Raw genomic sequence first — 54,849 nt, 5'->3', positions numbered from 1 at the left:
GACGCGCGCATGCAATCCGACTACGAGGAGTGGCACATCGACGGTGCGAACGTCACGTCGATCAACGCTCCGTACTTCGAGTTCCTCGAGGACGAGATCGACGAGGACGTCCTCGACCGGATCCCCGACGACCGCGAGGTGACCGTCCTGTGCGCGAAGGGCGGCGCCAGCGAGTTCGTCGCGGGCGCGCTCGCGGAACGCGGCTACGAGGTGAACCACCTCGAGGACGGCATGAACGGCTGGGCGAGCATCTACGAGGCCGTCGAGGTCGAGCGCTACGACGGCGCCGGGACGCTCGTCCAGTACCAGCGCCCCTCCTCGGGCTGTCTCGGCTACCTCCTCTACGACGACGGGGAGGCCGCGATCATCGACCCGCTGCGGGCGTTCACCGACCGCTACCTCGCGGACGCCGCCGATCTCGGCGTCGACCTGCGGTACGCGTTCGATACCCACGTCCACGCCGACCACATCTCGGGCGTTCGCGACATCGACGCGGAGGGCGTCGAGGGCGTCATTCCCGAGGCCGCGGTCGACCGCGGCATTACGTACGCAGACGACCTGATGACCGCGGCGGACGGCGACACCTTCGCCGTCGGTGACGCCACCATCGAGGCCGTCTCCACGCCCGGCCACACGACCGGGATGACCTCGTACCTCGTCGACGGGAGCCTGCTCGCGACCGGCGACGGGCTGTTCGTCGAGAGCGTCGCCCGCCCCGACCTCGAGGAAGGGGACGACGGCGCGCCCGACGCCGCCCGCACGCTCTACGAGTCGCTCCAGGAGCGCGTCCTGACGCTGCCCGACGACACGCTGATCGGGGGCGCCCACTTCAGCGACGCCGCCGAGCCCGCCGCCGACGGCACCTACACCGCGCCGATCGGCGAGCTCGTCGAGGGGATGGACGCGCTCACGATGGACGAAGGGGAGTTCGTCGACCTGATCCTCTCGGACATGCCCCCGCGACCGGCCAACTACGAGGAGATCATCGCGACGAACCTCGGCCAGAACGCCGTCGGCGACGAGGAAGCGTTCACCCTGGAGCTCGGGCCGAACAACTGCGCCGCCAGCCAGGACTCGCTCGCGGGTGACTAACGACGCCGATGGTCACTGACCCAGTACTGCTCCAGGCGGCCGCCGACCTCTTCCCCAACGGGATCAGTCGCTACGCCGTCGGCGGACTGCTCGTCGGCCTCGGGACCGTCCTGATCTACGTCGGGACGGGGATCCCGGCCGGGGCGAGCACGTTCCTGGAGTCGACGCTGTCGTACGTCTCCGACCAGTCCCGCTTCCAGCAGTACGTCGGCTCCCGGGACTGGCGGCTCGTGTTCACGGCCGGCATCGTCCTCGGCGGCCTGGCGTTCGCGGCGACGTTCCAGTCCGGGCTGGTCGCGAGCTCGCTGTACGAGCCCGGAACGACCGGGCAGCTCTACGAGGTCGCCGGCGTGACGCTGTGGACGACCGACGTTCAGCCGTGGCGGCTGTTCGTCGGCGGCGTCCTGGTCGGCATCGGCACCCGGATCGGTAAGGGGTGTACGTCCGGCCACGGCGTCTGTGGCGTCGGATCGGCCTCGAAGACGTCGCTGGTCGGCGTGGTGACGTTCCTGACCGTCGCGATCGGCACCGCACAGGTCGTCGCCGCGCTGGGGGTGAGCCCGTAATGGCGGACAGACATCCGCTGTTCAAGCCGCTGGTCTTCGTCGGCGGCCTCGTCTTCGGGTTCGGGCTCGGGTTCAGCCACATGGCGCGACCGGAGGTCGTGCTGAACTTCCTCCAGTTCGAGGACCTCGGCCTCCCGTTCGTGATGTTCGGGGCCGCCATCGTCTCCGGGATCGCGTTCGCCCTGCTGCCACGGATCCGGGACGCCGCGCCCCTGACGGGCGACCCATACGAGCGGCGCCTGAAGCCGTTCGACCGGAACGTCCTGGTCGGCGGCGCCGTCTTCGGCGTCGGCTGGGGGCTCTCCGGCATCTGTCCGGGCGCGGCGTACGCGAGCCTCGGCACCGGCAACATCGCGATCCTCTGGGCGCTCGCCGGGATGTTCCTCGGCGCGTACGCCCAGGGATACTGGCGAAGCCGCAGCCAGGCGCGTGACTCCGCCGTAACGGGCGCGGACTGACTCACGAATGGACCTCGCTCTCCTCGCCCTCTTCGTCGGTGCAGCGCTCGCCAGCCTGTTCATGGCGTGGGTCATCGGCGCCGGCTCCAGCGGCGCCACGCCGTACGCCCCCGCCGTCGGCGCGAACGCCATCGGGACCATGCGCGCCGCCTTCCTCGTCGGCGTGTTCGGCTTCGTCGGTGCCGTCACGCAGGGCGGCAGCGTCTCGGAAGCCGTCGGCAGCGGCCTCGTCGGCGGCATCAGCCTGCCCGTCGCCGGGGTCATCCTCGTGCTCGTGTTGGGCGCGGGGCTGATGGCGGTCGGCATCACGACCGGCTATCCGATCGCGACCGCGTTCACCGTGACCGGCGCGGTCATCGGCGTCGGCCTCGCGCTCGGCGGGACGCCGGTCTGGCCGAAGTACCGACAGATCGCCGCCGTCTGGGTGCTGACGCCGTTCGTCGGCGGTGGCATCGCGTTCGCCATCGCGAGCGTCCTCCCGCGTCCCGGCGTTCCCGAGCGGTACAGCGTTCCCGCTCTGGCCGGCCTCGTCGGGGGCGCCCTCGTGAACGTCCAGTTCAGCTTCCTGGGCGAGGGGAGCGCCTCCGGGACCCTCCGCGGTCTCGGACAGCAGATGCTGGCTATCGACGGGACTCCCTCGGCGGTCGGGATAACCGGCTTCGCGGCGCTGGCCGTCGCCACTGTCGTCTGGTGGGACATCAGCCGCGATGAACGCGGCGGGCTGCGGCGCGTGTTGCTCGCGCTCGGGTCGCTCGTGGCGTTCTCCGCGGGCGGGAGCCAGGTCGGTCTCGCCGTCGGGCCGCTGCTCCCGCTGCTCGAGGAGGTCGAGGTGGTGTCGACGTTCGCAGTGCTCGTCGGGGGCGGTTTGGGGATGCTCGTCGGCTCGTGGACGGGCGCGCCGCGGATGATCAAGTCGCTGGCGCAGGACTACTCGTCGCTCGGGCCGCGGCGCTCCATCTCGGCGCTCGTGCCGTCGTTCCTGATCGCACAGCTGGCCGTGCTGCTCGGGGTCCCCGTCTCGTTCAACGAGATCGTCGTCAGCGCCATCATCGGAAGCGGCGCCGCGGTCGGCGGTCGAGCGGCAGTGGACGCGCGAAAGATCCTCATGACCGTGGGGGCGTGGGCCGGGTCGTTCGGCCTCTCGTTCGCGCTCGCGTACGGCGCCGCGTTCCTCACGCTGTGACGCTGGACCAACAGAACTTCATCACCAATGAGTACGACAACTGAACTCAGACAAGGCATCCGCGAACACCTCGGACAGTTCTCGCTGCACGTCCTGCTCGTCTTCGCGACCGGACTGACCATCGGCTCCGAGCGAACCGTCGTCCCGGTGCTCGGGGAGGAGGCCCTCGGCGTCGAGTCGTTCCTCGTGATCGGCTCGTTCGTCGTCTCCTTCGGCATCGTGAAGTCGATCCTCAACCTCTACGCCGGCAAGTGGGGCGAGGAGTACGGCCGCAAGCCCGTGCTCGTCGCCGGGTGGGTGACGGCCCTCCCGCTGCCGGTCATCCTCATCTTCGCCCCGAGTTGGGGCTGGATCACCGTCGGGAACGTCCTGCTGGGGATCAACCAGGCGTTGACCTGGAGCATGGCGATCAACGCGAAGATCGACCTCGCGGGGCCCGACCAGCGCGGCCTCGCGGTCGGTATCGACGAGGCGTTCGGCTACACCGGCGTCGCCGTCGGCGCGTGGGTCACCGGCGTCATCGCCGGCCAGTGGGGATTGCGGCCCGAGCCGTTCTACTTCCTCGGCGCCGTCGTCGTGCTGGCGCTGCTCATCTCCGTCTTCCTGATCGCGGAGACCGTCCAGTACGCGCGGGCCGAGGGCGACGACGACGACCACGACGCGAACCTGCCGTTCGAGGAGGTGCTGAAGCGGGCGACCTACGGCGACCGGACGCTGTTCGCGGCGGCGCAGGCCGGCCACGTCGAGAACTTCGTCGACACGCTGTTCTGGATCGCCGTCCCGCTGTACCTGACGAGTCAGGGGCTCGGCATCGCGGCGGTGGGGGTCGTCGTGGGCGTCCACAGCGCGATGTACTTCCTCCAGATCGCGACCGGCGGCCTCGCGGACCGCATCGGTCGCCGTTCACCGGTGATCTGGGGGATGTTCCTCGCCGGTGCTGGCGTCCTCGGGATGGTGCTCGTCGAGGGGTACCTCCCGTGGGCCGTGCTGGCCGGCGTCTCCGGGCTCGGGATGGCGCTTCTATACCCGAACCTGATGACGGTCCCCAGCGACGCCGCGCACCCGACGTGGCGCTCGGCGGGGATGGGCGTCTACCGGATGTGGCGTGATTCCGGCTACGCCGTCGGCGCGGTCCTGATCGGGCTCTCGATGGAGCTCGTGAGCGCGGCCGCCGCGTTCTACCTGACCGCGGCCCTGATGTTCCTCTCCGGCGGCGTGGTGTACGTGTGGATGGAGGAAACGCATCCCGAGTTCGGGACGCACGAGCCGCCCGCACCCGCGCCGTCCGGGGATGGTCGGGCCGGCACGGGAGACTGACGGGTCGCTTCGGCCGGTTTTCTGAGGCTCGCAGACGTTCTCAAGGGGTTTCGACAGCGAGTGGTGACGAAGTCGGTGCGGTCGAGTGGTGGCATCCAGTACGAAAGCCCAAGCCGCGCTCGGTACGGCGCATTTTTGAGTCTGTCTCGGTCGCTGATCCTGTTACTCGGAACGACGACACACAGAAAGTCCCACTCCCGCACCGCGACCGCACCGCGACCGCACCGCGACCGCACCGCGACCGCACCGCAGCCTCGCCCCTCCCCAGCCTCGGCCGCGGGCCGGCCGCGAAACAGCACCGTACGCAGGCGGCCGGCCCGCGCCCTCCCTCGCGCGCGTTCCTCGCGCGCGCCCACCGTCAGTAGCCGGTGAACGTGAAACGTGGAAGTGAACGACCAGCAGGTGGATCCTGGAGCGGATCGGTACGATACGTTCTCGATAAGTTATCGGTACTCCGGCCGAGGTTATCCGGATATAGTATTGTACAGTAACCCCAAAACCGTTATAGGCACAAGGCGGGTAGGGGGTGTTGAGCAGAAATGTTCCAACAGCGAATTTCCGCACTCGACTGTCGGAGGGAGAATCGATGGCAGGACTAGAGATCCCCACGTGGGACCCGGAGACGGCCGTGCTTATCGGCACGATCCTCCTCGAAGCGATCGTGTTGTACGTGGGCTACGGCGGGCTCGAACGACTCTTCGGACCCCATCTCATGCGACTCGTGGTCGGAGGTGATGCGGATGCTCGATAGCCTCCTCGACGGACTCGGCATCGCCGGGACGAGTCCCGAGATGCTGGCGCTGTTCGTCGGGTTCGGCCTCGTCGTCGGGGTACTGTTCGGGTTCTTCGGCATGGGCGGGTCGTTCCTCGTGACGCCGGCCCTGCTGATGCTGGATTACCCGGCGCCGGTCGCGGTCGGGAGCGGGATGGCGTTCGTCTTCGGGACGGCGGTCATCGCGACCCTGAAACACCACGACCTCGGGCAGGTCGACTACAAGCTCGGCGCGATAATGATCACCGGGACGACCATCGGGATCGAGGCCGGCCGCGCGAGCGTCTACTACCTCGAGTCGCTGGGACTCGCCGGCGGGATCATCAGCGTCGCCTACGTCGTCCTGCTCGGCGGCGTCGGGGCGATGGTGACTCGCGACGCCCTGAACGGCGACGGTGGCGGTGGGATCGACCACGAAGCGACCGATCAGGACCTCAGCGAGTACGAGATCCCCGAGATCGCGAAAACGATCCAGCGGACCGTCCGGATCCCGCCGATGGTGACGCTCCGCGGCGACGTCCGCGTCTCCGCGTGGGTCATCACGGCCGTCGCCTTCGCGACCGGCCTCCTGTCGGGCTTTCTCGGGGTCGGTGGCGGCTTCATCCGGATGCCGGCGATGATCTACGCGATCGGCGTCCCGGTGCCGGTCGCGGTCGGAACGGACCTCTTCGAGATCGTCTTCTCCGGCGGTCTCGGGAGCTACCTCTACGGACAGGGCGGGGGCGTGAACCTCGGGATCGTCGTCCCGCTGCTGTTCGGGAGCGCACTCGGTGCGCGTGTCGGGTCCGCCGCGACCGCCGTCGTCGACGCGGACGGGATCAAGATCTACTTCGGCGGGATGCTCCTGATCGGCGCCGTAGCGGTCGGTATCGGCGAGATCGGTTCCTACATCGGGAGCCCGACCCTCGAACTGGTCGGGCTGGTGCTCGTCATCGGTGCGGCGGTCGTCGTCGCGTTCGCGATCCTCTACACCGCGATCTCCTCGCTCCGAGTGAAACGCACCGAGCGAGCGGCCACTGCGGAGTGATCTCGCTCGACCGACCCCGACTCGACGCACACTGACGACCACTCCGATCCCGGGTCGTCATCCCGCTCGGTTCATCGCGAAATTGTGCAACCTGTGCAAAAGTCTTTTAACGGCACAGCGTCTACGAGGAACCGATAACAATGCCAGATTCGATGTCCGAACAGCTCCGCCGGGACATGGAGTGCGAGGGGCTACTGGAGTGCTTCCACGGCCTCAAGGAACTCGATAAGGAGTGCTTCAGGGCGCTCGTCGAGTCCGAGGAACCGCTGACGGTCGACGAGATCGCCGACGCGGTCGACCGCGAGCGCTCGACCGCCTACCGGGCAGTCCAGCGGCTGCTCCAGACCGGGTTCATCGAGAAGGACCAGATCAACTACGACCAGGGCGGCTACTACCACGTCTACTCGCCGACGGACCCCTCAAAGATAGCCGACGACATGCAGCGGCTGCTCAACGACTGGTACGCCAAGATGGGGCAGCTCATCCAGGAGTTCGAGACCAAGTACGAACAGTCCGACACTGCGGCCCCGGCCGCCGAAAGCTAACGCACCCGGTTCTCTCTCGTCGGGTTCCGCTTCTCCCGGTCGTAGAGCTTCTCCCGGTTGAAGGACTTCTCCAGACCGTGGGCTGACTACTGTATGAGACGTCGCACGACCGCCATTTCTGGCGAGCTCCCCCGCCAAGTAGTATTGTGTATATTGCCCAAATCTTTAATTACTTCTGGTGCGTACGGACTGGTGATGGCAACAGACACCGCATCCGACGCCGGTACCGCGACCGCGAACGAACCGCTCTACGTCGACGGGCAGTCACGGTTCGACGAGATCGTTGCGGACCACGACGTCGTCCTCGTGGACTTCTACGCCGACTGGTGTGGGCCGTGCCAGATGCTCGAACCGACCGTGGAGACGCTGGCTGCCGAGACCGACGCGACCGTGGCGAAAGTCGACGTCGACGCCAACCAGCAGCTCGCTGCTGCCTACGGCGTCCAGGGCGTTCCCACGCTGGTCCTGTTCGACGACGGTGAGCAGGTCGAGCAAGTCGTCGGTCTCCAGGGCGAAGATCAGCTCCGCGCGCTCATCGAGACCCACACCGAATGACTGAGGACATCCACGACCTCGTCATCGCCGGGTCGGGCGTCGCCGGCCTCTCGGCCGCAGTCTACGCTGCGCGGGCCGACCTCAACCCCCTCGTCCTCGAAGGCGACGAGCCGGGCGGCCAACTCGCGCTGACGACCGACGTCGAGAACTACCTCGGCTTCCCCGACGGCGTCGGCGGTATGGACCTCGTCCAGCGCGGGAAAGAGCAGGCCGAGCGGTTCGGCGCGCAGTTTCGATTCGGTCGGATCGAGGACGCGGAGCTGGACGGCCAGCCCCTGGAGCTGTCGCTGTCGACCGGCGACACGGTCTCCACGCGGTCGCTGATCGTCGCGACCGGGGCGAGCGCCCGCTGGGTCGGTGCCGAAAACGAGGACGAACTGATGGGACACGGGCTGTCGACGTGCGCGACCTGTGACGGGGCCTTCCACCGCGGCGACGACGTGCTCGTCGTCGGCGGGGGCGACAGCGCGATGGAGGAAGCGCTGTTCCTCGCGAAGTTCGCCGATTCCGTGACGGTCGTCCACCGCCGCGAAGAGCTGCGTGCCTCCGAGATCATGGCCGATCGCGCCCGCGAACACGACGATATTGGCTTCCGGTGGAACACTGAACTCGAAGCCATCCACGGCTCCCAAACGGAGGGGGTCACCGGGGCCACGCTCGTCGCTCACCCCGAGGGATATCCGGGAGAGAAGGCGGAGTCCGGGATGAACGTCGAGCGGGAGACGGTCGAGGTGGGCGGCGTGTTCTACGCGGTCGGCCACACGCCGAACACGCAGTTCCTCGACGGCACCGGCGTCGAACGGGACGAGAGCGGCTACATCTTTACGCGGACCGACGACGCCGGGCGGCCCACGGCCCACACGGCGGTTGACGGGGTGTTCGCTGCCGGCGACGTCGCGGACCCCCGCTATCGACAGGCGATTACGTCCGCCGGCACCGGCAGTATGGCCGCTCTCGACGCCGAAGAGTTCCTCGAGGCGCTTCCGTACGCGGACGAGTCGATGGCAACCGCCTCGGCAGAGGCGGTCCCGTGATCGACCGTCCGCTCCCGTCGAACTAGAAATTTTAGAAATTCTGAAAATCTCGTGAGGTTTGCGCATTTTGGACATGGTTAAGTAGGCGGGATGTGTGGGACGCAACGATGACGAGAGCGCACGAGCCAGCCACCGATCGTCGCTCGCGGACGCCGACACTGGGGTCCGGGAACGGACGGCGATGTCGAGGAGGGGTCGAGTAATGGGCCGAGCGGTCAGCGTCTCGCTCCAGAAGGGCGGCGTCGGGAAGACCACGGTCGCGATCAACCTCGCGGACGCGCTCGCGGCGCGCGACAACGAGGTGCTGCTCGTGGACTTAGACCAGCAGGGGAACGCGACCGAGGGGGTCGGTCTCAAGGACGTCTACGAGAACGCGAGCCCGAACGTCGGCGACGTGCTCACGGACTCGGACCCCGTCGACGCCCGCGAGGTGATCGTCGACCGCGACGCGTTCGACGTGTTGCCGGCCCACGTCGACCTGGACGAGACCGCGGAGAAGATCCGGAACTCGACGTTCGGGATGCTGTGGGTGCGCCGGCGCATCGTCGAACCGCTGCTGGACGAGGCGTACGACTACGTCGTGATCGACTCGCCGCCCAGCCTGGGTCCCCTCTCTGACGCCTCGCTCATCGGCGCCGGGAACGTCGTCGTCCCGCTGTTGATGAGCGAACCGAGCGTGAGCGGGTTCGAGCGCATGTGGGAACACCAAGTCGTACCGATCCGCAACGAGGTCGAACTCGACCTGCTGGCTATCGTGCCGAACGATCTCAGCGGCAACAACGAGGAAAAGCGGATCATCCGCGACCTCGAGGAGTCGCAGTTCGGGGCGTACCTGCCCGCGTTCTGTCGCTCCGCCGAGTTCGACGACCCGGACTCCCCGGGTCCGGGGATCCGCCACCGGATCGCGTTCAGCCGGGCGTGGCGCGAGGGGAAGACCCTCCGCGAGTACGACCCGGACAGCGACATGCTCGATCGGCTCGACGAGCTCGCGCGGATCGTCGAGGAGGGAGGCGTGGCCGATGCCTGACGAGAACCGCTTCGCCGGGCTGACCGACGCGATGGAAGAGGAAGCTGAGGCCGACGAGCCGGAGGCCGACGAGGCGGAGGCCGACGAAGCGACCGATGACGCTGGCGAACCCGCCGCTGACGCCGAATCGGCGGCCGATGCCGACTCCGGTTCCGACTCCGCGGCCGGTTCCGAATCGGCCGCGGCCGACGCGGATGAGGCGGAGGACGCGGACGCCGAGGGTGACGCCGAAGGGGGCGCCGCGCCCGACGACGGGGAGACCGCGGACGACGTGGACCCCGCCGAAGTGCCGGCGTTCGCGTTCGAGGAGGCGTCGCCGAAGTCCATCTACGTGCGCGACGAAACGCTCGCGTTGCTGGAGGACGCGGAGTTCGAGGTCGAGGCCGCGCTCCGGCGGGACCGACAGATCCGAAACGTGACCGGGCGGGAGTTCCACGACGCCGCCGTTCGCGTCATCGCCGACCACGCGGAGGAGGTCGCCGAGGAGATCGTCCGCCTTCGCGAAGAGGAGTGAGAAGAGATTTCGCACCGATGGAGCGTCTCACAGTGAATGACGGAGTTTTTCGCAGTGACCCCCGTCGCCCTGCGTCCGACCCATAACTCCGGGCGGAAACCGTTCGACGATCGTCGGGTGGCTCTTGCGACCGTGCCTTCATGACCCCGGTTGGGGACGGTCCGTGCGCCACGACGCTGGTCGGGATCCCGCGGGAACACACCGGTCTGCAAGTGTTCCGGGAGTGAGCCTCGGCGAGAGGTCCGGTTCGATCCGCACACACCACCGTGCAAGTGTTCCTGACCCCGATCTCGGGGCACTGACCTCGGTCTTGAGGCACCTGACCGCCCGACCATCCGACAACCAGTTATTCGACCACGGCTGTCGCACCACCTTCGTGCGACGATCCGTCGTTCCGTCGTTCTCCCAGTCAGTTTGGCGCTCTCGCCGTCGATCCGCCCTTCTCCTCGTCGTTCTTCGACGATAGCTGTCGACCCGGACACCTCCTTGCAAGTGTTCCGGAGGGGGGAGCGCTGAGGGGATCGGACGGGTCACACCCACCACCCTGCAAGTGTTCTGAGTCCGGGGAGAGACGTTGGTTAGAGGATCGTCCGACACACACCCACCACCCTGCAAGTGTTCTAAGGAGAGAGAAGACAGGAGAGAGAAGAGGAGGAGAGAGAAGACCAAGAGAAAAAGAAGCAGCAAAAGGCGGGAAAGACGATCGCGAACGGGGAATCGGACCGACACCCACCACCTTGCAAGTGTTCCGGCCGGGGAATCCGGGTCGACGAATCCGAGTCGGTGAATCCGGCACCGACCGGAGAACTCGGTCGACGGAGCGGGACTGACACCCACCACCCTGCAAGTGTTCTGTGGTGGCGTAGTGAGACGGATGTACACGGACACACCACCCTGCAAGTGTTCTGAGTTCCGGACGGGAGAAGGGACGGCGCTAGACGGCAGAGCGCGGATGCCGGTGACTGCGGAGCGACGAATATCGTGATTAGTGGAAGCAGAGGGCTGTCAGGTGAACCGCCAGAGGTTCTGCTGGGTTTCGTCGGAGCCGTGGGGGGCCTCGTAGGAGGTCGCCTCGCCCTCCTTGTGGTGCTGGAGGATCTCCCAGACGTTGCTGGGGAGGGCGTCGCTGTAGTCCGATTTCTGTGCCGCGTTGATGATGTCCGCGGGGTCGTCGGTGACGTTGTAGATGTAGCGGCGGCCGCCCTTGCGGCCGAGGTTCTGCTCGGAGGAGCGGACGAGCCCCTGCATGCTGAGCTGGTCGAGGAACTCGTAGACCTTGCGCTCGGACTTGACGCGGCGCCCGATCGACTCCGCGAGGGAGCTGTAGAGGGTGTAGATCCGCTTCGTCCGCGCGTCGTGGTCCGGCTCGATGATCGCGAGGGTCGTCGCGAGGTACGTGAGCGACTGCTGGGAGCTGAGGTCCTGGCTGAAGTAGTTGAGAATTTCGTCGGTCTCGATGGTCTCGGTCGCGCGGCGCGTGTGCTCTTCGGTAACGCGGCCGGACCCCTCCATGCGGGCGTACTCGCCCGCCTTCTCGAGGATCTTCAGCCCCTGTCGGACGTCCCCGCGCTCCTGCGCGGAGAACGCGGCCGCGAGCGGCACCACGTCGTCGGTGAGCACGTCGTCTTTGAACGCGATGTCGGCGTAGTAGCCGAGGATGTCGCGGAGCTCGTTGGCGTCGTACGGCCCGAACTTGATCTCGCGTTCGCCGAGCGTCGACTTCACCTTCGGCTCCAGCGCGTCGACGAATTTGAGGTCGTTCGAGATGCCGATGAGTCCGATCTTCGCCTCCTCGATGGGCGTGTTCTCGCTGGCCTCCGCCCGCGGGAGTTCGTAGAGGAAGTCGTTGCGGGCGTCCGGCGGGATGTTGTCGATCTCGTCGAGGATGATCAGGACGTTGCCGCCGACGGCCTCGATCTCCTGGTAGAGGAAATCGAAGACGGTGTCGGTGCTGTATCCGCTCTTCGGGAGTTTGTCCTCGGGTTCGCGGAACTCGTTAACCAGTCCGTTGACGAGCCGATACGCGGACTTGTAGTTGCGACAGTTGATCGGGCCGATGACCTCCAGCGGGACGGCCTCCTCCGCCGCCTTCTCCAACAGTTTGTCGCGTACCCACTTCGTGACCGCGGTCTTCCCGACGCCCGTCGGACCGTAGACGAAGACGTTGTTCGGATCGTGTCCGACGACCACGTCCTGCAGGGCGTTGATGTAGAGGCCGATCTCGTCGTCGCGATGGAAGATCGTGTCGGGGTCGAAGGTGTCCTTCTTCAGTGGTTGTTTCAGTTCGAAGATGGGGTCCTCGGCTTCGAACGGGTTCTCGTCGGTCTCGACCATTCGTCGTACCCATACGACTCGTCCATGATAAATCCTCGCCACCACCCTACAAGTGTTTCAACTGTTCTGGATCGGACCGACGAACGAACACACACACACCACCCTGCAAGTGTTCTTGGAGGGTAACGGTGGGTGGGGGGATGGTGGTGGGGGGATGGTGATGGGGCTGTGATGGTGGGCGGATAGTGGTGGGAGAATGGTAGTGAGGGAGTGGGAACGGTAGAATAAGAGAGAATGCGGGTTTGATAGACGAATGATCGTCGAGTGTTAAACAGTCGTTAAGTATCGGGTCTGCCACTACCGTCGCACCCTCCTTTCTCCCTTATTCTCCTCTGCTCTTTCTTACTCTCCTCTACTCTTCTACAACACACACTACAGGATCGATCTATAATTATATTATATACTTTTTGGTCCCGGAGTTTGTGGCCTGTTATGTATATTGGGCAACAACGGTTATAGTGGCTCTATTACTGGTACTCGGGTTTTATTATAGGATTCATTAACCTTCTCTGAGTGGTTTATATACTTCCGACTTTCGTCGATTCCCCATCTCTTTCGTTTCTGTTCTCGGACAGGGGTCAAGTCCCCCCGACGACACCCCCTCCACTACACCCACCCCCCACCTCCCTCCCCCAAGAACACTTGCAGGGTGGTGTGTGTGTGTTCGTTCCCTCACTCCGCTCGGGCGGTCGCGTCCGCCGAACCAGTTCCGACTCTCGGGGAAGTTCTTTAACTCCGGCCGCGGTACGTAGAGACAGTCATGGCCGCAGAGAGCCGGGACGACGGCTGGCGGCGGGACCCGCCGAGCATCGTCGCTCGCGTCGTCGGCGACCTCCAGGGCGGCTCCAACGACGCGGTCGATCCCGATCTCGTGGCAGAGGTGGTCGACCGTCACTTCGACATCGAGGAGGAGGAGCTCCGGACGCTCGCCGAGAGGCTTCAGGACCGGGGCGTCCTCGAGGACCACTACTCCGACTGGCGGAACCCCGCCCAGCCGACCTGCGGCGTCACCTCGCTGTGGTCCGCGAAGGACGCGGTGACGGACGTCATCGACGATCAGGACGACGGCGCGGGCGTCCGCGGAACGGCGGTCGTCGACCGCGCCAGCGAGGCGGAGGGCGTCTCGCCGTACGCGGCCGAAATCGCGCTGTTCAAACTCTACTCCGAGGGCGAAGTGTACGCGGCCTCGCCCGCGGACGGAACCACCGCGGAGATCGGCAACTCGCGCTGGAAACTCGTCGACTTTTGACGGCGCCCTCTCGGTGATCCGCGAACGCGGTACCCTCCGTGAAAGCGGCACCCTCCGCGAACACGTCACCCTCCGCGAACGCGGCGACCATCCGGAGGTTCAGCGTCGAACCTCCGGCTTGAACCGACGGGGGCGCGTTCACACGGACATGCCCGTCGCGACTACAGACGACACGGCGACCGCGGAGCGCACGATCACGGCCGACGCGATAGACGCCTTCGCGGAAATCTCCGGGGACCACAACCCCATCCACACCGACGAGACGTACGCCGACGAGACGATGTTCGGTGGTCGGATCGCCCACGGGATCCTCTCCGCGGGCGTCATCAGCGCCGCGCTCGCGGAGCTCCCCGGAGACGTGATCTACCTCTCGCAGGACCTTTCGTTCGAGGCGCCCGTGCGACCGGGGGACCGGGTCGTCGCGACCGCGACCGTCGTCGAGGAACTCGGGGGCGACCGCGTCCGCGTCGAGACGACTGCGACGGTCCCCGACCGCGAGGAGGAGACCGTCCTCACCGGGGAGGCGGTCGTGCTGTCGGTACTCCACGAGAGCGACTGACCGGGAGCGCGCAGCACCCGGAGTCGCCTACGCTCGCCAGCGGAGCGCGGTCGCGGCCCACGTGTAGCCGGTCCCGGCACCGAGCAGTAGCACCACGTCGCCGTCGTCGATCCGCCCGCGTTCGAGCCCCTCCTCGACGGCGAGGATCTGGTCGGCGCTCTGCACGTGACCGTAGCGGTCGAGGTAGAAGCCGTCCTCGGCGGGATCGACGCCCAATTCCTCCAGCACGCGCTCGTGGAACGACCGCTTCATGTGGGTGAGCGCGACGAACCCCACGTCCTCGCGGGCGAAGCCGGACCTTTCCAGCGCCGCGTCAGCGACCTCCAGAAACGCCGGGAGCGAGACCGGTCCCAGCCGCTCCTTCATGCTGTCGGGATCCGCCACGTCGAGGGCGTGCTCGCCGGCGTCGACCGTCTCCGCGCTCGGCGGGGCGACGGACCCGCCCGCGGGCATCACTACGTCCCGGGAGAATGAGCCGTCGGTCTTCGCGGCGCTCTCGTGGACCGTGGCTCGGGCGTCATTCCCGGGATCGGCCTCCAACACCATCGCGCTCGCGCCGCTCCCGAAGTTGAACATGAACGACGAGTCGGGGTTCGCGTAGTCGACGAGGTCCTCCTCGCGACTCGCGGCCACCAGCAGCGCGGTGTCGACGTGGTCGACCTGCAGCTGCGCGGCCGCCTGCCGGACGGCGATCGGTGCCCCGGCACAGAGCGTGTAGCTCTCGGTCGCGAAGGCGTTCTCGGCGCCGAGCCGGTCGGCTACGTCGGCCGCGGCGCTCCAGACCACGTGGTCTTTGAACTCCGAGCCGTGGTACAACAGCAGGTCGACGTCCGCGGCGGCGACGCCGGCGTCCGCGAGCGCTTCTTCCGCGGCCGCGACGGACATGTCCGAGGCGTGGTCCGCGTCGGGCGGGCAGACCCGCTTCTCGACGACGCCCATCTTCTCGACGACGACCGCCTCGGGGATCCCGCTCTCGGCGGCGATCTCCTCGCCGGTCACGACGCCGTCCGGGACGTAAGTCCCGAAGCCCGTGAGGCCGACCGTCGTCACGGCGACCACCACCGAGAAGAACCGACGGCGGCCGTCACGGCGACCACCTCCGCAACCGTTCGGCGGCGGCCTCCGCGACGGTCCCGCCGAGGCGGTCCCGGAGCGTCCCGAGCAGGCCGCGCGGAACGAACAGCACGAAGGCGATGAAGATCAGGCCCAGGTAGAGCTCGGCGCGGCCGTCGATCAGGACGTTGACGACAGTTACGACCTCCATGCCAGCCACGTCGGCGGTCAGCAGCGACTCGGGGAGCGTCTCGCGGAGGTAGCGCGCGAGGCCGCCCGATTCGGTCGTCAGCATGTCGCCGACGGTCTCGTGGAACAGGTGGCCGTACAGCGGGCCCGCGAGCGTCCCGAACCCGCCGATGATCGACGCCAGCAGCGCGTCGGCGGTGACGAACAGGTCGAACGTGCTGGACGGCGCCACGGAGCGGCGGTATCCAGCGAACAGCGCCCCCGCCACCGCCGCGAACGCGCCGCTGATGGCGAACGCGCCCATCTTGTAGCGGAAGGTGTCGTACCCCACCGCTCGGGCCCGTTCCTCGTTCTCGCGAACCGCGACCATCACGCGCCCGAACGGCGAGTGGAGCACGCGCTGGAGCGCGAGGTAGCACAGCAGCGTCACGGCGCCGATCAGGTAGTAGGAGAGCTCCGCGGTGCCGAGCTCGATCCCGAGCCCGAAGGCGTTCTCGACGCTGTCGCCCACCAGCCGACCGATGCTCCACTGCAGGTCATCCACGCCCGGCACGCCGATCGCGAAGCCGTCCGGCGACGTGACCGCGGCGCCGTCGCGCGGGTTGTCGGAGACGCGGTCCCAGTTCCGGATGAACACGTGCGCGACCTCCGCGAAGCCGAGCGTCACCATCGCGAAGTAGACGCCGGTCAGCCGGAAGGAGACGGAGCCGACGAGGAGCGCGAACGCCGCGCCCAGAAGCGCCGCCACGACGAGCAGCGTCATGAACGACGTCTCCGCCCCAACGAGCGGGAGCGCGCCGTTGGCGGCCATCACGACGAGGTACGCGCCGGTGCCGTAGAACATCGCGTGGCCGAACGAGAGATAGCCGGTGTACCCCGACACGAAGTCGAAGCTCATCGCGAACAGCCCGACGTAGAAGACGGCGATCATCGTCCGCACGCGCGGCAGCAGCACCGCGAACTCGTCGCCGAGCGGTGACCCGATCAGTGCTCCGTACACCAGCGGGTAGAGCCCGAACGCCAGGACGACCGCCGCGTGGACGACGTGGTCGCGCAGGTAGCTGACCGCGGCCTCGCGCGGGCCGTCCGGCCGGTCGATGCGGTCGTCGGTGGTCGCTCCCGCCGACTCGTTCGCTTCAGTCGACGCGTCGTCCGCGCCGCCGTCGGGGTGACTAATGGCCGCCCACCTCCGCGAGGCCGAACAGGCCTTGCGGCCTGACGACGAGCACGCCGACGAGCACGAGGAACATCACCATCTCCGGAAGCCCGGGGAAGGAGACGTGGTTCTGGAACACCCACGTCATGGTCGCGTCGGTGAACCCGACGAGAAGCGCCGCCACGACGGTGCCCTTGAACGATCCGAGCCCACCGATGATGACGACGATGAAGCCGATCAGCAGCGTCTCGACCCCGAGCGGGACCGAGGCGCCGTATCGCGGATCCCACATCAACATCACGCCGGCGACGCCCGCGAGACCGGCACCGACGCCGAAGACCACGGTGAACGCCTGCCTGATGTCGATGCCGAGCGCCTGCGCCATCTCCGCGTCCTCGCTACCGGCGCGGATGTAGAGCCCGTATCTGGTCCGGGTGAGGAAGGCGGCGATGGCGGTCACGACGAGCGCCCCGACGAGGACCTCGAAGAGGTAGAGCCCGCGGATGCTCACGCCGGCAATTTCGTACCACGCCGCGAGGAAGTCCGGGGCCGTCCCGAGCGCCGCCTGCCAGTCGCTCTGGGGCTGCATGCCCCGCAGTTCCACGACGATCCGCGCCACCTCGTCCAGCACGAGGACGACGCCGAAGGTCAACAGGATCTGGAACAGCGGCGCGCGGTCGTAGATGGGCCTGATGATCGTTCGCTCCATCGCGGCGCCGAACGCGGTCATGACGCCGAAGACGGCGGCGATGGCGAGGAAGAACAGCACCAGCCGCGTCAGCCCGCCGGTCTCGCCAGTGACGGCGACGACCATCACGACGCCGCCGAGGTACGCGCCGATCATCGTCAGCGATCCGTGCGCGAAGTTGAGCACGCCCATCAGCCCGAAGATGAGGCTGAGTCCGCTGGCGATCAGGACGAACAGCGCGGCCTTCGAGAGCCCGTCGAGCACGACGCCGACCAGCCCGCTGAAGAGGTCGACGACGCCGCCCTGTAACAGCAGGTCGGCCGACACGAGGGCCGCACCGAGCGCGCTCATGCGGACGGACACCTCCTGAACGCGCTCATGCCGACAGACACCCCCTAAACGCGCTCATGCCGACAGGTACCTCCGGATCGTCTCGTCGTCGCGCGAGACCCCTTCGGTCGACCCCGCGTCGACGACAGTGCCGTGGTCGAGCAGGTAGTAGCGGTCCGCCAGCTCCGTCGCCAGCGGGAAGTTCTGTTCGACCAGCAGTACGGTCGTCTCCTCGCTGACGGTCCGGATGGCGTCCGCGACCGCCTCGACGATGAGCGGCGCCAGCCCCTCCGAGGGCTCGTCGACGAGCAACAGATCGTTGTCGCCCACGAGGCCGCGCGCGATGGCGACCATCTGCTGTTGGCCGCCGGAGAGGTCGCCGGCCTCCTTACCGCGGTGCTCCTCCAGTTCCGGGAACGTGGAGTAGGCGGTCTCGAACGCCTCGGGCACGCCCGCGGGCTCCGGGGTCGCGATCCGGATGTTCTCGTCCACCGTCAGGTGGGTGAACATCCGGCGCTCCTCGGGGACCCAGCCGACGCCGCGGCGGGCGATCTCGTGGGTCTCCTCGCCCGTCACGTCCTCGCCGCGGAACCGAACCGTCCCCTCGCGAGGTGGCGTGAGGCCGAGGATCGAGCGGAGCGTGGTCGTCTTCCCGACGCCGTTGCGGCCGATCAGCGCGACCACCTCGCCCTCCTCGACGTCGAGCGACACGCCCTGCAGGACGTGGCTCTGCCCGTAGTAGGCGTGGACGTCGTCGAGTTCGAGCAGGCTCACGCCGTCCCTCCCGGGGGGCCGCCGTTCTCGGGAGTCCCCTCCGACTCTCCGCCGTCGGTCTCGCCGGTCTCGCCGCCCTCGTAGCCGCCGAGGTACGCCTCCTGGACCGCGGGGTCCTCCCGGACCGCGGCCGGCTCGCCGTCGGCGATGAGGCTCCCCTGATGGAGCACGGCGATGCGGTCGGAGACCTCCATCACCACGTCCATGTTGTGCTCCACGAGCAGGATGGCGTGGTCGTCGGCCACGTCGTCGATGACCGCGATCACGTCCTCGATCCCGTCCGTCGAGACGCCGGAGGTCGGCTCGTCCAGGAGCAGCACGTCCGGGTCCCCCGCCAGCGCGATGGCGACCTCCAGGTTGCGCTTGCCGCCGTGGCTCAGCGCCTGCGCGGGCGTGTCGGCCGCGTCCGCGAGCCCCACGCGGTCCAGGATCCGGTAGGCCTCCTCGGTGTAGTCGGTCAGCGCGTCCGCGTTGCGCCACAGCTTCCAGGAGTCGTCGCCGTGGGCCTGCGCGGCGATGCGGACGTTCTCCAGCACCGTCGAGGTCGGGAAGAGGTTCGATATCTGGTACGAGCGGTGGATCCCCGCGAGCGCCGTTTCATGGGTCGCGGCGTCCGTGAGGTCGCGCCACCCATCGTCGGCGTCGTCAGCGGCCACGCCGGCGTCGTCGCCGTCCGCGCCGCCGCCCGCGCCGCTTCCGCCGGCCGCCCCCGCCCGGAACTCGACGGTCCCCTCGGTCGGGGAGAGCGCCCCGGTGAGCAGGTTGAAGAACGTCGTCTTGCCCGCGCCGTTCGGGCCGATCAGCGAGCAGCACTCGTCGGGCTCGAGCTCGAAGTCGACGCCGTCGACGGCGACGAGCCCGCCGAACCGCTTCGTCAGCCCGGCTGTGCGGAGCGTCATCTACAGCGAGCAGTCCATGTTCTCGTCGTCCGCCGGGAGCGTCACCTCGTCCATGCCGATGCGGGCGACCGGCTCGCCGGGCATCAGCGCCGCGTCCCAGTTCTCCTCGGTGTTGGGGACGGGGTAGGAGACGGTCATCTCAGAGCGGGCCTGATTGTTGTACTCCTGGTAGACGTAGCCCCCCTCGCCCTTCGGGGTCTCCGCGACGGTCATCCCGCGCATCTCGGCCGCGATGTCGGCGCCGTCGGTCGAGCCGCTGGCCTCGACCGCCTGTACGATCGAGGAGGCGGCCGTGAACGTCCCCGAGGTGAACAGGTCGGGCACCACGCCGTAGGCGTCCGTGTACATGTCGACGAACGCGTCGTTGATCTCGTTGTCGTACTGGTTCCAGTGGTAGCGCGTCGTGAACGGGCCGAGCTTGGCGTCCTTCAGGTCCTGCTCGGTGAGGTCCTCGCCGAGGACGCGCTGGGCGACGCCGCCGATGGCGTTGACGCTGATCTGGGTCGCGAAGCCGCCGAACAGCCGGAGGTCGTACCCCCCTTCGAGCCCGACGCTGAGGAACGTGGGCAGGGTCGCGACGGTGAAGCCGCCGATGACCGCGTCCGCGCCCGCGTCGACCGCGTTCTCGTAGAGCCCCTCGAACTCGGAGTAGCCCTGCGGGACGAACTGCTCGCCGGCGATCTCGACGCCCTCGCTCTCCAGCACGTCGCGGTAGTTCGCCGCGACCGACCGGCCGAACGAGTAGTCCGCCGCCATGATGTAGACGCTCTCCACTTCGGTCTCCCGTGCGACGTAGCGCCCGCCGGAGCGGGCGTCCATCACCGTGTTCTCGCTCGCGCGGAACACGTACTCGCTACAGGTGTCGGAGTCGGCCGTGAAGTCCGCGGCCGCGGCCGGCCCCGCCACGAATGGCGTCGAGGAGGGAATGGCCACGGTCTCGATCACGCGCCGCGCCGCACCGGAGGACGCGGTGCCGAACAGCACGTCGACGCCCACGTCCTCCACGAGGTCGGTCGCGACCGACTGCGCCTGGTCGGCCGCGAAGCCGGAGTCCTCGATATGCAGCTCGACGGTCAGGTCGCCCGCCTCGATGGTCTCGACGCCCGCGGACTCCACCGCGAGCGGCTCCTGGTCGAACTTGTACGCCAGGCCGGAGAGGAACCCCCACAGCGACTGCAGGCCGTAGTACTCGAGGTCGCCCGTCAGCGGCTGGAGCACGCCGACCGTCAGCGTGCCGCTCACCTCTCCCTCCGCGGTCGCCTCGGCGCCGCCGCCGGACTCGGTGTCGCCGTCGCCCCCGCCCGATTCCGTCTCGGTCCCGCCGTCGTCGCCGCCGGTACACCCCGCCAGTCCCGCGACGCCAACGGTGCTCGCCGCGCCGGCTCCTTTCAGGTATCGCCGTCGTGTGGTGTGCTCTCGCATGCTACTAACGAGGGTCAGGGACCGGCAAAACCTGCATGGTTAATATGGTAACCTCGAAAGACGGACGCCTCGCGGCCCCTACCGCACGAATCGTCCACGGGAACGCTGCTGCGATCGGTTATCGGCCGCGTTCGGCCGAACGGCGGTCGTCGGCCGGGTCGAGTGAAACGCCCGTCTCCCGGAACTTGTCGACGTGGGTCGGCGAGACGTGCGAGACGATCAGCGTGTCGAACCCGCGGTCGGCGGCGACGGTCTGGCCGACCGAGATCGAACTGGCGATGCGGCCGGCGTTCTCGCTCCCGAGGAACACGATGCTGGCGTCGTGCTCGATCGCGAACTTTCTGAGTCGTACCGCGACGGTTCCGATCTGCGCGGACCTGTCCACGAAGACCGTCTCGTGCCGCGCTCCGGGCGCCAGTTCGGAGACCGCTCGCTCGAGGCGCGTGCTGACGGTCGCGGCGTCGAACGGCTCTCCCGCCTCGATCCATCCTCTGTCCCGGGCGTACTCGGCGTTCTCTCTCGGCACGATGGTCACCGCGATCACGCCCTCCTCGAGGAGCGTGTCGAACTGGGCCGCGCGCACGAGCGCCGCTTTCGAGAGATCGGAACCGTCGTACGGAACCACGAGCGTCATCGGCGGATAATGGCGATCTGAGCATAAATACACATCCAAAAATTTGTCACACGCCGTCACCCCCGGGTGGGGCCCGTCGCGAGGGGAACTGTCACGATTATCAATCCGGAGGAAATAAAGAAACTATCAAACGAGTAATGATAGAAAGCACTATGTTACGTGACAATCAAATAACTAGTATGGGTGCGACAGTACGGTTCGAGTGTGACTGTGGTGGAGAGCGAGTCGCGGAGATGCACTCGCGATACGAGACCGATTTCCAGGTCCACTGCGATTGCGGAGAGGTCTTCGTCGTGAGCGCGACGCGGATCAGTCAGTAGGGACACGCGGTGGCAGCGAGGGCGCGTGGCGGCAGGGAGGACGCGCGGCGCTCGTTCGGTCTCCGTCGAAGAACCCGTGGTTCGTCTGCGCCGACAGCATGGCTCCCCGACCGCGCCGGTCAGTCTAGGTCCTCGAGCGCCTGCACGACGCTCCGGAGCAACTTCTTCTCGCCGCGGCGCATGTTCTTGGAGACGGCCGCGGTCGAGACGTCGAACTCGTCGGCCAGCGTCGAGAGCGTGGCCTCGCGGGGCGACTCGAAGTAGCCCGCGTCCGCGGCGGTGGTGATGGTCTCCTCCTCGACCTCCGAGAGGTCGCGACAGGCGTCGAGTAGGGTCGAGGCGGCGTCCGCGTGGTTCATGATCTCGAACAGCTGGTTCAGCTCCAGCTCCGAGCGGCGCTCGATGTCGAACTCGTTGCCCTTCTCGAGGTCGACGACCGCCTCTTCCGCGGTCGCCTCGTCGTCGAAGCCGACCTGCCACAGCTCCGACCCGTCCTCGATGTGGAACGGCCCGGTGATGTAGCCGTCGTGGCCCGTGATCGTCGACATCGCGTTCGTCTCCTCGATCACCGTCCGGATCACGGCGGTGCCGTCCTGCTTCGAGAACAGCCGATAGTCGCTCATGTTCGGGTGCTCGCGCAGCGCGGTGAGTCCCGCGTCCAACTCCCAGCGGTCGGGCGCCTCCGCGATGAGTCGGGTCTCCAACTGCTCGGCGGCCGTGTCGAGCTGCCAGTGCATCGTGGAGAAGGTGACCTCGTGGTCCGCGCTGGTGTCGATGAACGGGCAGTCGAACTGCTCCATGTCCATCGTGAGGTCGATCATGGCAGATCGATATCGTTACTCCGTGATAAGTCTGTGTGACGGGGCGGCCGATGCGCGACCCGCCACCGCGACAGGATTTAGTCCCGGGGCGGCGACGGCGAACCCATGACGCCAGACCCCGCGTCCGAGAACACCGGCTCTCCAGGAACCGGATCACCGGAAACCGTCGGCGCTTCACCGGATTCGCCAGCCGCGGCCGGTGACCCGACGCTCGACTGGCTCACGCTGGAAGGCGGCGAGGAGGTACTGTGGGCGAGCCAGCCGCACCGGAGCAGCCTCGTTCCGGCGCTGGTCGTCGGCCTCCCGCTCTCGCTGGTCCTGATCGGGATCCCCATCGTCGCCGGCGCGTACCTGACGTACACGAACACCAACTACGTGGTGACGAGTTCCGGTCTCTACCGCAAGGCCGGCATCCTCTCGCGAGACGTCCAGAAGATCGGCTTCGACAAGGTGCAGAACATCTCCTACAGCCAGAGCGCGGTCGGCGCCTACTTCGGCTACGGCAACGTCGAAGTGAGCACAGCAGGGAGTTCCGGCGTGGAGATGCAGTTTCGGAGCGTGCCCGCGCCCGCGGACGTGCAAGAACTCATCGACCGGCAGGTCGAGCACGGTGACGACCGCGGCGGCGAGGGAAAGGCGGACGTGCTCGCCGACATCCTCGAGGAGCTGCGCGGCATTCGCCGCGCCGTGGAGGACGACGCGGACCGATGACCGCCGCTGACGAAGCGGCTTCCGGCGCGTCCGACTGGCGGCGCTTCGACGAGTCCGCGGTGCTGTGGGAGGCGTCTCCCCGTCGGACCCGCGCGCTGGGTGGCATTTCTGTGACCCTCGTCGCGCTCGCGGCCGTGGTCGCGGCCGCGTACGCGATCCATCCCGGGGTACTGGCGCTCGCGCCGGCCGCGGTCGCTCCGGCGGTCTACCACTACCTGCGGGTCGTCACCACCGTCTTCGTTCTGACCGACCGGGCGATACTCGTGAAGACCGGAATCATGGGCCGGTCGGTGCGCCGCGTCGAGTACGCGCGCGTTCAGAACGTCGGGTACGGACAGGGCGTGACCGGCTCGCTGTTCGGGTACGGGACCGTCGACATCGAGGTCGCCGGCGGCCGCGACCTGCGCCTCTACGACGTGCGCGGGCCGACGGAACCGTACGGGATCGTTCGCGAGCGCGCGGGCGACGGCGCCAGCGAAGTCCCGGGATCGCTGGACGACTGGCGGGCGGTCCGCGAGGAGGTCCGGGCGCTCCGCGAGGCGGTCGAGGCCGGCGAGCGGTGAGGGGCCGGGATACCTCGGGCGGGACTACTCGCCGTCCGCACCGAACCGGTCGGCGATCGCGGACCGGTCGATCTTCGAGGGGCCGCTCGTGGGCATCTCGTCGACGAACGCGAGCGCCTTCGGGACCGCGTAGCGCGCGACCCGGGAGGCGAGGTGCGACTCCAGCTCCCCGAGCGTGAGCGACTCGTCGCCCTGCACGACCGCCTTGCCGACGGTGCCCCACTTCTCGTCCGGGACGCCGATCACGATCACCTCCTCGACCTTCGGGTGGTCGGCGATGGCGTCCTCGACCTGCGGCGGGTAGACGTTCTCGCCGCCGGAGACGAACATGTTCTTCTTGCGCCCCTCGATGTGGTAGTAGCCGTCCGGGTCCACGCGCGCGAGGTCCCCCGTCGACACCCAGTCGCCGAACGTCTCTCGCGTCTCGGAGTCGTTGTTCCAGTAGCGGTCGCCCGCGGCCGGGCCAGCCAGTTCCAGCTCGCCGATCTCGTCGAGGCCGACCGGCTCGCCGCTGTCGTCGACCACGCGGGCGTCGACGCCGAGGGCGGGGACGCCGACGCTGTCGGTCTTCTCGGGCGGGAAGTCGTCGGGCATCGCGAAGTTGTTCGGACCGCACTCGGTGAGCCCGTACCCCTGCGAGAACTCGATCCCGCGGTCGCGCCACTCGGCGATCACCGCCTCCCGGCACGGCCCGCCGCCGCTCTTGACGAACCGGAGCGTCGAGAGGTCCGTCGCCGCCCAGTCGTCGTGATTTGCCATCATCCGCAACACGGCGGGGACGCCGACGAGCACCGTCGCGCCCTCGCGCTCGACGTTCCGGAGCACGCGCCCGGGGTCGACCTCGGGCGCGATCAGGAGCGTCCCGCCCATCTGGAGGAACGGCACCGTGAGCACGTTCCAGCCGCCGGTGTGGAACATGGGGAACAGGAGGGGGGTCACGTCGTCCTCGCGGAGCCCCCACGCCGTGATCGTGTTGAAGGAGTTCCACTGGATCGCGCCGTGGCTGATGACCGTCTCCTTCGGCACGCCGGTGGAGCCGCCGGTGTGCAAGAAGAGATGGGGGTCGGCGAGCGCCACCGGGGGACGGTCGACCGGCGAGCCGTCGTCGGGCAACTCGGCGGTGTAGGGCGTCCACTCGTTGTCGCCGTCGCTCGGGATGGACCGGACCGCCGGCTCGGCGTTCGCGCGCTCGATGGCGTCGATGGCGTCGCCGACGAACGGCGTCTCCACGAGCAACAGCGTCGGGTCGACGTCGCCGAACACCGCGGCCAGTTCCCGCTCCGCGAGCCGGTGCGAGAGGGGCGCGAGCACCGCGCCGATCTTGCCGGTCGCGAAGAAGAGGTCCAACAGCTCGATCCGGTTCCGGGAGACGACGGCGACGCGGTCGCCCTTCCCGACGCCGCGCTCGCGGAGGTACCGCGCGGTGCGGTTCGCGCGCTCCTCGAGGTCGGCGTAGGTGTGCGTCTCGCCACTCACGGCGTCCTTCACCGCGACGCGGTCGGGCGAGAGGGCGGCGCGACGCCCCGCGAGGTCGCCGACCCAGTCGTACCCGCGTGCGGCGTGGGGGTGCGGCCGCGGGTCGTCGGTCCCCCTCGACGGGGGCGGCGTGTTCTCAGACATGCCCCTCCAGGAACTCGCGGACCCGGTCGTTCACGCGCTCGCGCTCCTCGATGAAGAACAGGTGCGGCCCGCCCTCGACCGTCTCGAACGTCGCGTCCGGAAGGGCTTCGGCGAGCAACTCGCCGTTCTCGAACGGGAGCACGCGGTCGGCGGTGCCGTGCATCACGAGCGCGGGCTGCGTCAGCTCGCCGACCCACGCGGAGGCGTCGAACGCGCCGACGGCGGCGGCCTGCGCCTCGCGCCCCTCCGGACCCGCGTCGCCCGCGAGTCGGGCGTCGACGATGTCCGCGACGAGGCCGGGTTCGCGGTCGTAGAAGTCGTCGGAGACGGCCGGCTTCATGCGGTGTCTGATCGTCTCGCGCTCGTCGGCGCCCTCGGGGACCGAGAAGATGTGGTCCAGCACGTCCTCGGGCGTCGGAACGGCCTCCTCGCCGCCCGGCGTGGTACACAGAAGCGTCAGCGTCGCCACGCGCTCGTCGTCGCGCGCCAGCCGTTGGGCGATCATCCCGCCCATCGAGGCGCCGACGACGTGGACCCGGTCCCCCCGGTCGAACCCGCAGTCGTCCAGCACCGCTGCGGCGTCGGCGGCCATCTCCCCGATCGTGTACGGCCCCGCCGGCGCCTCCGAGTCGCCGGTTCCCCTGTTGTCCGGTCTGATAACCCGAAAGTCGGGCGTCAGGTCGCCGGTCAGCCAGTCCCACATCCACCGACCGTACCCCAGTCCCTCCAACAGGAGGACGGCGGGCGCGTCCGGCGGTCCGTCGACGGCGTAGTCGATCCGCACGCCGTCGGAGTCCGTGCTCGGCATGCGTGTGAGAAGGACCCGCTCCCGCATCAATCCGGAGATTCACATGTGAACCCGGCCGCGGATCACCCAAACGAACTTATATAATTATAAACGACTATCTACGCGCTATGGTAGCAATACACAAATTGCGGGCGATGTACGCCGACATGGTGACCGCCCGCCGGTACGAGGAGCGGCTCCAGGAGGAGTACCTGGAGGGCAAACAGCCCGCGTTCGACATCTCGGCCGGGCCGATCCCCGGGGAGCTTCACCTCGCGGCCGGACAGGAGGCGGCCGCGGTCGGGGTCTGTCACCACCTGCGACCGTCCGACACCGTCACGGCGCCGCACCGCCCGCACCACGTCGCCATCGCGAAGGGAGTGGACCTGAAGCGCATGACGGCGGAGATATTCGGTCGGGAGACGGGACTCGGAAAGGGGAAGGGCGGCCACATGCACCTGTTCGACCCCGACGTGAACTTCGCGTGCAGCGGCATCATCGCGCAGGGGTGTCCGCCCGCGGCCGGCGCGGCGCTGGCGGCGAAGAAGCGCAACGAGGACGCGGTCGCGGTCGCGTTCCTCGGCGAGGGGGCCATCGACCAGGGCGGGTTCTTGGAGTCGCTGAACTTCGCCAGCGTCCACGACCTCCCGGTCGTATTCGTGGTCGAGGACAACGACTGGGCGATAAGCATGCCGAAGGAGCGCGTCACGGACGTCGAGGACGGCTCGAAGCGCGCGGACGGCTTCGACATGCCCGGCGTCCGCGTGGACGTCGACGACGCGGTCGCGGTGTACGAGGCGGCCGGCGAGGCGGTCGGTCGCGCCCGCGACAGAAACGGCCCGACGCTGTTGGAGGTGCAGGTGCACCGCCGCATGGGCCACTTCATGGGCGACCCGCAGACGTACCGCTCCGACGCGGACGAGGAGGCCGCGCTCGCGCGCGACTCGATCGAACGTCTCGAACGGGAGCTGCGCGACCGCGGCGTCGACGACGCGGAGTTGGACGAGGTCCGCGAGCACGCCGAGGCGCGCGTCGAGGAGGCCATCTCGTGGGCGAAGGAACAGCCGCATCCGGACCCCGAAGCCGCCCACGACGACGTCTTCGTGAACCCGGCGTCGGGCGTGACCGACAGCGAGCCCGACTTCGAGCTGGCGGAGGTGAGCGGCGATGAGTGACGCCGCCGAGCCGGGCTCCCGAGAGGTCATCGACCGCGAGCTGACGATGAGCCGCGCGATGGTGGAGGCGATCGCCCACGAGATGGAGACCGACGACGAGGTGTTCTACATGGGCGAGGACGTCGCCGACTACGGCGGCATCTTCGACAGCACGCAGGGGTTACTGGAGGAGTTCGGCCGCGACCGCGTGATGGACGTGCCGATCAGCGAGACGGCGTACCTCGGCGCCGCGGTCGGGGCGGCACAGGCCGGGATGCGCCCCATCGCGGAGCTGATGTTCGTCGACTTCTTCGGCGTCGCGATGGACCAGATCTACAACCAGCTCGCGAAGAACACGTACATGAGCGGCGGCAGCGTCAACGTCCCCTTGGTGTTAACGGCCGCGGTCGGCGGGACGTACAACGACGCCGCGCAACACTCACAGACGCTGTACGGCACGTTTGCGCACCTGCCCGGGATGAAGGTCGTGGTCCCCTCGACCGCCTACGACGCGAAGGGGCTGCTGCACAACGCGATCCGCGACGACGACCCGGTCGTCTACCTGTTCCACAAGCGCCTGATGGGGATCGGCTGGATGCCGGCGCCCGACGGGCCGAAGACGCCGGTCCCGGAGACGGACTACACCATCCCGTTCGGGAAGGCGGACGTGAAACGCGAGGGCGCGGACGTCACCGTCGTCACGCTCGGGCTGCACGTCCACCGGGCCCTGGAGGCGGCCGAGTCCCTCGCCGCGGACGGGATCGACGCCGAGGTGATCGACCTCCGGACGCTCGTCCCGCTGGACGTCGACACCGTCGTGGAGTCGGTCCGCAAGACCGGGAAATTGGTCGTCGTCGACGAGGACTACCGCTCGTTCGGTCTCACCGGCGAGATCGTCGCGAGCGTCGCCGACGCGGACCTCGACGCCCTCGACGCGGTCGAGCGCGTGGCGGTTCCGGACGTGCCGATCCCTTACGCGCGCCCGCTCGAGGACGAGGTGATCCCCGGGGTCGAGGACGTCGAACGGGCCGTTCGCGAGGTGCGATGAGCGGCCACCCACGAGGTGCGACGACCGACCGACCGGACCCCGCCCCGACGGCCGGCCCGCTGCTCACCGACGGCGGGTCCGGCGGCGTCCGCGTCGCGGTCCGCGCCAGCGGCGACTGGGAGCGCGACGTCGACGAGACGGAGGGGATCGTCGTCAACTGGTTCGCTCGCGAGGGCCGCCCGGTCGAGGCGGGCGAGGCCGTCTGCGAGATACAGGTGGAGAAGGTGAGCATCGACCTTCACGCGCCCGTCGACGGCACGCTCGACGAGATCGTGGTCCCGGAGGACGGGGAGTTCGAGATCGGCGACGCGGTCGGCTGGATCGATCCGGCGTGACGCCCGTCCCATCGCGGCCGCGCTCGCCGAAGAACACTTGCAGGTCGGTGTGCACCGCGTGAGGGCTCCGTACCGATCCGTTTCGGGGCGCTCCGGTGCGCGGTCCCGGCGTCAGTCGCGCCGCCGAACCTCGGGGGGCTTCTCGGTGGTCCCGAGCCGGGTGCGCCGGCCGACGACGCGGTGAACGACCGCCGACACCCCGAACGCGGCCACGGTGAAGGCGCCGACCGCGAGCGGGGAGAGCCCGGCGAGACCGGGGACCCCCGTCGCGACCGCGAGCAGCAGCGCGCCGGCGACGCCCGCCAGTCCGAGGTAGTAGAGGTTCCACGGGACCTCGCGGGCCTCGAGGACCTCGACGTAGACGTCGAGGCTCTCGAGCGCGGGGGTCGGCCTGACCGTCCCTTCGTCGTCGACGGTTATCACGTCCTTCTCCTCGAGCTTCGGGAGGTGCGTCCGCCGGAGCGTGCTGTACACGTTCCGCCGGTCCTCGTACTCGACCGCGTCGGGCTCGACGCCGACCTCCCACGCGGTGACGCGCCGCGACAGCTCGGAGACGTCCATCGGTTCTTCCTCGCCCTTGAGCGCGTGGATGACGAACCGCCGGCGGCGGTTCGCGAGCATCTCGAAGACCTCGTTATCGGAGAGGTCGGGCTCGTCCGGACTGGCTCCGTTCGCAATGGCGGTCGTGGTGTGCATCGGTCTGGGTCTGAGTCGGTCGCCGCTCGGAGCCCGCGAGGATGCCGCGGCCCCGAACCGGCAGCATTCGCCCGCATTGTCTGTGACAATGCACCATAAAGTAGTTGGGTAGTTTACATGTAAATTAACGAATAGTGATAGGTTATGGGGTCTCTCGTTACGGCCGCGAGCCGCGGTCGAAGCGTCACAGGGGACCCTTTCCGAATCGCTCGAGCTCAGCGCCCCGGCGGAGATGGTCGGTTGAACCACGTTCTGGCCGCGATTTCTCGTCCGCGGGACCGTCTCGGGGATCCAACGAGCGAGGGTATCCATCCAACGAGCCGAGCCCGGAACGCCAACGAGGAGATCCGGGGATCATGTCGAGGATCTCATAACGAAGTACCTCTCCCCCCATGGCCCATGTGAGCATTCCCGGCCCGGATGCCCGGGTTGCGGGGTGCGTCAACGAAGGTGAGATACGACATGGAACGTCGCAAATTCGTGATCGGAATGGGATCGCTCGCTGCCGGTGGGGCAGCTGCAATGGGTACGGGTGCGTTCGCGAGTGTTGAAGCGGATCGTAGTGTCAGCGTCAATGTGGCTGGCGACCAGAACGCATATCTGGGACTGGAGGACACGTCCTCATACGCAGAAAAGAACGGCAAGGAACTGATGCTGAATTTCGCTGCCAATGGCAACGGTGGCTCCGGGATCAACGCGGATTCTGTCTCGACCTTCGACGGCGTCTTCAGGATGGTGAATAACGGACCCAACAATCTCGACATTACCATCGACAAATCTGGACTGGCTAATCCGGGCCGATGGCACTTCGTTCCCAAGGAGGTCTACGAGGAGTACAGCGGTAACTACCCCGAAGACAGCTTCTACCCCAGCTGGGACGATTTCCAGGGATACGACACTACCAACGCGAGTGGAGGGGGACTGAATTCGGGTGACTCCACGCTCGTCGGTGTCGCGATCGATGCTCGGGATATGAACACTGTGCCTGGCGGGGAAATCACGTTTGCCGTCACGGACGCGGACGGCCCGTACGGTAGCAACTCGGGCGGGACCTGACTGGGTCGACGGGACCGAGTCACTAATTTCTCCCTTGACCGATCCTACTGGTCTGGAGGTTCTCGAAGATATCGGACGTTGAACCCCTATTGCTGAAGTCTCCCCTTCAGCTTCCACTCCGTCCGCTTCGTTTCCGGAAGAACACTTGCAGCACGGTGTCCGAACCGACGGACGGCGGACCCACGAACACTTGCAGGATGGTGTGACCGATCGCTGAACCCGGGCACACATCATCGTCCGTCCCACTCCGCTGCCTTCTATGTTCGACCGCGTACGAGGACCGATGTACAGACCCTCCACCGACCTCGGGAGCGCGCCGCGCTCCGAACCGATCGGCGTCGCGGTCGCGAACGGCGTCCCGCTCGCGGGCGTGATCGCACATCGGGTGGAACGCCGCGGCACGTTCGGCCGGCGCGCGGACAGCCCCGACGCCGCCGGTCGCCGCAGTCATTCATAAATGCCGCCGGTCGCCCTTCTCTCCGCGTCGGGCCGGTTACTCCGCGTCCGGCTGGCCGTAGGAGGCGAACTTCTCCTCGACGGTCGCGAGCTGGTCGTCGGTGAGCGTCGTCGGCTCGCCGACCGCGGAGGCGCGCAGGTAGAGCCGGCAGAGCTCCTCGACGTGGCGGGTGTTCTCTAGCGCAGTCTCCAGGTCCGGGCCGGTGACGACGAGCCCGTGGTTCTCGATGATCGCGGCCGAGGAGCCGGCCTCGGCCATCGCGGCGACGACGTTTGCGGCGAGTTCCTCGGTGCCGTAGGGGGCGTAGTCCGCGAGGGGAACGCGGCGCCCGACCGCGACGATCATGTAGTGGACCGGCGGGAGCGACTGGTGGAGCGTCGCCATCGTCGTCGCCCACGTGGAGTGCGTGTGGACGATGGCGCCCGGCTCGTCGTGCCTGTAGATGCCCGTGTGCATCGGCACCTCGCTCGAGGGGGTCATCTCGCCGGCCTTCTGCTCGCCGTCGAAGCCGACGACCGGCACGTCGGCCGCGTCGAAGGAGTCGTACGGGACGCCGGTCGGGGTGATGGCGAAGGCGTCGCCGCGGCGGACGCTGAGGTTGCCGGTGCGGGCGGGCGTGAGGTCGGCGAGGGCGGGCGCGTGACGCACCACGGCCTCGCGTTCGCGTTCGAGAGTCACAGTGGCCCGCCGGTTCGCTCCCCGAGGTTCTCAATCCTGTGGTTCGGCCCCCTCACGGGACGGTGACGAACTCGGGGGGTATCGGACTCAGGCGACGCTGCGCTCCGCGAGCGTCTCCCCGCGCTCGAACCGCTCCCGATCGAGCCCCGACACGTCGACGAGACCCGTCTCGCCGTCGAGGACGAGGTCGGCGACGATCCGGCCGGTCGCGGGCGCGTGCTGGAACCCGTGGCCCGAGAACCCCGCCGCGGTCACGAACCCGGGGACCGACTCCTCCACGACCGGGTGGTGGTCCGGCGTGACCGCGTACAGCCCGGCCCAGCCGCGCCGGATCCGCGTCGCCGGCCCGAAGTAGTCGGTGTACGCGCCGGCGCGCTCGACCGCCTCCGCGGCCCAGTCGATGTCCATCCCCTCGTCGTAGCCGTCCGGGTCTGCGTCGGGATCCGGCTCCGCGAAGTGACCGCCGACGAGCGCGATCCCCTCGCGCTCCGGCCGGAAGTACGACCCCGTTTCGAGGTCGATGGTGAGGGGGACGGACTCGGGCACGGGCGTCGACGGCTCCACGACCGCGATCTGTCGCCGGCGGGGCGAGATCGGCAGGTCGACGCCGGCCAGTTCGCCCACCCGGCTCGCCCACGCGCCCGCCGCGTTGACCACGTAGTCGACCGCCAGCCGGTCCGTCGCCTGCTCCCCGATCTCGCCCCCGTCCGCGCGGACCTCGGCTCCGACCACGCGGCCGCTCCCGCGGCTTTCCTCCCGGAGCACGTCGGTGACGACCGCGCCGGTCCTGATCTCGACGCCCGCCTCTCGGGCGGCGCCGGCGTACCCCTGCACGGCGAGGTTCGGGTCGGCGACCCCGTCGTCGGGATTGTACGTCGCCGCGACGAACGGGTCGGGGTCGAGTCCGGGACAGCGCTCGGCCGCCTCGGCGGGCGTCAGAAGCTCCGACGCGGCGCCCAGCTCGCGCTGCATGCGGACGTTCTCCCGGAACCGCTCCGCGGTCGCCTCGCTCCGCGCGAGGAACAGGTAGCCGTTCTTCCGAAGCCCGATGTCGACGCCGAACCGCTCCTCGAAGCCCTCCCAGACCGGCTTGCTGGCGAGCGAGAGTTCGACGTTGACGCGCGTCGAGAACTGCGACCGGATGCCGCCGGCCGCGCGGGCGGTGCTCCCGCCCCCGAGCGACCCCTTCTCGCACAGCGTCACGTCCGCGCCGCGCTCGGCGAGTTCGTACGCGGCCGCGAGCCCGACGATCCCGCCGCCACAGACCAGTACGTCCATGGCCGTCCGTCGGACCCTCCCGACATAAGCGTCCGCACCGGGCCCGTCGGGCCTCGACGGGCGGTCACCACAGCGACCGGATGCGTCTCTCGACCGCCTCGAACGCCGTCGCGTAGACGTCCAGAGGGTGCAGTGACGACAGATCCAGGTCCGTGACCGTCGCACAGGCCGGCGGTTCGTGGAAGTGTACCCGGGCGTTGTGGGCGTTCGGATGCCTGTCCCAGCGGCACTCCCAACGGTCGTCTCCGCGGGACTCGACGTAGTGGATCGAGAAGTCGCCGGTCGTGAACCACCTGACGTCGAGCCGGACCGCGGTCACCGAATCGGGGTAGCTATCGCGGTCGAGCGTCGCGCGAAGCAGTCGCGGCTCGTAGGGGTCGGGATCGAACGCGACCTCGGCGACCAGTTCGTCCGCGGCGAGCTGGCGCTCGAGGAGCCGCAACGTCTGTCGGTCGGGTGGTCCGGTCGAGTCGGCTCCCGGCTCGCTCGGGGGCGGACCCATTCTCAGGCGGGGATCAGATGTCCGTCGTTCCCCGCGAGCTGACGGGCGAGTTCGTACAGCCGGAGGTCCCGGATCACGCCTTTCCACTCGCTCACCGCGGTCATTCGCGCGTGGACCGTTTCGTGATTCTCCGCCCCGAACACGGAGACGTCGTTCGGATCCGCGGTCCCGAACCGCTCCTCGTACTCGGACCGCCGCTCCTCGAGGTCGGCGACGCGGTCGAGGATCTCCTCGACCGAGAGGTCGTCGGCGATGCGGTTCGCGTCCTGCCACTCGAGGAACCCCTCGTTCCGCTCGTACGCCGCGGGGCGGCGATCGCGGTCCGCGCGAACGACGCCCATCTCCGTCAGTCGGTCGAGGTGTTTCTTCGCCGCGTTGGGGGAACAGTCCGCGATCTCGGCGATGTCCGTGTACGCCGTCGGCGACGTGACTCCTAGGATCACGTCGTAGACACGACCGAACGTGTCCGTTCCCTCCTGCCACCGGGATCGATCGGCCCCGGAGTTCGGGGCCGCCTCGAACTCGCTCATACAGAAGCTACGCCCCGGCGCTCAATATATCTTTCTACCGTTCAGATATTTGTGCGATGTGGTTCGGTCGTTCCGTCCGCGGTCGGCGCGTTCGGGACCCCGCGCGCCACCCATCGCCTCGTGGATCAACACCTAAGGCATGGGGGAGCGACGACCGAACACATGGTACTCGTGCTCTCCGAGGAGGAGGTCCAGCCCCACGTCGACCTTCCGGAACTCGTCGACGTGGTGGGCGACGCGCTCGACAAACAGGCCGCGGGCGAGGTGGAGCGTCCCGACCGGCCGCACTTCCCGGTCGGGCGGGGGCTGGACGGCGAGGAGCCGACGGGGACCGCGATCGCGATGCCCGCGTACATCCACGGCGCGGACCAGTACGCGACGAAGCTCGTCGGGGTACACGAGGGGAACCCGGACCGCGGACTCCCGACGATCAACGCCCAGATCGCGCTCACCGACGCCCGGACCGGAACCCCGGAGGCGTACATGGCCGGAACGACGGTCACGAACGCCCGCACGGGCTGCATCGGCGGACTCGCGGTCCGCGAACTCGCCCCCGAGACCGCCGCGCTCGGGGTGATCGGTGCGGGGGAACAGGCGCGGTGGCAGGCGCGGGCGGTCGCCACCGTGGCCGACCTCGACGACGTGCGGGTCTACTCGCCGAGTGACTCCCGGCACGCGTGCGCCGAGGACCTCTCCGAGGAGGGCATCCCGGCACGCGCGGTCGAGTCGCCGCGGGCGGCCGTGACCGGCGCCGACGCGGTCGTGACGGCGACGACCGCGACCGCGCCCGTCTTCCCGGCGGACGCGCTCGAACCGGGCGCGCTGGTCGTCGCGGTCGGCGCGTTCACCGCGGAGATGCGGGAACTACCCCCGGAACTGGTCGAGGGGGCGGCGAGGGTGTTCGCGGACGTGCCCGAGGAGGTCGCGGAGACGGGGGACTTCCGCGGGACCGCCCTCGGCGTCGCGGACCTCCTGCCGTTCGGCGACTTGGTCGGCGGCCGGTGCGACACGCCCGACTCGGAGGCGCCCGTCGTGGTCGCGAGCGTCGGTTCGGCGACGCTCGACGCGGCCGCCGGTGCGGCCGTCTACCGCCGGGCCGTCGAGGTCGGCGAGGGAACCGAGATCCCGCTGTGAGCCGTCGGCTCCCCGCCCCGCGAGCGCCATCAGGAACCGATCTGAACGTCCACACCAATGGTGAGAAAAACTACATTATGGCGACTTCGCCGCCGAATACGGTGAACAGGCCGACACTTCCTCGAGAAACCTGAACATTTCTCCGGTATCTCCCCCCACCTCCGACCATGGTCGCCTCGGGGTTTATGGCTCGCTGTACGAGGATCAGTTGCGATGGTATCTAATACCAATACGGGGACGAGCCGCAGAGCGTTTCTGACCGCGGCGGGGGCCGGCGGGATCGCCGGGCTCTCCGGGTGTGTGAGCTTCGGCGAGGGTGGCAGCGAGAGCGGCGGAAGCGGCGGCGGCAGCGGCACCGAGTCCGGCACCACGACCGGTGAAGCCGGGCCCGAGACCGTCGTCTTCGGACAGCCGGGCGCGCTGACCGGCGCGTTCGACTTCCTCCAGCCGGGCGTCTCGCAGGCGGCCGACGCGGCGGTCCGGCACATCAACGAGGCCGGCGGCCCGCTCGGCGCGGACCTGGAGCTGGTGCGCCGCGACACCGGTGTCGACCCGCAGGAGGCCCGTACCGTGGCGACCCAGCTGGTCGAGAACGACGACGCGGACGCGATCGTCGGGCTGTTCTCCAGCGAGATCAACCCCCTCTGGGACTTCCTGCAGGACCTCCAGACGCCGATCGTCACGCCGTGGCCGGGGTCGACGTTCCTCGACACCCGCGGCGGCGACAAGGGGACGCCGGACGACCTGAGCGACGACGAGTGGGTGTGGCGGACCGTCGTCGGCGACACCGTTCACACCGGCGGGAGCGCCGTCTACGCCCTCGAGGAGGGGTACGACACGCTCGGGGTCATCAACGGGAACACGGAGGGAGAGCGCAGTTACGTCGAGGGCTTCCTCTCCGTCTACGAGCAGAACGGCGGCTCGGTCGCCGAGCGCGTCGAGGTCGAACTCGGCAGTTCGAGCTATCAGTCGGCGCTCAGCCGCCTGTTCGACGCCGACTTCGACGCGTTCCTCGTCAGCATGCCGCAGGAGTCGGCGATCACGGCGCTGAGCGACTGGTCGGACGGCGGCTACGGTCGCCAGCCCATCCTCTCGGACACGCTGGCCCAGCAGGCGGTCATCGACCAGGTCGGTAGCGACCTCCACGGCGCGTGGGTCGCTTCGCCCGGCCGGTCCGGCCCGAGCTACGACACCTTCGAGGGCATCTACAGCGAGGAGGGCGACGCGGAGATCAACGGCTGGACGCCGCCGTCGTGGGACGCCGTGCAGGTGACCGCGCTGGCCATCGAGCGCGCCGGTGAGGCGAGCCACGACGCGATCCAGCGGAACCTCGGCCCCGTCAGCCGCGGCGACGGGACGGTCGTCAGCAGCTTCGCGGAGGGGAAGGAGGCGCTCGCCAACGGCGAGGAGATCACCTACGAGGGCGCGGCGACTCCGGTCGACTTCACGGAGCACGGCAACGTCTTCGGGAGCGTGACCATCAGCACGGCTCAGGACGGCTCGTTCAACGCCACGAGCGAGGTCTCGGCCGAAGCCGTCCGCGAGTACGTCGCGGAAGGCGAATACTGAAGCGATGGGGTTGCTTCAGGAGGCCATCTTCGGACTGGTCACCGGGTCGTACATCGCGATCGCCGCGATCGGGTTCACCCTGATCTACGGGATCGTGAACATGATCAACTTCGCGTACGGCGAGTACCTCACGCTCGGCGCGTTCATCGGCCTCGTCGCGGCGACCGCGCTCCCCGTGCCGCTCCCGGTCGCAGTCCTCGTCGCGATGATCGGCGGCGGGGTCGTCAGCATCGTCCTCGCGAGGGGCTTTTTCACCCCGATCAACGACACCGGCCCGGTGCCGATGCTACTCACCTCGATCGGGCTCGGGATCGCGCTCCGGAACGCGATCCGGCTCGTCGGCGGCCGGAGCGCACGGTACTTCGACACGGAGACCGCCACCTTCCGCTTCGACGCGGTGCCCTCGCTGTCGGTCGGCCCGATCGACCTGCTCGGTGGGTTCTTCGTCACCTCGGGACACCTGATCGTGATCGGCGCCGCGGCCGCGGTGTTCGTGGCCATCCACGGCCTGCTGACCCGGACTGACGTCGGGATCGCGATGCGGGCGATGGGCGACGACGAGAACCTCGCACGCGTCCGCGGCATCGACACCCAGCTGATCCGCGACAGCGTCTGGATACTCGCTGGCGTGCTCGCGGGGCTGGCGGGCGTGCTGATGGCCATCCAGACGAACGTCAGCGCGGACACCGGCTTCAGCCACATCCTGCAGATCCTCTCGGCCGCCATCCTCGGCGGCGCGGGGAGCCCCTACGGGGCGATCCTCGGGGCGTACGTCATCGGGCTCGTGCTCGCGGTCTCGACGGCGTTCCTCCCCTCCTCGATGACCGGGCTCTCCTCGGCGGTCGCGTTCGTCATCCTCATCGGAGTGCTGCTGGTCAAGCCGAGCGGGATCGCCGGTACGGAGGTGCGTGAGGCGTGAGCGCCCTCGATAAACTGCCCGACGGCCACGGCGACCGCGCGCTGATCGCGGGGGTCGTCTGCCTGCTCGTCGGTGCGCTCTTCGCGCTCACGCCGATGCGCGCACAGCTCCCCAGCTTCCTGTACGTCTTCGTCGAGGTCGGGATCCTCTTCGTGGTCTACGGGCTGCTCGTGCTCGGGCTCGACCTCCAGTACGGGCACACGGGGCTGGTCAACTTCGGCCACGTCGTGTTCTTCGCGGTCGGCGGCTACGCGACCGCGATGCTGTCCGCACAGGACAGTTTCTCCGGCGTCGCGCTCGGCTACCCGTGGCCGATCGGGCTCGCCGTCGGCGTGCTCGCGGCCGCGGTTCTGGGCCTCGCGCTCAGCGTCACGTCGATCCGGCTCCGCGGGGACTTCCTCGCGATCGTCACGCTCGCGACCGCGGAGATCTTCCACTCCGTGTTCGTCAACTTCCAGGGGATCTTCGGCGGGAACGTCGGCATCCTGGGCGTCCCGCGGCCGATCGCCGCGCTCGTCGCCGACGGCGACACCAGGCTGGTCGCGACCCTGTTCGTGCTCGGCGGCGTCACGCTCGTGACGCTGGCGGCCGTGACGCGTCTCACCGAGGCGCCGTACGGCCGCGTGCTCCGCGCGATCCGGGCCGACGAACTGGTGACGCGCTCGCTCGGCAAGTCGACGATCACCTACAAGACGCAGGCGTTCGTCTACGGCGCGGCGCTGGCCGGCCTCGCGGGCGGGCTGTTCGCGCTGTACAACGGCGCCGTCGCGCCCGGCTTCTTCACGATCCAGGTGACGGTGACGATCTGGATCGGGATGCTGCTCGGCGGGGCGGCGAACCACCGCGCGGTGCTCGCCGGCCTGGCGATCATCATGGGCCTGCGGCTCCTCTCGCGGTTCGCGCTCGGCGTGACGCCGGTCTCGGGCGACGTGTTCGCCTCGATCCGGCTGATCGTCGTCGGCATGATCCTCGTCGCGGTGATCCGCTACCGGCCCGCCGGGATCTGGGGTAACGCCCGCGAACTGGGGGTGGACCGATGAGCCTCCTCTCGACCGACGGGCTCGTCAAGGAGTTCGGCGGCCTGCGCGCCGTCGACGACCTCTCCGTCTCCGTCGAGGAGGGCGAGATCGTCGGCGTGATGGGCCCGAACGGCGCGGGCAAGTCGACGTTCTTCAACTGCGTCAGCGGCGTGATCAAACCGGACGCGGGCACGGTCACGCTCGACGGCGCGGACGTGACCGGCGACGCGCCGGAGTCGCTCGCCCACCGGGGGCTGGTGCGGACGTTCCAGGACACCCGGGAGCTGGAGACGATGACCGTCCGCGACAACGTCCGGCTCGCGGCGCCCGATCAGCCGGGAGAGCGGACGCTCCCGGCGCTGCTCCGCAGCGGCGCGATGCGGGACCACGAGGCGACGGTCCGGGAGCGCGCCGACGAGCTGATCGAGACGTTCGAGCTCGACCACCTCGCGGACGAGTACAGCAGCAATCTCTCGGGCGGTCAGCGGAAGCTCCTCGAGCTCGCGCGGGCGCTCATGCTGGACCCCGAGGTCCTCATGCTCGACGAACCGTTCGCGGGGGTCAACCCGACGCTGACCCGCGAGATCGCCGACCGCATCCGCGACCTCAACGAGAAGGGCATGACCGTCGTCGTCATCGAACACGAGATCGAGACGCTGAGCGAACTCGTCGACCGACTGGTCGTCCTCCAGCAGGGGAGCCTGCTCGTGGAGGGGGACCCGGAGGACGTGCTCTCCGACGAGCGCGTCATCGAGGCGTACCTCGGAGGTGACGCCGAATGAGTCTGCTCGAAGTCGAGGACCTCGACGCCGGCTACGGCGACCTGCAGGTGCTCTCGAACGTCGACCTTCACGTCGACGACGGCGAGTACGTCACCATCGTCGGCCCGAACGGCGCGGGCAAGTCCACGGTGATGAAGACGATCGTCGGGCTCGCGACCCACTTCGACGGCGCGATCCGCTATCGCGGGACCGACTTCGCGGGCGCGTCGCCGGAGGACGTCGTCCGGAAGGGGATCGGCTACGTCCCGCAGTCGGACAACGTCTTCCCGACGCTGACGATCGAGGAGAACCTCCGGCTCGGCGCGTACGTGCTCGACGGCGTCCCCGAGGACAGAAAGCGCGACGTCTACGACCGGTTCCCGGCGCTGGCGGACCGGACCGACGAGGACGCCGGCTCCCTCTCGGGCGGGCAGCGACAGATGCTCGCGATGGGCTGTGCGCTGATGCTCGACCCGGACGTCCTCCTGCTGGACGAACCGTCCGCGGGGCTCGCGCCCGACCTCGTCGACGAGATGTTCGACCGTGTCGACGAGATCAACGACGCCGGCACGACCGTCCTGATGGTCGAGCAGAACGCGAAGGAGGCGCTCCGACGGTGCGACCGCGGCTACGTGCTCGCGGGCGGCGAGAACCGCTACGAGGACGACAGCGACGCCCTGCTTCACGACGAGGAGGTCCGCCAGCAGTTCCTCGGCGGATAGCTCGCGGTCGCGCCACGGCTTTTCCCCGCGGGTTTTCTGTCGGCGGGTTTTCTGTCCTCGGCTTCGCGGTACAGCCGAACCTACTCGTCTCTCGCGACGAGTCCCAGATACGGCCGGCCGACGGGGTGGGTGACCGGGAGCCACTCGACCGCGCGCTCCCCCACCGATCCCGCGGTGCAGTCGTCGAAGCCGTGGTCGGCGTCCTCGTCGTACCCCAGCAAATATGCTGCGGGCGACGCACCGAACCGCTCGATCCGGTCGGCGAGCCAGCCGTCCCCCCGCGGCCGCGCCAGCGTCACCGGCAGGCCCGGGAACGACGCGACCGTGGCGTCGAGGTCCTCGCACGCGTGTCGCGTCGGCTCGGCGGCGTCGAACGCCGTCTCGAACGCTTCGACCGCGTCGTCGAGATCAGGCACGCCGATCACCACCGTGTCGACCCCGTGGACCGGCGACGACGCCAGGTCCCCAGTCGGCTGGACGCGCCGCTCGCGGGGCGTCCGGTCCTCGATCAGGAAGGGGAGCCGTGCGCCCGGATCGCCCTCCTCCAGGTACGTGAGGTCCCACTCGACGAGCGTTCCGTCCTCGCGTTCCCGCTGGAACGCCGCGGGTCCCTCGACGGTCACGCCGCGGTCGCGGAGCGTCGCGGTCGTCGCCGCGATGCCGTCGATTCCGACGGCCCACGCGCACGGCCCGCCGTCCTCCCCGATCGCCGAGTCCCACCACGGAGACGCCGCGCCGTCCTCGACTGTCGAGATGAGTTCGATGTAGCTCCCGTCCCGGAAGCCGACGATCGCCATGTGCGTGACGCCGTTCGAGTGCTGGCCGCCGTACGCGACGGGAAGTCCGGCCGCCTCGAACGCCTCGGTGAGCCGATCCAGATCCCGCCCCGCGACGGTCACGTGGTCGATGCGGAGGTCCATGGTTGGTGGCGGGAGGCGACGATCAAAGGTGTTCCGGGGTCGCTTCGGGGCGCCCCGGCATCGCTCAGAGAAGGACGTCCGTCAGCGCCGCGAACTCGGTGACCCGATGGTCGGGCCGCTCGTGGCCGGAGAGCGCGCTCGGGCCCGCGTCATCGTCCTCGCGCTCGTGGTCGAGCAGCACCGTGTCCATCCCGACGGCGTTGCCGCCCTCCACGTCTGCGCGCACCGAGTCGCCGACCATGACCGCCTCGCTCGGGCGCAGGTCCAGCTCCGCCAGCGGGAGCGTGAACATGATCGCCGACGGCTTCTCGCGGCCGGTCTCCTCGGAGGTGAGCACCTCGTCCACGAGGGGGTCGAGTCCGAGCCGTCGGATCTTCTTCAGCTGGATCCGGGTGGTGAGGTTGCTGACGATGGCGACGGAGAGTCCGGCGTCGCGGAGCGCTTCGAGGGTCTCGACGGCGCCGTCGAACAGCGCCATCTCCTCCAGGTACGCGCCCCAGTACGCCTCGCCGAGCGCGAGCGCGTCCGCGGCGTCGCTTGTCCCCGTGTGGTGCCGGATCGCGCGCTTGAAGTACAGAAACCGCTCGTGAGCGGAGGCCGTGCCGGCGAGTTCGCGCTTCGTCTCGCGGCGTCCGTGCTGGTAGAGCTCGTCGAACGCCGCCCGCGAGAGGTCGTAGCCGAGCCGCTGTGCCTCCGCGAACGCCGCTCGCTTGCCCGCCTCGTTGCAGGGCGGGTACGGGTACAGCGTGTCGTCGAGGTCCAGGAAGACCGCCTCGTAGCTCATGGCGGCCACTACGCGCCCCGCGAGTTACGTCTTTGGCAATCGGCCGTCCCGCAGTCGAGTCCGGGGACGGGCGACGAACCGGATCAGTCGCCCCCGGAGTTCCCGCCGCCGTCCTCGGGCGAACCGCCGTCGGTTTCCGCCGTCGCCGTGGGCTCTTCGTCGGTCTCGCCCGTCTCGGTCTCCTCCTCCGTTCCGTCTCCGTCCTCGTCGTCCTCGCCCTCATCACCGACCTCTTCCACGTCGACGTCCTCCCCGGCGACGCCGCTCTCGGAGATGACCGGCAGCAGGTTGTACTCGCCGGTGTTGCCCTTCTTGACCACGTTGATGTCGAAGACGAAGCTCAGGGACTCGCCGGCGACGACCTCGAACGGCTTGACGATCTGGAGCTTCTCGCTCGGCACCTTCACGCCGACGGTCTCGCCGTCGACGATCCCCTCCGCGTCGCGCACGTGCAGCTCGACCTTGGTGTAGCGCCCCGCCGGGAGCTCGCCGTCGAACACGCTGACGGCCTTGTCGCCGACGACCTCGGTCAGGTCGACCGTCCTCCCGTCGAGGTCGATCTCGGAGAAGCCGTTCTCCCCGTCGTCGTTTTCGTCCTCCTCGGACTCGTCTTCCTCCTCGTCCGCGTCTTCGTCGTCGTCCTCAGTCTCGTCGGCCGCGTCCTCGTCCGTGGACTCCGCCTCGGTCGTCGCCTCGGTGGTCGTCGCCTCCGCCGTCGCCGTCTCGGTCGTCGTCTCCGTCGACTCCGCGGTTTCGGTCCCGCTTTCGGCCCCGTCTTCGGTCTCCGACTCGTCCTCGGTCTCCTCATCGTCCCCTTCGTCGTCCCCCTCGCCGCGGAACACGCGGGCGTGATCGAGGGTCACGTTCAGTTCCTCGAAATCGCCGATGTCGGCGGGCTGGTCGCTGACGAGCAGCCGGAAGCTCCCCACGGTCGTCGACCCGTCCGACCCCGACTCGGTGGTCGAGCCGTCGCCGGTCCCGTCTCCGTCCGCGGTCGTTCCGTCCGAGTCGGTCGCGCCCGAGCAGCCGGCCAGAAGCGTCGCGCTCGCGCCCGCCCCGAGCGCGACGAACCGGCGGCGCCCCACCGCGTCCGTCGCTCCCGCACTGTTCCGCTCCTCGCCGTCCGTCGTTCCTGAGTCGTGCATCGTGTTCGAACCACGGGCCCTCGGAGGGTTATAAAGTCGACATCGTCCACCCGAGTTTGGTCGGTTTAACTCCGTTTGCCCCCCGGTTTCCGGACCGCTGACGGCCGATCCGCGCGGTCCGGGCGGTCCGCGCGGCGCTTCCCCCGTCCGGCCGCGGTGTCGACCGTCGGATCGGTTCACTCCGCGCCCGCCGCGCACCCGGCTCGCGCGCGATTCGATCAACTCGGGCACTCGAACTCGGGCCTCTCGCCGGCCCGGTCGCGGACGACGATCCCTGTCCGTTGAACAAACCTACCAGAAATAATAACAGTATGTGGATCAGAAAAGAGTCGAGGATACGGTTCCCGGAGAGGTCGGTTTCGGTCGGGGTTCGGGGAGTTCGGGTTCGGGGAGTCCGGTGACGGCCGCACGTCCGGCCTCCGGCGCACGCGTGTGGATCCGGCCGGTCTCGTCTCGCGGCGTTCGAGTCGTCGGTCGACTCCGCGGGACCGAAAGCTATAGCCGGCCGATCGGGGTAATCCGACACGATGTCGTGGCTCGTCCTCTTCGTCGCCGGTCTGTTCGAGATCGCCTGGGCGATCGGGCTGGAGTACTCCGACGGCCTCACGGAGCCGGTACCGACCGTCGCAACGGCCGCCTCGCTCCTCATCAGCATGGTGCTGCTGGCCAGGGCGGTCCAAGACCTGCCGATCGGGACCGCGTACGCCGTGTGGACCGGAATCGGTGCCGTCGGGACCGCGACGCTCGGTATCGTCCTCTTCGACGAGCCGGCGACGGGCGCCCGACTGCTGTTCATCTCCGTGATCGTCTTCGGGATCGTCGGTCTCCACGCCGTCTCCGGCGGCCACTGATCTCATTTGTGAATTCTGCCATTATTCGATATAACTACGTAATCTGGTAATTTTGTAGATCCCAGTCCGGCTTCCACCGCTCCCCTCCGCCGCCCCCCTCCGCGTCCCCTCCTCCGTCGTCCCCGCGGTTCTCGACCGCGGTCGGTCGTCTCCCGCGGGAGGGGTTCGTCTCGGTGGATGCGCCGCGCACGGGGACGCGGTGGACGCGGCGCGCGCTCGGTTCGAGAGGCGACCGTCGGGGGATTCCGGTCGCTCGACCGGTCGGAAACGCGACGTCAGCCCCGTCGTTCAACTATCTCGAACGCAGTTCGCACGGTGTTACAAATATATATGTGTAATGGGAGGGAGCGGAAGGGGGCGTCCGCGTCAGTAGTGTCGGGACTGGAGCTCGATCACGTTCGCGGCGTTCCGGAGTTCGGGAAGGAGCTCGTCCTCGATGCGCTCGTCGCTGAACCGGTGTTTCGGGCCGGCGATCGAGACCGCGATGTTCTCCGAGTCCGGGTCGTCGCCGCCGATCGGGACGGCGACCGACTTGATCCCGCTGACTCGCTCCTCGTCCTCCGTCGAGTACCCCTGTTCGCGGACCCGGTCCATCTCCGCCAGGAGCTCGTCGAGGTCGGTGATCGTCTGCTCCGTGGCCGCGGGGATCCCGTAGCGGTCGACGATGTCCCGGACCTCCTCGTCCGTGTGCTGTGCGAGGAGCGCCTTGCCGACCGCGGTCCAGTGCATCCTGGTGTACTCGCCGGTCGGGGCGTTGTCCGAGACTCCCTCGACCGGTTCGGACCGATAGACGAGCACCCGCATCCCGTTCTCCTCGTACCCGAGGGTTCCCACCTCGCCGGTCGTTCGGGAGAGGGTGTCGACCTCCGACCGCGCCGCCTGGTAGCCGTTCCGGTTGTGGCGGACGAGCCCGCCGACCTGCAGGAACCGTAGGCTCAGCCGGTAGCGACCGCCGTCGTTGATGACGTATCCGAGGTCCTCGAGGGTCTTGAGGTAGATGTGCACCGTGCTCTTGGGAACGTCGAGGTGGTCCGCGAGTTCGGAGACGCCGCACTGCTCCAGCTCCTGCATCTTTTCGACGATGTTGAACACGTTGTCGACGGAGCTGATCCGTTGTTCTCCGCCGGAGTCGGTTCGGTCCTCGCTCATGACGTAAGATAGACGCTCCCGGCAGTTAACCGTTCTTTATTGTTGTCTACATGTTCTGTCTAATATCATTGGACGAATTCGGTCCGTCTCGCGGCTGCCGTCTCCCGGCTCCCGCGGGCCCCGCGGCCGAATAATGCTCGACAGCACCGGTGAAACTTACGCCCACGGGGCCGAAGTCATTCCGTGTATTTATTATGATGAGTGATGAACGAGAGAGCGTGACATGAACGACACGAGCCGTCATCGGGACCATAGGCATCTCTCCTCGACCGACCGACCGGCGTTCGACGCCTCGCCGCCGAACCGGGTTCGCGGACCGGTCTCCGCCGGCGGCACGCCGACCGGACCCAACGCCGTGACCCCGGCGTCCGACGGCGTCAGCTCCGTCGATCGGACGTGCACGAACACCCCTCTCAACTAGCACACGATGTCTACCGATACCCAATCCTCGTTCAACTATCCGCAGCTCGTTACGCTGCTGCTCATTCCGGTGATGGCTGCGTTCTCCGGGGCGCTGATCAACCCGACCATCCCGGCGATACAGACCACGTTCTCGCACCTGCCGAACTCGGAGACGCTCGCGCAGATGGTCAGTACGATGTCGGCCCCGATCGTGGTGATCGTGGCGCCGATCGTCGGCTACCTCCTCGACCGGTACAGGCGGAAGCCGGTGCTGATCGCGTCGATCGTGATCTACGGGTTCGGAACGAGTATCGCGTTCTTCCTCGACTCGATCTACCTGATCCTCCTGACGCGGGTGTTCGACGGGATCGCGGTCGCCACGCTGATGGTGACCGTGCCGACGCTCATCTCGGACTACTACTCGGGGAGCCGCCGCGAGTCCGTGATGGGGTGGTACGGGGCGATCCAGATGGCCGGCGGCGCGGTCGCCGCGCTCCTCGGGGGCGCCATCGCCTCGGTCAACTGGCGGTTCATCTTCCCCATCTACGCGCTCGCGCTGCTTCTGGTCCCGCCGGTGATCCGGCACCTTCCCGAACCGGACGTGCACCGGGCCGCCACCGACGACGAGGTCGGCCGGATCGAGGCCGCGGTCAACATTGCGCGCGAGTCGCCGGTGCTGATCCTCCTCGTCGCCTACTTCCTCGTCACCTTCGGGATGTTGACGAACAACCTGATCCAGATCGAGGTGCCGTACTACCTCCGTGAGTCGATCGGGGTCAGCAGCGGGATGACCGGCGTCGCCCTGTCGGCCGCGATGGTCGCCGGGGTCGCCTCCGCGGCGCTGTACGGCCGGTTCCGGAGGCGGTTCCAGCACGCGACGATCCTGATGATCGCGTTCGGGATCGCGTCGGTCGGCTACGCCATCATCAGCGCGACGGACGTCTTCGCGGTCGTCCTCGGCGGCATCCTCGTCGCGGCCGGCGGGATGGGGTTCCTGCTCCCGACGATCAACGACTGGGTGGCGGCGATCGTGAACGAGGAGTACCGCGGCCGCGCTCTCAGCGGTGTGACGACGACCATGTATCTCGGCTTCGCGATCTCGCCGTTCGTCCCCACGCCCCTGATCGACGCGTTCGGTCGGAGCACGACGCTCCTCATCTGGGCCGGCTTCCTCGCGGTCGTCACGGTCGGGCTCGGCGTGCTCTGGCTCACCGACTGGGACTCCAGCCCGGCGCCCGACGCGGTCCGGGCCGACTGATCGCGACGGGGTTCTCGCCACTTATCGCGGCCGTCGCCTTCTCTCGCGGTCGGTGTGTCTCAGAAAGGTGGTCAGCGTTGGTCAGAAAAGTGGGCAGCGTTGTTCAGAAAGATGGTCGGCGTTGGTCAGAAAAGTACCCGCCCCGTCGCGTCGCTTTTCGTCTCGGGTCCCCGGATCAGTCGTTCCGGACGAACGTGACCGGACACGGCGACTCGAGGAGGACGGTCTGCGCGACGCTGCCGAAGATCACCTTGTCCGTGGGCGAGCGGCTCCGCCCGCTGACGACGATTCGGTCCGCGTCGAACTCGTCGGCGAGCGCGACGAGCCCTTCGCTCGGGTCGCCGACCGCGCCGCGGACCTCGTGATCGACGCCCGCGTCGGCCACCGCGTCGGCGACCGCCCGGACCGTCCCCTGTTCGGCGACGATCTCGTCGACCGTGTACTCCTCGGGAGGGAACTCCTCGAGCAGGTCGTCGTACTCGTCGTCGGAGAGCACGTAGGGGCCGGGAGAGCCCGAGATGGGCGCCGTGCTCGTCGAAACAACCTCCGGCTCCTCGGGGAGGACGTGCGCGATGACGACCGTCGCGTCGAGCGGTTCCGCGACCTCGAGGGCGACGTCGGCCAGTCGCTCGACGCGACGGTCGTCCTCTTCGTTGACGGCTAGCAGGACTGTCTCGATGGTCACGGCGAGTGCTACCCCACGCACCGCCAAAAGGCTGTACGTGTCCGCAAAGGATACCGGGAATGGCCCGGCCCGCGCCCGGTCGGTCGCAATACTCCCCTCATCAAAACCTTTGTATCGCTCGCCGCGGAACGTCGAGTGGATGCCGACAGTGTACGAGAACTACGTGAACGGTGAGTGGATCGCCTCCGAGTCGGGCGAGACGTTCGACGTCGAGAACCCGGCGGACCCGTCCGAGACCGTCGGCCGGTTCCAGGCCTCGACGGTCGACGACCTCGACGCGGCGGTCGACGCCGCGGTCGACGCGCAGTCGGAATGGGCCGACACGCCCGGTCCGAACCGCGGCGACGTCCTCAAGCGTGCGGGCGAACTGCTCGCGGAGCGCAAGGAGTCCGCGACGGAGACGCTCGTGCGCGAGGAGGGGAAGACGCGCGCCGAGGCGGCCGGGGAGGTCCAGCGGGCGATCGACATCTTCGCCTACTACGCCCAGAAGGCGCGCGACCTCGGCGGGATCAGTAAGTCGCCGAGCGGGCGGAACAAGGACCTGTACACGAAGCGGGAACCGCTCGGGACCGTCGGCCTGATCACGCCGTGGAACTACCCGGTCGCCATCCCCGCCTGGAAGCTCGCACCGGCGCTGGCCGCGGGGAACACGGCGGTCGTGAAGCCCGCCTCCGCGGCGCCGACCATGACGGCGGTCCTCTTCGAGTGCCTCGACGAGGCGGGCCTCCCGGCCGGCGTCGCGAACATGGTGACCGGCTCCGGCAGCGAGGTGGGGACGCCCCTCGCGGAGCACGACGACGTGGACGGCGTCTCGTTCACCGGGAGCACCGCGGTCGGGACGAGCGTCGCCCGGAGCGCCGCGGACGACCTCAAGCGCGTCCAGTGCGAGATGGGCGGCAAGAACCCGACCGTCGTGATGCCGAGCGCGGACGTCGACGAGGCGGTCGAGATCCTCGGCGCCGGCGCGTTCGGCACGACGGGCCAGTCGTGCACGGCGGCGTCGCGCGCGATCGTCCACGAGGAGGTCTACGACGAGTTCGTCGAGGCCATGGTCGAGTACGCGACCGACGTCGAGATCGGGCCGGGGCTCGAGAACCCTGACATGGGTCCGCACGTCTCGGCGGCCGAGCTCGAGTCCACCCTCGAGTACGTCGAGATCGGACAGGAGGAGGGGGCGACGCTCGAGACCGGCGGCGAGCGTCCGGCCGAGTCGGCGACCGGCGACGGCTACTACGTCGAGCCGGCGGTGTTCTCGGACGTCGACAACGACATGCGCATCGCCCAGGAGGAGATCTTCGGGCCGGTGCTGTCGGTCATCGAGGCGAGCGACTTCGAGGAGGCCCTCGAGCTGGCCAACGACGTCGACTACGGCCTCTCCGCGAGCGTCGTCACGCAGGACCTCACCGAGGCCGACGCGTTCGTCGACCGGATCGAGGCCGGCGTCGCGAAGGTGAACGAGAAGACGACCGGGCTCGAACTCCACGTCCCCTTCGGCGGGTACAAGAACTCCTCGACGAACACCTACCGCGAGCAGGGCGACGCGGGGCTCGACTTCTTCACGTCGACGAAGACGGTCTACCGCAACTACTGACCACGCCACGGGGAAGCCGTCGCGGACCGCGGCCGGTCCGCGGAATCGTCCCCGACCTGCACTAGCCACCGGCGCGCCCGCCGCGAACCCGCCGTTTATGCGCCGTCAACGATGGCTTTATTCCTGCCGGCCGTATCATGTCACATGATGTCATCGACAGCAGTGCAGGTCCGACAGCGATTGCGAGACGTCGCTGTCGGGTTGCTCACGCCCTTCGACGAGAACCTCGAGATCGACCACGGGAAGGTCGCGGCGAACGCGGAGTCGCTCTACGACGCGGACATGCGCACCTTCCTGGCGGCCGCGAACATCAGCGAGTACCACTCCCTCTCCCAGGCGGAGCGCATCGCGAGCGTCGAGACGGTGGTCGACGCGCTCCCGTCGGACGCGTGCGTCCTCGCGGGCGTCGGCGGGAGCACGCCCGACGCGCTGGAGCTGATCGAGGCGTACGACCGCGTCGGCGCCGACGCGATGATGGTCATGCCGCCGGACCACACCTACCTCCACGAGCGGGGGCTGCTGGAGTACTACCGCAAGCTCTCCGCGGGAACGGACGCCCCGCTCGTCCCGTACGTCCGCGGGTTCGACCCCTCCGTGGAGTTCCTCGCGGACCTCACCCGCGTCGACGGCGTCGTCGGGGTAAAGTACGCCCTGGAGGACCCGGTGAAACTGGGCGAGGCCGTCCGCGCCGGCGACGACGACGCCGTCTGGGTCGACGGGCTCGCGGAGCCGTACGCGGTCGCCTACTGGGCGGAGGGGATCGAGGGGTTCACCGCGGGCGTCAGCAACTTCCGGCCCGAGGTCGGCCGCGCGCTCTTCCGGGCCCTCTCCGAGGAGGACTGGGAGCGGGCGCGCGCGCTCAGGGACGTCTGCCTCCCCTACCAGCGGTTCCGGAGCGAGACGGGACGGAACAACGCGCTCCCCGGCGCGGTCAGCGTCCCGGCCGTCAAGAAGGGGCTCGACCTCGCCGGCCTCCACGGGGGCGACGTGCGTGAGCCCATCCGCCCGCTCACCTCCGCGGAGGAGGAGCGTGCCGAAGCCATCTACGAGGAACTGGACGACGCCATCGACCGGCTCATCGACTGACAGCGAACCGCCGACACGCACCGCCGAGCGAGACAGCACGACAGACCGACTCACGACCGATTCACACGACGATGACCGACGCAACCCACGACGAGAGACCGCGCACCGACACCGAACAGCTCCCGCTCCGAACCGGCCTCCGGACCCGTACCCTGTCGGACGAACGGCTCGCGTTCTGCCGCCAGATCGGCGTCCGGGACGTGTTTCTCGACCACCGCTCCCCCCGCGGCGACGTGTTCGAAGACGAGGGCAGCGGCGACGACGAGACGATCACCATCGACGACGGCGTCGTTCCGAGCGTCTCCGAACTCGTGCAGGCGCGCCGGCGCGCGGAAGACGCCGGGCTCCGACTGATGGGGATCCAGTCGCTGAGCTACAACGTCTACGGGAAGATCATGCTCGACAAGGAGGGCAAGGAGAGCCAGCTGGAGACGATCAAACAGCTGATCCGGAACCTCGGGCGGGCGGGCATCCCGATCCTCGGCTACCAGTGGAACCCCCGCGGCGTGGTCCCGATGCGGACCTCCCAGACCGCGCGGCTCCGCGGCGGCGCCCGCGGTCGCGAGTTCGACATCGAGGACCTCGACGAGCCGTACGAGCCCGTCGACGAACTGGAGCGGGAGTACACCGAGGCGGAGCTGTGGGACAACTACGAGGCGTTCCTGGAGGAGGTGCTCCCCGTGGCCGAGGAGGCCGGCGTGCGGCTGGCGCTTCACCCGGCGGACCCGCCGACCGTGGAGCAGCTCGGCGGGATCCCGCGGCTGTTCCGGAACTTCGAGGCGTTCCGGCGGGCGATGGAGGCGGTTCCGAGCGACGCCCACGGGCTCAAGCTCTGTCTGGGCTGCTTCTCCGAGATGCCGGACGCCGACGTCGAGGAGGTGATCGCGCACTTCGGGGAGCGCGACGACATCGTGTTCGTCCACTTCCGCGACGTCGTGGGCACCTGGCCGCGGTTCACCGAGACCTTCCTGGACGACGATCGGAGCAACTACGACCCGGTCGCGGCGATCGAGACCCTCCGCGACGCGGGCTTCGACGGCGTCGTGGTCCCCGACCACGTCCCGGAGGTCGTCGGCGACACGGAGTGGGGCCACCGGTCGCGCGCCCACGCGGTCGCCTACCTGAACGGCATCCTGTCGTGTTCGGACGATGGGGGTCAGTGAACCATGCGCCGCGACGGCGCCGCGCCCTGACCACGCCCGCATGAACGTTCTCGTGACCGGTTCGTACGGCAGGTGCGGGACCGCGATCATCGACCACCTCGACGACGACCCGGGGTACGAGTTCACGTACCTGAACCGGTCGGACCGTCCGGCCGACCACCGCTACGGCGGCTTCGACACGCACGTCGCGGATATCGCGGACTACGACGCCATCCGGCCGGCGTTCGACGGGCAGGACGCCGTCGTGCACCTCGCGGCGTACCCCTACACGGACGGCGAGTGGGAGGACGTGTTCGAGCCCAACGTCGTGGGGATGTACAACGCGCTCGAGGCCGCCCGGGCCGCGGAGGTGGAGACGTTCGTGTTCGCGTCGACGAACCACGTGATGGGCATGTACGAGGAGGAGCACGCTCCGGAGCTGTACGAACCGGACTACGACCTGCGTCTCGACACGACCGACCCGGTCCGCCCGGACTCGTGTTACGGGGCGACCAAGTCGTTCGGGGAGGACCTGGGCCGCTACTACGCGGAGCGGTACGCCTATCCGCGCCGGTTCTACGCGCTCCGGATCTGCTCGGTGCTCCCGCCGGAAATCGACCATCCGTACGGTCGGGCAGAGCGCCGCGTCGCCGAGGGAGAAATCGACCGCGGGAGCGACGCCTACGAGCGGTCGGTGGCGCGGACGAAGGCGACGTGGCACTCCCGGCGGGACTTCGCCCACCTGGTCGACCGCTGCCTCGCCGACGACTCGGTCGAGTTCGACGTCTTCAACGGCGTCAGCGACAACGACCGGCGCTGGTTCTCGATACGGAACGCGCGCGACCGGCTCGGCTACGACCCGGTCGACAACGGAGAGCAATGGGACGAACCACCCGCCGATCCGACCCCATGAGCGGTCGGAATCGAGCGGCGGACACCGCGGACGGTCGGAGCAGACACCAATGACACGCGACACCCAGATAGCGGCGGTAGGAACGTACAGCGCGGCGACCGACGAGAGCGTCCACACCGTGGCGGTCGACTCCGAGACGGGGTCGATGCGGCACCTCGACGCCGTGGCGGCCGGCCCCGACCCGACGTTCGTGACGTTTCACCCGTCGGGTGAGTACCTCTACGCGGCCGTCCGCGAGGACGAGGAGGGCGTCGTTCGGTCGTACGAGGTCGACCGCGAGACGGGGGCGCTGACCGAGCGGGACGGCGCCCGGAGCGGGGCGGTGGCCCCCTGCTACTGCTCCGTCGACGAGACGGGTCGGTACCTGTTCGTCGCGCACTACGCCGGCGGGGCGGTCTCGATGCTCTCCCTCGGTCCCGACGGCGGGATCGATCCGCCCTCCGAGGTGGTCGAACACGAGGGGTCGAGCGTCGACCCCGACCGCCAGACCGCCCCGCATCCGCACTCGATCACGCTCGGCCCCGAGGACCGGTTCGCGTACGTACCGGACCTGGGCACCGACGAGGTCCACGTCTACGCGGTCGAGCGCGACGAGCCCTCGCTCTCCCGCGTGGGCGCGGTCGACCTCGCTCCCGGGTCGGGGCCGCGACACCTCTCGTTCTCACCCGACGGCGACCGGGCGTACCTGATAAACGAACTCGACTCGACCGCGACCGTGCTGGACCGCGGGTCGGACGGTCTGCTGACCGAGCGGTCGACCGTCTCCACCCTCCCCCCGGAGTTCGCGGGCGAGAACAAGACCGCCGAAATCGCCGTCCATCCGTCGGGCGAGTACGTGTACGGTTCGAACCGCGGCCTCGACACGATCGTCACCTTCTCCGTCGAGGAGGGGACGCTCGCGCGAGTCGGCCAGACGCCGACGGGCGGCGAGTGGCCGCGCCACTTCGCGGTCGCGCCCGACGGCAGCCGCCTGTTCGCGGAGAACCGCCACACGGACGAGATCGTCGCCTTCGACGTCGACGCAGACACTGGGGTGCTCTCCCGGACGGGAGAGTCGCTGTCGGTCCCGGAGCCGGTCTGTATGCAGTGGCTGCCCGGTAGCGACTGACGGTCGGCGGGGGCGCCGGCGACCGTCGCCCCGACCGCCCTTTCTCACCAGTGCAGTTCGCGACGCGGCTCTCGTCGTCAGCGGTGCGTCTGGTAGAAGTCTCGCAGCACGTGGAACGCCTGCTTCTTGCGTCCGTGCTGGTCGACGACGCCCTTCCGGTTGTAGCCGCGCTGGAACTCGTTCTGGCGCATCGGTGCGCGGAAGTCGAACAGGATCCACGGCGAGAACCCGACGATCTGGTCGTTCTCCGCGGCCGCCTCCGTCTGCCCGCGGTAGATCTCGGCCTGGAACTCCTCGGTCCAGCGCTCGTCCGCGTCGCCGTGGTGGCCCCACTTGGCGCCGCCGCCGGTCTCCGAGATGACGACCGGCGTGCCCTCGGGGTCCTCCTGGAACTCCTGCATGTTGTCGGCGTCCCCGTAGTACCAGCCGTGGTACTCGTTGATGCCGATGACGTCCAGGTGCTCCTCCAGGGGGTCGCGGATCTCGAGGCCGTCGTCGGTCTCGTCCACGAAGCAGGCGGCGGTCACCAGCCGCGTGTCGTCGAGGTCGCGGACGTAGTCCGCCATCTGCGGGAGGACCTCGTTGCGGGTGTCGTCGGTGTGGTCGGTCTCGTTCGCGATGGACCACATCGCGACGGAGGGGCGGTTCCAGTCGCGCTGGACCAGCTCGCGGAGCTGCTGCCGGTACAGCTCCTGGACCTCCTCGTCGCCGAAGTTGATGTCCCAGTACGCGGGCACCTCCTCCCACAGGAGGACCCCCTCCTCGTCGGCCTTCCGGGCCATCTGCTCGGTGTGCGGGTAGTGGGCCAGCCGGGCGTAGTTACAGCCCAGTTCGGCGATCCACTGGAACCGCTCCTCGACGTCCTCGGCGTCGAGCGCTCGGCCCTTGCCCGCGGCCTCCTCGTGGAGCGCGATGCCGCGCAGCCAGAGGGGCTCGCCGTTCAACAGCACGTCGCCGTCGCGGACGCGGAGGTCGCGGAGCCCGACGCGGTCCTCGACGGCGTCCCCGTCGGCCTCGACGCGGACCGTGTACAGGTGCGGGTCCTCGGTGCTCCACAGCGACACCTCCTCCTCCGGGAGCCGGAGCTCCCCGGTGAACTCGCCGTCGCCGGCCGCCTCGAGCGACACGTCGCGGTCCAGCTCCGGGAAGGCGGCGGAGACGCTCGTCCCGTCGCCCTCGGCGCCCTCGACCCACGCCGAGACGCTGACGTCGACGGCCCCGTCGGACAGCTCCGACTCGACCTTGAAGTTGCGCACGTAGGCGTCCGGTACCTCGACCAGTTCGACGGAGCGGTTGATCCCGCCGAAGTTGAACCAGTCGGTCGCCTCGTTGGGGATGCCGTCCTCGTACCGCTGGTTGTCGGTCTTGACGACGAGCACGTTTTCGCCCTCCTGCAGCGCGTCGGTCGCCTCGAAGCTGAAGGGCGTGAAGCCCCCCTCGTGCGTGCCCAGCAGTTCCCCGTTCAGCCACACCTTCGCCTTGTAGTTGACGGCGCCGAACCGGAGGAACGCGCGGTCGTCGCCCTCGTCGGCGTCCCAGTCGAACGTGCGCGCGTACCAGACCCAGCCCTCGTAGTGGCGGAACTCGGGGATCTCCTCGCCCCAGCTGGAGGGGATCGAGACCGAGCGGCCGTCGTGGATGTTGAAGTCGCACGGGTCGTTCTCCTCCGACGCGCCGGGTTCGTAGATGGACTTCACCTCGAAGCCGGCGGGATTGTCGTCCTCGTCGTCGAAGAAGTCCTCGAAGTACCCTTCGAAG

Annotated in this window: 56 protein-coding genes (2 of these 56 only partly in view); 34 read left to right on the top strand and 22 right to left on the bottom strand. The window is 68.6% G+C overall.

Features of this window, described 5'->3' with window-relative positions; genetic code table 11:
• The 12 genes from ACQE3L_RS08020 to ACQE3L_RS07965 all read left to right on the top strand — a co-directional run.
• Positions 1–1,092, top strand: partial view of an MBL fold metallo-hydrolase gene (locus ACQE3L_RS08020; RefSeq protein WP_426963297.1) — the 3' portion only. 102 nt of this gene lie to the left of the window's left edge; only the last 1,092 of its 1,194 coding nucleotides appear in the window; its start codon lies beyond the left edge, outside the window; the stop codon is at positions 1,090–1,092.
• A gap of 8 nt (positions 1,093–1,100) precedes the next feature.
• Entirely contained in the window at positions 1,101–1,658 is a 558-nt protein-coding gene (locus ACQE3L_RS08015) for a YeeE/YedE family protein (RefSeq protein ID WP_426963296.1), read from the top strand.
• On the top strand, positions 1,658–2,116 hold the full coding sequence (locus ACQE3L_RS08010) for a YeeE/YedE family protein (RefSeq protein ID WP_426963295.1): 459 nt from the start codon (positions 1,658–1,660) through the stop codon (positions 2,114–2,116). Before ACQE3L_RS08015 ends, ACQE3L_RS08010 begins: the two co-directional genes overlap by 1 nt.
• 7 nt (positions 2,117–2,123) lie before the next feature.
• Positions 2,124–3,299, top strand: coding sequence for an inorganic phosphate transporter (locus tag ACQE3L_RS08005; RefSeq protein ID WP_426963294.1), 1,176 nt, complete (start codon positions 2,124–2,126; stop codon positions 3,297–3,299).
• A gap of 27 nt (positions 3,300–3,326) precedes the next feature.
• Positions 3,327–4,616 (top strand): MFS transporter, encoded by a 1,290-nt coding sequence (locus ACQE3L_RS08000; protein ID WP_426963292.1) that lies wholly within the window; start codon positions 3,327–3,329, stop codon positions 4,614–4,616.
• A gap of 586 nt (positions 4,617–5,202) precedes the next feature.
• A complete protein-coding gene (locus tag ACQE3L_RS07995) occupies positions 5,203–5,367 on the top strand; it encodes a DUF7512 family protein (protein WP_426963291.1) in 165 nt (54 codons plus the stop codon).
• The gene (locus tag ACQE3L_RS07990) at positions 5,357–6,415 is read left to right on the top strand and encodes a sulfite exporter TauE/SafE family protein (protein WP_426963290.1); all 1,059 of its coding nucleotides are present in this window, start codon (positions 5,357–5,359) and stop codon (positions 6,413–6,415) included. The genes ACQE3L_RS07995 and ACQE3L_RS07990 overlap by 11 nt, the downstream gene beginning before the upstream one ends.
• A 140-nt stretch (positions 6,416–6,555) precedes the next feature.
• Positions 6,556–6,960 (top strand): helix-turn-helix domain-containing protein, encoded by a 405-nt coding sequence (locus ACQE3L_RS07985; protein ID WP_426963289.1) that lies wholly within the window; start codon positions 6,556–6,558, stop codon positions 6,958–6,960.
• 195 nt (positions 6,961–7,155) lie between these two features.
• A complete protein-coding gene (gene trxA, locus ACQE3L_RS07980) occupies positions 7,156–7,515 on the top strand; it encodes a thioredoxin (protein WP_426963288.1) in 360 nt (119 codons plus the stop codon).
• Positions 7,512–8,549: an NAD(P)/FAD-dependent oxidoreductase gene (locus tag ACQE3L_RS07975; protein WP_426963287.1), complete on the top strand. Its 1,038-nt coding sequence runs from the start codon at positions 7,512–7,514 to the stop codon at positions 8,547–8,549. Before trxA ends, ACQE3L_RS07975 begins: the two co-directional genes overlap by 4 nt.
• A 202-nt stretch (positions 8,550–8,751) precedes the next feature.
• A complete protein-coding gene (locus ACQE3L_RS07970; protein WP_426963286.1) occupies positions 8,752–9,576 on the top strand; it encodes a ParA family protein in 825 nt (274 codons plus the stop codon).
• On the top strand, positions 9,569–10,090 hold the full coding sequence (locus ACQE3L_RS07965) for a DUF7970 domain-containing protein (protein ID WP_426963285.1): 522 nt from the start codon (positions 9,569–9,571) through the stop codon (positions 10,088–10,090). The genes ACQE3L_RS07970 and ACQE3L_RS07965 overlap by 8 nt, the downstream gene beginning before the upstream one ends.
• Before the next feature lie 1,005 nt (positions 10,091–11,095).
• Here ACQE3L_RS07965 and ACQE3L_RS07960 read toward each other — a convergent pair.
• Positions 11,096–12,424, bottom strand: coding sequence for a Cdc6/Cdc18 family protein (locus tag ACQE3L_RS07960; RefSeq protein ID WP_426963284.1), 1,329 nt, complete (start codon positions 12,422–12,424; stop codon positions 11,096–11,098).
• A 760-nt stretch (positions 12,425–13,184) separates the two neighbouring features.
• Between ACQE3L_RS07960 and ACQE3L_RS07955 the strand changes: the two genes are divergently transcribed.
• Positions 13,185–13,673 carry a hypothetical protein gene (locus ACQE3L_RS07955; protein ID WP_426963282.1) on the top strand — a complete coding sequence of 163 codons (489 nt, stop codon included), beginning with the start codon at positions 13,185–13,187 and terminating at the stop codon, positions 13,671–13,673.
• Between the two features lie 148 nt (positions 13,674–13,821).
• Positions 13,822–14,232: a MaoC family dehydratase gene (locus ACQE3L_RS07950; protein WP_426963280.1), complete on the top strand. Its 411-nt coding sequence runs from the start codon at positions 13,822–13,824 to the stop codon at positions 14,230–14,232.
• A gap of 27 nt (positions 14,233–14,259) precedes the next feature.
• On the opposite strand, the gene ACQE3L_RS07945 is transcribed toward ACQE3L_RS07950, so the two are convergent.
• The 8 genes from ACQE3L_RS07945 to ACQE3L_RS07910 form a co-directional block, all read right to left on the bottom strand.
• Positions 14,260–15,282, bottom strand: a complete 1,023-nt coding sequence (locus ACQE3L_RS07945; RefSeq protein WP_426963278.1) for a 3-oxoacyl-ACP synthase — start codon at positions 15,280–15,282, stop codon at positions 14,260–14,262.
• A 34-nt stretch (positions 15,283–15,316) separates the two neighbouring features.
• A complete protein-coding gene (locus ACQE3L_RS07940) occupies positions 15,317–16,477 on the bottom strand; it encodes a branched-chain amino acid ABC transporter permease (protein WP_426963351.1) in 1,161 nt (386 codons plus the stop codon).
• 169 nt (positions 16,478–16,646) lie between these two features.
• Positions 16,647–17,669, bottom strand: a complete 1,023-nt coding sequence (locus tag ACQE3L_RS07935) for a branched-chain amino acid ABC transporter permease (protein WP_058365270.1) — start codon at positions 17,667–17,669, stop codon at positions 16,647–16,649.
• Between the two features lie 54 nt (positions 17,670–17,723).
• Entirely contained in the window at positions 17,724–18,422 is a 699-nt protein-coding gene (locus ACQE3L_RS07930) for an ABC transporter ATP-binding protein (RefSeq protein WP_426963276.1), read from the bottom strand.
• Positions 18,419–19,321 (bottom strand): ABC transporter ATP-binding protein, encoded by a 903-nt coding sequence (locus tag ACQE3L_RS07925; protein ID WP_426963274.1) that lies wholly within the window; start codon positions 19,319–19,321, stop codon positions 18,419–18,421. The genes ACQE3L_RS07930 and ACQE3L_RS07925 overlap by 4 nt, the downstream gene beginning before the upstream one ends.
• Positions 19,322–20,743: an ABC transporter substrate-binding protein gene (locus tag ACQE3L_RS07920; RefSeq protein ID WP_426963273.1), complete on the bottom strand. Its 1,422-nt coding sequence runs from the start codon at positions 20,741–20,743 to the stop codon at positions 19,322–19,324.
• 118 nt (positions 20,744–20,861) lie between these two features.
• Positions 20,862–21,377, bottom strand: coding sequence for a universal stress protein (locus ACQE3L_RS07915; RefSeq protein WP_426963272.1), 516 nt, complete (start codon positions 21,375–21,377; stop codon positions 20,862–20,864).
• A gap of 439 nt (positions 21,378–21,816) precedes the next feature.
• On the bottom strand, positions 21,817–22,518 hold the full coding sequence (locus ACQE3L_RS07910) for a helix-turn-helix domain-containing protein (RefSeq protein WP_426963270.1): 702 nt from the start codon (positions 22,516–22,518) through the stop codon (positions 21,817–21,819).
• A gap of 105 nt (positions 22,519–22,623) precedes the next feature.
• Here ACQE3L_RS07910 and ACQE3L_RS07905 point away from each other — a divergent pair, with 105 nt between their 5' ends.
• On the top strand, positions 22,624–23,229 hold the full coding sequence (locus ACQE3L_RS07905; protein ID WP_426963269.1) for a PH domain-containing protein: 606 nt from the start codon (positions 22,624–22,626) through the stop codon (positions 23,227–23,229).
• The gene (locus ACQE3L_RS07900) at positions 23,226–23,792 is read left to right on the top strand and encodes a PH domain-containing protein (RefSeq protein ID WP_426963267.1); all 567 of its coding nucleotides are present in this window, start codon (positions 23,226–23,228) and stop codon (positions 23,790–23,792) included. Before ACQE3L_RS07905 ends, ACQE3L_RS07900 begins: the two co-directional genes overlap by 4 nt.
• 24 nt (positions 23,793–23,816) lie before the next feature.
• On the opposite strand, the gene ACQE3L_RS07895 is transcribed toward ACQE3L_RS07900, so the two are convergent.
• Both ACQE3L_RS07895 and ACQE3L_RS07890 read right to left on the bottom strand, forming a co-directional pair.
• Complete coding sequence (locus ACQE3L_RS07895; protein WP_426963265.1) at positions 23,817–25,412, bottom strand: class I adenylate-forming enzyme family protein; 1,596 nt, start codon at positions 25,410–25,412, stop codon at positions 23,817–23,819.
• The gene (locus tag ACQE3L_RS07890) at positions 25,405–26,220 is read right to left on the bottom strand and encodes an alpha/beta fold hydrolase (RefSeq protein ID WP_426963263.1); all 816 of its coding nucleotides are present in this window, start codon (positions 26,218–26,220) and stop codon (positions 25,405–25,407) included. Before ACQE3L_RS07890 ends, ACQE3L_RS07895 begins: the two co-directional genes overlap by 8 nt.
• A 134-nt stretch (positions 26,221–26,354) precedes the next feature.
• Here ACQE3L_RS07890 and ACQE3L_RS07885 point away from each other — a divergent pair, with 134 nt between their 5' ends.
• Genes ACQE3L_RS07885 through ACQE3L_RS07875 form a run of 3 tightly spaced genes read left to right on the top strand, consistent with a single transcriptional unit; the run spans position 26,355 to position 28,736 of the window.
• Complete coding sequence (locus tag ACQE3L_RS07885) at positions 26,355–27,374, top strand: thiamine pyrophosphate-dependent dehydrogenase E1 component subunit alpha (RefSeq protein ID WP_426963350.1); 1,020 nt, start codon at positions 26,355–26,357, stop codon at positions 27,372–27,374.
• On the top strand, positions 27,367–28,401 hold the full coding sequence (locus ACQE3L_RS07880) for an alpha-ketoacid dehydrogenase subunit beta (protein WP_426963261.1): 1,035 nt from the start codon (positions 27,367–27,369) through the stop codon (positions 28,399–28,401). The genes ACQE3L_RS07885 and ACQE3L_RS07880 overlap by 8 nt, the downstream gene beginning before the upstream one ends.
• Positions 28,398–28,736: a lipoyl domain-containing protein gene (locus ACQE3L_RS07875; protein WP_426963259.1), complete on the top strand. Its 339-nt coding sequence runs from the start codon at positions 28,398–28,400 to the stop codon at positions 28,734–28,736. The genes ACQE3L_RS07880 and ACQE3L_RS07875 overlap by 4 nt, the downstream gene beginning before the upstream one ends.
• Positions 28,737–28,847: 111 nt before the next feature.
• Here ACQE3L_RS07875 and ACQE3L_RS07870 read toward each other — a convergent pair whose 3' ends face one another.
• Positions 28,848–29,432, bottom strand: coding sequence for a DUF7344 domain-containing protein (locus ACQE3L_RS07870; RefSeq protein WP_426963258.1), 585 nt, complete (start codon positions 29,430–29,432; stop codon positions 28,848–28,850).
• A gap of 462 nt (positions 29,433–29,894) precedes the next feature.
• Between ACQE3L_RS07870 and ACQE3L_RS07865 the strand changes: the two genes are divergently transcribed.
• On the top strand, positions 29,895–30,488 hold the full coding sequence (locus tag ACQE3L_RS07865; RefSeq protein ID WP_426963256.1) for a hypothetical protein: 594 nt from the start codon (positions 29,895–29,897) through the stop codon (positions 30,486–30,488).
• A 283-nt stretch (positions 30,489–30,771) separates the two neighbouring features.
• Positions 30,772–30,945 (top strand): hypothetical protein, encoded by a 174-nt coding sequence (locus ACQE3L_RS07860; protein ID WP_426963254.1) that lies wholly within the window; start codon positions 30,772–30,774, stop codon positions 30,943–30,945.
• Between the two features lie 36 nt (positions 30,946–30,981).
• On the opposite strand, the gene ACQE3L_RS07855 is transcribed toward ACQE3L_RS07860, so the two are convergent.
• From ACQE3L_RS07855 to ACQE3L_RS07840, 4 genes are all read right to left on the bottom strand, one after another.
• A complete protein-coding gene (locus ACQE3L_RS07855) occupies positions 30,982–31,623 on the bottom strand; it encodes a ribulose-1-phosphate aldolase (protein ID WP_426963252.1) in 642 nt (213 codons plus the stop codon).
• An 87-nt stretch (positions 31,624–31,710) separates the two neighbouring features.
• Positions 31,711–32,901, bottom strand: coding sequence for an NAD(P)/FAD-dependent oxidoreductase (locus tag ACQE3L_RS07850; RefSeq protein ID WP_426963250.1), 1,191 nt, complete (start codon positions 32,899–32,901; stop codon positions 31,711–31,713).
• A gap of 64 nt (positions 32,902–32,965) precedes the next feature.
• Complete coding sequence (locus tag ACQE3L_RS07845) at positions 32,966–33,403, bottom strand: toxin-antitoxin system TumE family protein (RefSeq protein WP_426963248.1); 438 nt, start codon at positions 33,401–33,403, stop codon at positions 32,966–32,968.
• 2 nt (positions 33,404–33,405) lie between these two features.
• Positions 33,406–33,933, bottom strand: a complete 528-nt coding sequence (locus ACQE3L_RS07840; protein WP_426963246.1) for a winged helix-turn-helix domain-containing protein — start codon at positions 33,931–33,933, stop codon at positions 33,406–33,408.
• 162 nt (positions 33,934–34,095) lie between these two features.
• Between ACQE3L_RS07840 and ACQE3L_RS07835 the strand changes: the two genes are divergently transcribed.
• The 6 genes from ACQE3L_RS07835 (at position 34,096) to ACQE3L_RS07810 (ending at position 40,057) form a co-directional block, all read left to right on the top strand.
• Positions 34,096–35,067: an ornithine cyclodeaminase family protein gene (locus ACQE3L_RS07835; protein WP_426963244.1), complete on the top strand. Its 972-nt coding sequence runs from the start codon at positions 34,096–34,098 to the stop codon at positions 35,065–35,067.
• 213 nt (positions 35,068–35,280) lie between these two features.
• Positions 35,281–36,636: an ABC transporter substrate-binding protein gene (locus ACQE3L_RS07830; RefSeq protein ID WP_426963242.1), complete on the top strand. Its 1,356-nt coding sequence runs from the start codon at positions 35,281–35,283 to the stop codon at positions 36,634–36,636.
• Positions 36,637–36,640: 4 nt separating this feature from the next.
• Positions 36,641–37,555 carry a branched-chain amino acid ABC transporter permease gene (locus tag ACQE3L_RS07825; RefSeq protein WP_426963241.1) on the top strand — a complete coding sequence of 305 codons (915 nt, stop codon included), beginning with the start codon at positions 36,641–36,643 and terminating at the stop codon, positions 37,553–37,555.
• Positions 37,552–38,595: a branched-chain amino acid ABC transporter permease gene (locus ACQE3L_RS07820; protein WP_426963239.1), complete on the top strand. Its 1,044-nt coding sequence runs from the start codon at positions 37,552–37,554 to the stop codon at positions 38,593–38,595. The genes ACQE3L_RS07825 and ACQE3L_RS07820 overlap by 4 nt, the downstream gene beginning before the upstream one ends.
• The gene (locus ACQE3L_RS07815; protein ID WP_426963237.1) at positions 38,592–39,356 is read left to right on the top strand and encodes an ABC transporter ATP-binding protein; all 765 of its coding nucleotides are present in this window, start codon (positions 38,592–38,594) and stop codon (positions 39,354–39,356) included. Before ACQE3L_RS07820 ends, ACQE3L_RS07815 begins: the two co-directional genes overlap by 4 nt.
• Complete coding sequence (locus ACQE3L_RS07810) at positions 39,353–40,057, top strand: ABC transporter ATP-binding protein (RefSeq protein WP_426963235.1); 705 nt, start codon at positions 39,353–39,355, stop codon at positions 40,055–40,057. The genes ACQE3L_RS07815 and ACQE3L_RS07810 overlap by 4 nt, the downstream gene beginning before the upstream one ends.
• Before the next feature lie 80 nt (positions 40,058–40,137).
• Here the strand turns inward: ACQE3L_RS07810 and ACQE3L_RS07805 are convergent, their stop codons facing one another.
• From ACQE3L_RS07805 to ACQE3L_RS07795, 3 genes are all read right to left on the bottom strand, one after another.
• The gene (locus ACQE3L_RS07805) at positions 40,138–40,977 is read right to left on the bottom strand and encodes a VOC family protein (protein ID WP_426963234.1); all 840 of its coding nucleotides are present in this window, start codon (positions 40,975–40,977) and stop codon (positions 40,138–40,140) included.
• Positions 40,978–41,041: 64 nt separating this feature from the next.
• Positions 41,042–41,761: a ribulose-1,5-bisphosphate 5-phosphatase gene (locus tag ACQE3L_RS07800; RefSeq protein ID WP_426963233.1), complete on the bottom strand. Its 720-nt coding sequence runs from the start codon at positions 41,759–41,761 to the stop codon at positions 41,042–41,044.
• Positions 41,762–41,844: 83 nt separating this feature from the next.
• Entirely contained in the window at positions 41,845–42,906 is a 1,062-nt protein-coding gene (locus ACQE3L_RS07795; RefSeq protein ID WP_426963231.1) for a DUF4382 domain-containing protein, read from the bottom strand.
• A gap of 527 nt (positions 42,907–43,433) precedes the next feature.
• On the opposite strand from ACQE3L_RS07795, the gene ACQE3L_RS07790 reads away from it, so the two are divergent.
• A complete protein-coding gene (locus ACQE3L_RS07790; RefSeq protein WP_426963229.1) occupies positions 43,434–43,757 on the top strand; it encodes a DMT family transporter in 324 nt (107 codons plus the stop codon).
• Between the two features lie 366 nt (positions 43,758–44,123).
• Here the strand turns inward: ACQE3L_RS07790 and ACQE3L_RS07785 are convergent, their stop codons facing one another.
• The gene (locus tag ACQE3L_RS07785; protein ID WP_426963227.1) at positions 44,124–44,906 is read right to left on the bottom strand and encodes an IclR family transcriptional regulator; all 783 of its coding nucleotides are present in this window, start codon (positions 44,904–44,906) and stop codon (positions 44,124–44,126) included.
• Positions 44,907–45,333: 427 nt separating this feature from the next.
• Here ACQE3L_RS07785 and ACQE3L_RS07780 point away from each other — a divergent pair, with 427 nt between their 5' ends.
• Complete coding sequence (locus ACQE3L_RS07780) at positions 45,334–46,566, top strand: MFS transporter (protein WP_426963225.1); 1,233 nt, start codon at positions 45,334–45,336, stop codon at positions 46,564–46,566.
• Positions 46,567–46,741: 175 nt separating this feature from the next.
• Here ACQE3L_RS07780 and ACQE3L_RS07775 read toward each other — a convergent pair whose 3' ends face one another.
• Complete coding sequence (locus tag ACQE3L_RS07775; RefSeq protein ID WP_426963223.1) at positions 46,742–47,251, bottom strand: universal stress protein; 510 nt, start codon at positions 47,249–47,251, stop codon at positions 46,742–46,744.
• Positions 47,252–47,390: 139 nt separating this feature from the next.
• Here ACQE3L_RS07775 and xacF point away from each other — a divergent pair, with 139 nt between their 5' ends.
• From xacF to ACQE3L_RS07750, 5 genes are all read left to right on the top strand, one after another.
• Entirely contained in the window at positions 47,391–48,842 is a 1,452-nt protein-coding gene (xacF, locus tag ACQE3L_RS07770) for a 2,5-dioxovalerate dehydrogenase (protein WP_426963221.1), read from the top strand.
• Between the two features lie 147 nt (positions 48,843–48,989).
• Positions 48,990–49,928: a dihydrodipicolinate synthase family protein gene (locus tag ACQE3L_RS07765; RefSeq protein ID WP_426963220.1), complete on the top strand. Its 939-nt coding sequence runs from the start codon at positions 48,990–48,992 to the stop codon at positions 49,926–49,928.
• Between the two features lie 71 nt (positions 49,929–49,999).
• Positions 50,000–51,091 (top strand): mannonate dehydratase, encoded by a 1,092-nt coding sequence (locus tag ACQE3L_RS07760; protein WP_426963218.1) that lies wholly within the window; start codon positions 50,000–50,002, stop codon positions 51,089–51,091.
• Positions 51,092–51,131: 40 nt separating this feature from the next.
• Complete coding sequence (locus ACQE3L_RS07755) at positions 51,132–51,983, top strand: NAD-dependent epimerase/dehydratase family protein (protein WP_426963216.1); 852 nt, start codon at positions 51,132–51,134, stop codon at positions 51,981–51,983.
• Between the two features lie 49 nt (positions 51,984–52,032).
• Entirely contained in the window at positions 52,033–53,091 is a 1,059-nt protein-coding gene (locus tag ACQE3L_RS07750) for a lactonase family protein (protein ID WP_426963214.1), read from the top strand.
• A gap of 77 nt (positions 53,092–53,168) precedes the next feature.
• On the opposite strand, the gene ACQE3L_RS07745 is transcribed toward ACQE3L_RS07750, so the two are convergent.
• Positions 53,169–54,849: the 3' portion of a glycoside hydrolase family 2 protein gene (locus ACQE3L_RS07745; RefSeq protein WP_426963212.1), read on the bottom strand. Its footprint extends 77 nt past the window's final position; only the last 1,681 of its 1,758 coding nucleotides appear in the window; the start codon falls outside the window, past its right edge; the stop codon is at positions 53,169–53,171.

Source organism: Haloparvum alkalitolerans (genome assembly GCF_050122995.1).
GTDB lineage: Archaea > Halobacteriota > Halobacteria > Halobacteriales > Haloferacaceae > Haloparvum > Haloparvum alkalitolerans.
This window is presented reverse-complemented; position numbering and strand designations above follow the sequence as displayed.

Coding starts and splice junctions, on each gene's coding strand:
- ACQE3L_RS08015 (WP_426963296.1), top strand. CDS start 1,101: ATGGTCACTGACCCAGTACTGCTCCAGGCGGCCGCCGACCTCTTCCCC.
- ACQE3L_RS08010 (WP_426963295.1), top strand. CDS start 1,658: ATGGCGGACAGACATCCGCTGTTCAAGCCGCTGGTCTTCGTCGGCGGC.
- ACQE3L_RS08005 (WP_426963294.1), top strand. CDS start 2,124: ATGGACCTCGCTCTCCTCGCCCTCTTCGTCGGTGCAGCGCTCGCCAGC.
- ACQE3L_RS08000 (WP_426963292.1), top strand. CDS start 3,327: ATGAGTACGACAACTGAACTCAGACAAGGCATCCGCGAACACCTCGGA.
- ACQE3L_RS07995 (WP_426963291.1), top strand. CDS start 5,203: ATGGCAGGACTAGAGATCCCCACGTGGGACCCGGAGACGGCCGTGCTT.
- ACQE3L_RS07990 (WP_426963290.1), top strand. CDS start 5,357: ATGCTCGATAGCCTCCTCGACGGACTCGGCATCGCCGGGACGAGTCCC.
- ACQE3L_RS07985 (WP_426963289.1), top strand. CDS start 6,556: ATGCCAGATTCGATGTCCGAACAGCTCCGCCGGGACATGGAGTGCGAG.
- trxA (WP_426963288.1), top strand. CDS start 7,156: ATGGCAACAGACACCGCATCCGACGCCGGTACCGCGACCGCGAACGAA.
- ACQE3L_RS07975 (WP_426963287.1), top strand. CDS start 7,512: ATGACTGAGGACATCCACGACCTCGTCATCGCCGGGTCGGGCGTCGCC.
- ACQE3L_RS07970 (WP_426963286.1), top strand. CDS start 8,752: ATGGGCCGAGCGGTCAGCGTCTCGCTCCAGAAGGGCGGCGTCGGGAAG.
- ACQE3L_RS07965 (WP_426963285.1), top strand. CDS start 9,569: ATGCCTGACGAGAACCGCTTCGCCGGGCTGACCGACGCGATGGAAGAG.
- ACQE3L_RS07960 (WP_426963284.1), bottom strand. CDS start 12,424: ATGGTCGAGACCGACGAGAACCCGTTCGAAGCCGAGGACCCCATCTTC.
- ACQE3L_RS07955 (WP_426963282.1), top strand. CDS start 13,185: ATGGCCGCAGAGAGCCGGGACGACGGCTGGCGGCGGGACCCGCCGAGC.
- ACQE3L_RS07950 (WP_426963280.1), top strand. CDS start 13,822: ATGCCCGTCGCGACTACAGACGACACGGCGACCGCGGAGCGCACGATC.
- ACQE3L_RS07935 (WP_058365270.1), bottom strand. CDS start 17,669: ATGAGCGCGCTCGGTGCGGCCCTCGTGTCGGCCGACCTGCTGTTACAG.
- ACQE3L_RS07925 (WP_426963274.1), bottom strand. CDS start 19,321: ATGACGCTCCGCACAGCCGGGCTGACGAAGCGGTTCGGCGGGCTCGTC.
- ACQE3L_RS07920 (WP_426963273.1), bottom strand. CDS start 20,743: ATGCGAGAGCACACCACACGACGGCGATACCTGAAAGGAGCCGGCGCG.
- ACQE3L_RS07915 (WP_426963272.1), bottom strand. CDS start 21,377: ATGACGCTCGTGGTTCCGTACGACGGTTCCGATCTCTCGAAAGCGGCG.
- ACQE3L_RS07910 (WP_426963270.1), bottom strand. CDS start 22,518: ATGATCGACCTCACGATGGACATGGAGCAGTTCGACTGCCCGTTCATC.
- ACQE3L_RS07905 (WP_426963269.1), top strand. CDS start 22,624: ATGACGCCAGACCCCGCGTCCGAGAACACCGGCTCTCCAGGAACCGGA.
- ACQE3L_RS07900 (WP_426963267.1), top strand. CDS start 23,226: ATGACCGCCGCTGACGAAGCGGCTTCCGGCGCGTCCGACTGGCGGCGC.
- ACQE3L_RS07895 (WP_426963265.1), bottom strand. CDS start 25,412: ATGTCTGAGAACACGCCGCCCCCGTCGAGGGGGACCGACGACCCGCGG.
- ACQE3L_RS07890 (WP_426963263.1), bottom strand. CDS start 26,220: ATGCCGAGCACGGACTCCGACGGCGTGCGGATCGACTACGCCGTCGAC.
- ACQE3L_RS07885 (WP_426963350.1), top strand. CDS start 26,355: ATGTACGCCGACATGGTGACCGCCCGCCGGTACGAGGAGCGGCTCCAG.
- ACQE3L_RS07880 (WP_426963261.1), top strand. CDS start 27,367: ATGAGTGACGCCGCCGAGCCGGGCTCCCGAGAGGTCATCGACCGCGAG.
- ACQE3L_RS07875 (WP_426963259.1), top strand. CDS start 28,398: ATGAGCGGCCACCCACGAGGTGCGACGACCGACCGACCGGACCCCGCC.
- ACQE3L_RS07870 (WP_426963258.1), bottom strand. CDS start 29,432: ATGCACACCACGACCGCCATTGCGAACGGAGCCAGTCCGGACGAGCCC.
- ACQE3L_RS07865 (WP_426963256.1), top strand. CDS start 29,895: ATGGAACGTCGCAAATTCGTGATCGGAATGGGATCGCTCGCTGCCGGT.
- ACQE3L_RS07860 (WP_426963254.1), top strand. CDS start 30,772: ATGTACAGACCCTCCACCGACCTCGGGAGCGCGCCGCGCTCCGAACCG.
- ACQE3L_RS07850 (WP_426963250.1), bottom strand. CDS start 32,901: ATGGACGTACTGGTCTGTGGCGGCGGGATCGTCGGGCTCGCGGCCGCG.
- ACQE3L_RS07845 (WP_426963248.1), bottom strand. CDS start 33,403: ATGGGTCCGCCCCCGAGCGAGCCGGGAGCCGACTCGACCGGACCACCC.
- ACQE3L_RS07840 (WP_426963246.1), bottom strand. CDS start 33,933: ATGAGCGAGTTCGAGGCGGCCCCGAACTCCGGGGCCGATCGATCCCGG.
- ACQE3L_RS07835 (WP_426963244.1), top strand. CDS start 34,096: ATGGTACTCGTGCTCTCCGAGGAGGAGGTCCAGCCCCACGTCGACCTT.
- ACQE3L_RS07830 (WP_426963242.1), top strand. CDS start 35,281: ATGGTATCTAATACCAATACGGGGACGAGCCGCAGAGCGTTTCTGACC.
- ACQE3L_RS07825 (WP_426963241.1), top strand. CDS start 36,641: ATGGGGTTGCTTCAGGAGGCCATCTTCGGACTGGTCACCGGGTCGTAC.
- ACQE3L_RS07815 (WP_426963237.1), top strand. CDS start 38,592: ATGAGCCTCCTCTCGACCGACGGGCTCGTCAAGGAGTTCGGCGGCCTG.
- ACQE3L_RS07810 (WP_426963235.1), top strand. CDS start 39,353: ATGAGTCTGCTCGAAGTCGAGGACCTCGACGCCGGCTACGGCGACCTG.
- ACQE3L_RS07805 (WP_426963234.1), bottom strand. CDS start 40,977: ATGGACCTCCGCATCGACCACGTGACCGTCGCGGGGCGGGATCTGGAT.
- ACQE3L_RS07800 (WP_426963233.1), bottom strand. CDS start 41,761: ATGAGCTACGAGGCGGTCTTCCTGGACCTCGACGACACGCTGTACCCG.
- ACQE3L_RS07795 (WP_426963231.1), bottom strand. CDS start 42,906: ATGCACGACTCAGGAACGACGGACGGCGAGGAGCGGAACAGTGCGGGA.
- ACQE3L_RS07790 (WP_426963229.1), top strand. CDS start 43,434: ATGTCGTGGCTCGTCCTCTTCGTCGCCGGTCTGTTCGAGATCGCCTGG.
- ACQE3L_RS07785 (WP_426963227.1), bottom strand. CDS start 44,906: ATGAGCGAGGACCGAACCGACTCCGGCGGAGAACAACGGATCAGCTCC.
- ACQE3L_RS07780 (WP_426963225.1), top strand. CDS start 45,334: ATGTCTACCGATACCCAATCCTCGTTCAACTATCCGCAGCTCGTTACG.
- xacF (WP_426963221.1), top strand. CDS start 47,391: ATGCCGACAGTGTACGAGAACTACGTGAACGGTGAGTGGATCGCCTCC.
- ACQE3L_RS07765 (WP_426963220.1), top strand. CDS start 48,990: ATGTCATCGACAGCAGTGCAGGTCCGACAGCGATTGCGAGACGTCGCT.
- ACQE3L_RS07760 (WP_426963218.1), top strand. CDS start 50,000: ATGACCGACGCAACCCACGACGAGAGACCGCGCACCGACACCGAACAG.
- ACQE3L_RS07755 (WP_426963216.1), top strand. CDS start 51,132: ATGAACGTTCTCGTGACCGGTTCGTACGGCAGGTGCGGGACCGCGATC.
- ACQE3L_RS07750 (WP_426963214.1), top strand. CDS start 52,033: ATGACACGCGACACCCAGATAGCGGCGGTAGGAACGTACAGCGCGGCG.